The following is a 57,671-nucleotide window of genomic DNA, read 5'->3' as shown; positions in this document are numbered from 1 at the left end:
GTTCAACAAACAATGGCGACCGTCCGTCGTCCATTGCGCGAAGCGGCACACGGCCCAACACCGGCACGCCTAAGGCGCCGGCGACCGCGTCCCCGCCGCCGCGACCGAACAGGTAGGTCCGTTCCCCACAGCCAGGGCACTCGAAAAACGCCATATTCTCGATCACGCCAAGAACCTCGTGGTTGGTCCGCTTTGCCATCAGGCCGGCGCGGACGGCGACGGCCGCCGCGTCAGCCTGCGGCGTGGTGACGACAATCTCCTTGCTCTTAGGCAGCAATTGATGGACATCCAGCGCAATATCACCGGTCCCCGGCGGCAAGTCCAAGAGCATGACATCCAGGTCGTCCCAGTGCACCATGGAGAAAAAGTTGCGCAGCATTTTTCCTAACATCGGTCCGCGCCAGACCACCGGCGTCCCCGGCGGGACAAAGTAATGCATGGAGATCAGTTTCACCCCATGTGCCTCAATCGGAATAATGAGGTCATCAATCATCGTAGGACGCTGGTGTTCAAGGCCGAAAATGCCGGGAATGCTGAAACCATAGATATCCGCGTCTACCAAACCAACCCGCAAACCCTCTCGCGCCAAGGCCAGGGCAAGGTTGGCGGTCACCGTAGACTTTCCGACGCCACCCTTTCCGGACGCGATGGCGATAAACTCGACGCCTTTGTCCTCGGCCAGAATCGCCGGGGTCCCTTGTTGCGCAGAAACGCCACGAACCTTTTCCGCGAAGCGGGCTCGCTGCTCATCCGTCATATACCCAATCCGTACATCCACGTCGTTCACGCCGGAGAGTGCCAAAAGGCGCTCGCGGACGGATCGTTCAATGGTGGTATGCAGGGGGCAGCCACGAATCGTCAGCAGAATTTCCACGGATACGTGGTCTCCCTCTACCACAAGATCATTGACCATGTCTAATTCCACGATGCTGCGATGCACTTCCGGGTCTTGCACATCGCGCAGCGCCTCCAGCACCTCTTCACGGGTCGCCATATCGAATCCCTCCCCAAGCCGCGCTTTTGCCCCACCATGGTCATCATTCAGGGCGATTATCGCACACGGAGTCACGGCCGGGTGTGCGCTTCATCACGAAGACGGGCCCAGGTGAGTCACAAAAGCAAGCCGTGTTAGCCACGGGAACGATACTGAATCGGTGCCCGGGTTGGATACCGAAGTGGCACACTCCAGACGTGTACCAGACGCGTAAACGGCCAAACCGCAAACAACATAAACGTCGAGATGATGTGAATCTGCAGCAGAATTGGAACCCCATGCATCAAGGACACGCTCGGATGCAAGAACAACAGCCCCCGCATCCAGGGTCCAACGCTCGTCCGGTATTCATAAGGACCCACCAGGTTGTTGTAGAGCACGGTTTGTGCAGTTCCCAGGGCCAATACCACAAACAGCAGCGCCAACGCGACAAAATCACCAACCGACGAGTTGCGGCGCACACGCACAAACACAAGTCTGCGCAGCAACAACAGGGCGGATCCGGCTGTGGCACACACCCCGGCAAGCCCACCGGCGACATCGGCGACCAAGTGGTACAGCTCGTCTCTGATGCCTAAGGCGTGATAGACCTGTATCGGGATCAACAGCCCCATCACGTGTCCCCCGATAACACAGAGCAGCCCCCAGTGAAACAGCAGACTGCCTGGGCGTAGCCAGCGTTTCTCCAGAATCTCGCTGGACTTCGAGCCCCAGCCCAGCGGGCGATAACAAAACCGATAGACACTGCCGACAACCATGAGAGCTATCGACAGGTAAGGCAAGATGACCCACAAGAATTGCGCCATACAAACCCCTCCTGGCCGCATTCACCACCACAAGCGGCAGCCTGTACGTCAATCATAGAAGATGGGATAGGGCATCGGCGCGTCCTCCACGCCTGTCCCGACGGCACCAGCGCCACCCGCGGACCCGCTCCCAGAACGGATGCGTTGCCGCAGTGCCTCGCGCGGGGAAAGCGGCCGGGGCATCACCACTGGATCGGGCAGATACCGCCTGGCCAATTCGAAGGCTGGACGATACAGATGCTCCTTAGACAGTGTCGCCAAGATGTGTTCAATGGCGGCGGACATCCGCCCCGGCAAGTCCGTCTCCGTGAGGGGCGGCCATTCTGCGAGGAATTCGAACAACAGCGGCAGGAAGTCCGGCAGTTCGTTGGCGACCGGTTCTAGCCCGGCGCTTCGCAACTGCTGATGCAGGGCCAACAGGGCGTTGCCACGGGCGCGATCGTCACCAAACTCGTGATACGTCAGGTACAGCGTTGTCTTCGTGGAGAAGTCGAATGTCTCCACATATACACGAACCAGGGTGTCCGGGTCAGCGGCCAAGAGAGATTTGAGAGCCTGTAGAGCCATCGCGTCCTCGGCGTCAGCAACCCAAGTCTGCAGTTCCTGCAGCACCCTCCGGCAGCCTTCCTCTGGATACGTCAGAAGGAAGGATACCAGCCGCCACGTTTCCTCTCTGGAGAGCATGTATATCCCCCTATCCTCGTCTGTGGGTCAGCGCCGGCAGGCCTTCTGGTGGGGCAATCCCCTCGAGGCTGCAGGCGCCTTGGGCATAGGAGAGGTCTGTTTCCATCTCTCGCTGCCCCGTGGGAATGACAAACCGTTCGTCGTACTTCGCCACACCAAACATGCGCACCATGGCCACCAAGTCTTCCGCCGGCAGACCGGCCTCGGCCAGCAACCGGCTGTCGGCCGCCTGCCCGAGGTTCCGGCCGCGCATGAAGGCGCGCATGGCAGCCAGACGGACCAGGGCGCGGCGAACCACCGAGGTGTCGCCAGCCGCCAAAATGCTCGCCAAATACGCTACCGGAATCCGCATCTCATCCACGACGGTGAGATAACCGTCCATATCCATCTCGTCTTCGTTGTCCAGGTGGTGGACTAACGGACTCAGCGGTGGCACGTACCAGACCATCGGCAACGTCCGATACTCCGGATGTAGCGGTAAGGCAACCTTCCACTCCACCGCCATCTTGTACACGGGTGAACGCTGTGCGGCGTCAATCCATGCGTCATTGATGCCCGCGGCACGGGCCGCCGCAATCACGTCCGGATCGTGCGGATTCAGGAAGACATCCAGCTGTGCTGGATAGACATCCTTTTCATCTGGCACGGAGGCGGCGGCCCGCACTTTGTCGGCGTCATAGAAGACGACGCCCAGGTAGCGGATGCGCCCAACGCACGTCTCCGAACAGACGGTGGGCAGCCCGACTTCGATGCGCGGGTAACAGAAGTGGCACTTTTCCGCCTTATGGGTGTTCCAGTTGAAGTAGACCTTCTTATATGGACACGCACTGACACAAAATCGCCAGCCACGGCAGGCTTCTTGATCCACCAGGACAATGCCGTCTTCGTCCCGCTTGTAAATCGCTCCCGATGGACAGGCGGCGACGCAAGCTGGATTCAGACAGTGCTCACAAATGCGCGGGAGGTACATCATAAACGTCTGTTCGTACGTGAAAGCCACATGTTCTTCCAACTCGCGCAGGTTTGGATCGGTCGGGGCGATGGTTGATCCGCCCGCCAAATCATCATCCCAGTTGGGTCCCCACGTGGGATTGTCCATGGCCTCGCCGGTCAGCAGGGAGTGTGGCCTGGCGGTGGGCTGGTGTTTTCGCCGCGGGCTTTGGATGAGGTTTTCGTAGTCGTACGTCCACGGTTCGTAGTAATCGTCAATCGTCGGCAGGTCCGGATTGTGAAAGATGTTGGCCAACTTCTGGATGGCCCCGCCAGCGCGCAACCGCAGGTGGCCGTTTTGGACCACCCAGCCGCCACGAAATCGTTCTTGGTCCTCCCACCGCCGGGGATAGCCCGGCCCTGGGCGAGTCTCGACATTGTTAAACCAGGCGTACTCCATACCCGGGCGATTAGTCCAGGTATTCTTGCACGTCACGCTGCACGTGTGGCAGCCAATACACTTGTCCAGATTCATCACCATTGCGACCTGAGCTTTAATCCTCAAGCCAGTTCACCTCTTTCAAGGGCCGAATGACGGCCAGGACGTCCCGCTGATGCCCGGTCGGTCCGTAGTAGTTAAACCCGTACGACAGTTGTGCGTAACCGCCAATCATATGCGTGGGTTTTGGGATGATGCGCGTGACGCTGTTATGGGTGCCGCCCCGGTCCCCTGTGATGGCGCTGCCCGGTACGCCGATGGTCCGGTCCTGGGCGTGGTACATCATCGCCACGCCGGGCGGCAGCCGGTAGGTCAAGACGGCCCGCGCCACCACCACGCCGTTGCGGTTGTACACCTCGACCCAATCGTTATCCTGGATGTTGAGTTGTTTCGCGTCCTCTTCACTCATCCAGATGGTCTGGCCGCCGCGAAACAGGGTCAACATGCGGTGATTATCGGTGTACGTGGAGTGAATCCCCCACTTCTGGTGCGGCGTCAGGTAGCGAATCATCACGGTGCGCCTTGTGCCATCGGCCACATCCCTATCCTCAGCAGCAAACGGTGTAATCCCGAGCGGCGGTCGATACAAAGGCAGCCCCTCGCCAAAATCGAGCATCACTTCGTGATCGACGTAAAAGTGTTGGCGACCCGTCAGGGTGTGCCAGGGGATGCGAAACTCGACGTTGGACGTAAACGGGGAATAGCGCCGGCCTTCGCCCTCTAACCCGCTCCACACCGGCGTGGCCAACGACAGACGCGGCTGCACCGTCAGGTCGTCAAAGGTGTACGCCTCGTCTTCCCGACCCTTGGCCACATCGCTGAGGTTCAGTCCCGTCTGCTTGGAAAGCGCCTCCCATTCCTCAACCGCGCGCCGGCCGTTGGTCGCTCCAGAAAGGGTCAGAATCGCCTCCGCCACCTGACGTTCATCGTAGATGGACGGGCGTCCCGTCCGCTTATCCTCGCCAGGGGCTACACCTACTCTCCGACGCAGCTCTTGGTAGGCCGCCTGCCCAGGAATCGTGATGCCTTTGGCACCATACTCGTGTTCTGCCAGAGGTCCCATGGAAACCATCTGTTCGTAGACGCGTGGATAGTCGCGCCGGACAACCATCAGCTTCGGCATCGTCCGTCCCGGCACAGCCTCGCACTCCCCCCGCCGCCAATCCCGCACGCGGCCATAGGCCTGCGCCAACTCGTCCGGGGAATCGTGCCCAAGCGGCGCCATGACGAGATCGTCCTGGGCGGGCAAGTCGCTCGTCGCTAAGTCGGAGAACACTTTCGCGATACTCCGGAAGATAGCCCAGTCGGTCCGTGCCTCCCAAGGCGGCGAAATCGCCGGGTTGAACGGATGAATGAACGGGTGCATGTCCGTGCTGCTCAAATCGTGTTTCTCATACCAAGTTGCCGCCGGCAGCACGATGTCCGAGTAGAGTCCGGTGCCGGTCATGCGAAAGTCGATATCGACCAACAGGTCGACCTTGCCGCGCGGGGTTTCGCCTCGCCGCTGAATGTCCTGTGGCTGCCAGGGCGATTCCGCGGCCAACACATGGCCGTCGGCCCCCAGCAGGTGTTTGAGGAAATACTCGTGACCCTTGGAACTGGAACCGAGCAGATTGGACCGCCAGACAAAGAACACGCGGGGAAAGTTGCGCGGGTTATCCGGGTCTTCCATCGCGAAGTGGAGTTCCCCTTCACTTAACCACTTGGCGGCAAGCTGCTTAATCTCGTCCTCTGTTTGGGCTCCGGCCTGCCGCGCGCGCCGCACCACATCCAACGAGTTTTCGGTCCATTGCGGGAAGGAAGGCAGCCATCCCAAGCGCACGGCTAAGGCGTTCATATCGGCCGGGTGCAAGTCGTGAAACCGACCTCCCAGGGGAGATCCCAGCGTCTTTGTGTCCAACTCTTCGTAACGAAACTGGTCGGTCGCAAAGTAAAAGAACGACGTCCCGTTCTGCTGGCGCGGCGGCCGGACCCAGTCGGTGGCAAAGGCTACCGTGGACCATCCTTCTAAAGGCCGAACCTTTTCCTGTCCGACGTAATGCGCCCAACCGCCACCGTTGACGCCCTGACAGCCACACAGCAGAACCAGATTGATGATGGCGCGGTAAATCATGTCACTGTGATACCAATGGTTGGTTCCCGCCCCAAGGGCAATCATGGAACGACCGTGGGTCTGCTCCGCGTTTTCGGCAAACTCTCGCGCCACCTGAACCGCCAGCTGGCGCTTGACCCCGGTGATGCCCTCCTGCCATGCCGGGGTGTACGGGACGGACGCGTCATCGTACGAGCTGGGGTAATCCCCAGGCAGTCCCCGCGCCACCCCCGCATGTGCCGTAAACAAGTCAAATACGGTGGTCACCCAGACCTCATTTCCATCCACCGTACGAATCGCACGCGCGGGGACTCCCCGCGTGAGCACCTGTGACCCGCCTTCCGTAAAGTGCGGAAACTGCACCTGCTGCACCACATGCTCCGTATCAAGTAGACTAAGGCGCGGCTTGACGCGGCGCCCGTCCGCAGTCTCTAGGGATAGGTTCCACTGTCCGGAGCCGTCGTGACGAAACCCGAGACTGCCCTTGACCACCGTGGGGGCGTCTGTCACCTGGTCCCAAACCACCGTTTTCCACTCGCCGAGCGATACCCCAGTCTCCACTTCGCTGGCACGCAGAAAGTGACCCGACACATACGCATCGCCTTTACGCTCCAAGGTCACTAAAAACGGCATGTCGGTGTACTGCGTAACGTAATCTTCAAAGTACGGTGTGCGCCGCTGAACATAAAACTCGTTGAGAATCACATGCGTCATCGCCATCGCCAAGGCGGCATCTGTTCCCGCTTTGGCTGGCAGCCAAAGGTCTGCAAACTTGACGTATTCCGCATAGTCTGGGCTGACCCCAACCACCTTTGTTCCGTTGTAGCGCGCCTCGACCATGAAGTGGGCATCCGGGGTGCGCGTCATCGGCAAGTTGGTACCCCAGATGATGAAGTACGTCGCGTTATACCAGTCCGCGCTTTCCGGGACATCCGTCTGGTCGCCCCAAATCTGCGGAGAAGCCGGCGGGAGGTCAGCGTACCAGTCGTAAAAGCTGAGGATAGTCCCGCCAATGAGGGATAAAAAGCGCGATCCGCCCGCGTAGCTGACTTGAGACATCGCCGGAATGGGGCTAAAGCCAACCACCCGGTCGGGACCATACTCGCGGATGGTATCAATGGACGCAGCGGCGATGATTTCCGTCACTTCGTCCCACGTGGCCCGGACAAACCCGCCTTTACCGCGCACCCGCTGATACATCAAGCGTTTTTCCGGGTCGCTTTGAATCGCGCGCCAAGCATCCACCGGCTTTTTTCCGGCCTGCCGCTCGCGCCGCCAAAGCTCCAGGAGTTCCCCCCGTACGTAGGGATAGCGAACACGCAAGGGGCTGTACTCATACCAGGAGAAGCTGGCCCCACGCGGACACCCGCGGGGCTCGTACTCCGGCACGTCGGACCCCAAGGAAGGATAGTCGGTCTGTTGGGTTTCAAACGTGATGATGCCGTCCTTCACGTGAACCTTCCAACTGCACGATCCTGTACAGTTGACGCCATGCGTGGTACGCACCACCTTGTCGTAGCGCCAGCGGTTGCGGTACAGGTCTTCCCAGTCGCGCGGACGCGGGCTCTGTTCCGTCCACCCCTGGTTGATCCGTTCCCCGCGGCGTAGGTGATGCAACCTTGGTATGCGAGATTTTTTCGTCTTTGCCACAAACACTCTCCCCTTCCATGATCCCGAACCGACCACCGCCGTATCCGCGCAGTTTCCTAGAACGGACGGTACTGCTCCCCAACAATCCGAAAGCTTTGTTTCGGGGCTTTCAATTCCTTCACGAATGCCGTCCAGGTGGGCACATTGGCGGCGATTAAAATGAGCCGCTCCAGTTGGCTGGTATCTTCGATGTTGAGAATAAACTCACTCACCTCGCGCGGCACGAGGCCAAAGCGCAGCGCTAACAACGCCAGTAAGTCCGCCTTATCGGTCCTGAGGGCCTCCTCTCTCCGGCGCTCCTCCTGCTCACGCTGGATTCGGGCAAACGCCTCTAGAAAGTTTTTATCCGCACGGGTGTCCACCGTCTGTCGCGTTGCGTGCACCACCGTCGCATTGGACTTCTTCATACCAGTAAAACCTCCTCACAAACCTGGGTCTCTAGTAAACGTCGCTCTTCTTCACGGCTGTGCATCACGACGAGCCAATTGAGCGTCTCAAAACGGCTGAGCAAGCCACTCCAGGTGTCCGGATCGTCCAAGACGGTCCGATTTTCAGTCGCATTCCAGGCGGCCAAACGGGCCTCAATCTCAGCCACCAGCGTCCGCATCAGGTCGTGGTCTCGCGTGAGGGCGGCAATATCGCCCGCCTTCTCCGGGTGATGCTGACAGACCTCCAAGTAAAACCCTGCTTCTTCTTCCCCAGCGTGGCGTAGCGTGCGCGTCTGCCAGTGTTCTACGAGGATATACGCCATCTCTTCTGCCTTTTCCCACGCTTGTGCCTGGAGCAGGTGCCGCAACAGTTCTGTCAGCTCAGCCGCTTCCTCCGCTGCGGCATCATGAATGGCTCGATGAGCGTCCATTTGTTTCAAAGCCGGACCAGACATGAATCATCCCTCCTTCTAAGCGCCTTGACTAAGCACTTTCACGTAAACGGCGTCCCCGAAGATCATGGGTAGGCTGCTGGGGACGCTTACGGCCGCAAAAGCCGACCAGCAGTAGGGCCAAGAGGCTGGCAAGGGCCAGGAGTAGCAATCCGCTTGTATAGCTGCCGGTAGCTTGTTTTAAGGCACCCAGCACGAGTGGCGGGAAGAATCCGCCAATTCCGCCAAGCGCTCCAATCACCCCAGTTGCTTTACCGACTTGACCCGTAAAGTAGAGCGGGACCAATTTGAATACCGCACCGTTGCCGAGGCCGAGCATGACCGCGATGACAAGAGCTGCAACGGTGGTCGTTATCATGCTGGAGAGAGAGAAAGCCAACACGCCTGCCGCCAGCAGCAAAGTCGTAAAGGTCACCAGAAGAAGCGTTTGCGGACGAATGGAATCGGCCAACCATCCCCCGACTGGTCGTACCGCGGTGGCCAATATGACGAAACCAGCAGCACGCATGCCCGCGTCTACGGGTGTCAGTGAGAATTCACTCTGCAGCAACGTCGGCAGGTAGTTGCCAAAAGCCACAAAACCGCCAAACGTGATGAAGTAGAAAAAAGACAGCAACCACAAATCCGGGTGTGACCAAAACCGACGATTCATGTTTTGAACTTCAACCTGGGCAGTCGGCTGGCCCGTTGACACACCTTTGCTCACTCCACTCGCGGCTGGTTGAGCGTCTCGGGTTACAAACCAAAGCAACATGGCCATGACAATAACGGCGCCGACCAATAGATACGAAGTTCCCGCAAACCCTAGTTGGAAGTAAAGACTCGGAACCAGAAATCCTGCCGCAGCCGTGCCCGCGTTGCCCAGGGCGGTAATTCCTAAGATGAAACCCTGACGTTCCGGTGGATACCATTTCGACACGTACGCAACGGCAACGGCAAAGGATGCACCTGCCACACCCAGCCAAATTTCCCAGAAGATCATGAGACCAAATGAATGGGCATGCGCTATGCCGACCAGAGGGATGACTAGAAACAGCATCAAAAGCGAATACGTACGACGGCCTCCGAACCGGTCTGTGAGCATTCCCAATGGGATTCGTAATACGGAACCCAGGAGAACCGGGGTAGCCACGAGCACACTTTTTTGAAAAGAGTTCAAATGGTACACCTGCGTCAGCTCAGGTGCAATGGGGGATATCAGCGACCATACGACAAAGGAAACAATCATCGACACCATTGAAATTCCGAGCACGGTCTTACGCATTCAATCCGCCTCCTCCCTGGCTTCAGCATAGATACTGACGGCACAGCGCAAGAGACCCAACGCAACCATTTCCGGGTGCTTCGAATTGACAAATATGTCCCGCGCTGGCGACTAGCACAAAGTGGCCACAGTTCCCGTTTGGACTAGTCCACCCTTGTAGTCCGCATGGAAATATGAAAAAGGACCCTGCCGAAAAATAGGCAGAGTCCGGAAACCCTAAGAAGACTGGACACTATTCGATCCGATTCTGAAGCGGGACACGGCTAGGTTCAAAGCCTGATACAAAGCCCCGTCGCAAGCCAGAGCTACAAAGAGCTACAATAGGCTTTGCATGGCCTCGGCCAGGGCAACCCTGCGGCCTACAATAAACGGCCACTCATGCTTCGTGTACGCGCGCGCCTGCGCCTCGCGCTGGCGGCGGACCATACGAACGAGCGCCTCCAGGTCATCGGTCTCAAACGAAAGTAACCATTCGTAATCCCCAAGCCCAAAACTATATACGTTGTTCGTCTGAATGCCCGGAAACTCTCGTCCAAACATACCGTGTTCGGCCAACATGCGCCGGCGCTCGTCCGCAGGGAGCAAGTACCACTCCGGCGTACGAATATATGGATAGAAACACAGATACGACTTTGGCGGTAAGCCACGCACAAAGGCGGGGATATGTGAGCGGTTGAACTCCGCCTCCAGGGTGATGCCGATAAACGCCCAAGGCTGACGCATCTGCCGCCCAAGCGCGGTCTTGCGCAGAGCAAGCTGCAACTCCTGAAGGTTACGGGTGTCCCGGCTGTACATGAAGAGGAAAAGGTCCGTATCCGCCCGAAAGCCTTGTGTCAAATACACGCCGCGCAGGGTGACTCGTCCATCAAAGGACTCAAAGATGTCCAGCCACTCCGCCGCTGCCGTCTCTGGACGGCTGGCCACCGCGCGAGCCTCCGGTGTCAACGAAAATCCGATGTGCCCCGTAAAATAGGTGTCCATGCCAAGTGCCTTCTTCCTACTGGAATGTCCACCACCTAGGATAATGCATCAGCGACATCAGCAACTGTGACATAGGTCATTCAAGAACGGTTTGTCACCCGATGACGACTGAACCTCCCTATCCCCTTCGGCCGAACGAAGCAGACAGGGATTGGCGGTGGACCACAAGTGAAGTTGGTTTGTCTCATCCGGGCCATGGTCGACTAGGCTGTGCACCCAATGCAGCAGCGTGTTCCACTATACTGTAGAATGACACTAAGTAAGGAGTGGCTTGATTGCTGGAATTCGCAACCCCCGATTACGCGCGCATGATCTCCGCCACGCTAACGTTGAAACCGCGTCAAGTGGAGGCGGCAATTCGACTGCTGGACGAAGGCAACACCATCCCGTTCATCGCCCGCTACCGGAAGGAAGCGACGGGCGAGCTGGATGAGAATCAATTGCGCGAGATCGCGGAACAGTACGAGTTTGAGAAGCATCTCTACCAACGAAAGTGTGACGTGCTGCGGCTCCTGCAAGAGCAAGGCGTCCTGTCTGTCGATGAAGTGGGTCATCGCGATGGTGAAGGTAGCCCCAAAGCCAACACCGCAGGCGGCGACGATGTCCACCCCCTCGATCCTGCAGCACGGGACAAGCTCATCGCCGCGATTCAGGCTGCGCGAACCTTGACCGAAATCGAAGACCTCTACCGCCCATATCGGCCCAAACGCAGGACCCGCGCGAGCAAGGCGAGGGAGTGCGGGCTAGGGCCGTTGGCCGAATGGCTGGCGCAGCCGGAGCACCTGGGCGCGAATGCGGATGAAGTGCGGGAGTACGCCACCTCGTTCGTGTCAGACACCTCCGGTGTGGCGACCGTCGAAGATGCGCTGCAGGGGGCGGCAGATATCCTTGCGGAAGGGGTCGCAGACGACGCGGAGACCCGGAAGTGGTTGCGGGAATATACGTATACGAACGGATCGATCCGAAGCACAGCCGTCGACCCCGACCGTGAAAGTGTCTATGAGGCGTATTACGATTACGAGGAACGACTGACCAAGACGCTGCCCCATCGCGTTCTGGCCATGAATCGAGGGGAGCGGGAAGAATTCCTGCGTGTATCGGTCATTGCCCCGCAGGACGAAATCTTGAGGCATCTCGTGCGCAGGCATATGCCGGACGCGCCGGTCGGCGGTACGATTCAGGTGGCCGGCTCTGTCTCCGCCGCGACCCAGGCGGCTCCGGCCGCCCCCGCTGAGGCAGCTCGGCAGATCCGCGAGGCGGCCATCGTCGACGCCTACAAGCGGCTGCTGGCGCCGGCGATTGAGCGGGAAATCCGCGCCGAGTTAACGGCAAAAGCGGAGGAGCACGCCATCCACATCTTCGCCGAGAATCTCAAAAACCTGCTCATGCAGCCACCGATTCGCGGCCGGGTCGTGCTCGGTGTCGATCCCGCCTATCGCACGGGCTGCAAACTGGCCGTCGTCGACGACACCGGCAAGCTGCTCTGCACAGCCGTTATCTACCCGACGCCACCGCAAAACAAGGTCGAGGCGGCGAAACAAGAAGTCCTGCGTTTCATCGCGGCCTACCAGGTCGAGTTGATTGCGATTGGAAACGGGACCGCCTCGCGCGAGACGGAAGCATTCATTGCCGACTGTGTGCGGGCATACCAGGCGCAGTCTGGCAAATTGGTTCCGTACGCCATCGTCTCTGAAGCGGGGGCCAGCGTCTATTCCGCCTCGAAGCTCGCCGGAGAAGAGTTCCCCAACCTCGATGTCTCCGAACGCAGCGCCATCTCGATTGCGCGTCGGTTGCAAGATCCGTTGGCGGAGTTGGTCAAGATTGATCCGAAGTCCATCGGCGTCGGCCAGTACCAACACGACGTCTCGCAGAGAAAGCTCGACGAGCAACTCGCTGCAGTCGTCGAATCGGTCGTTAACCAGGTCGGGGTGGACGTTAACACCGCCTCGCCCAGCCTGTTGTCGTATGTGGCTGGGCTAAACAAGACGGTCGCCCGTAACATCGTCGAGTTTCGCGAGCAAAACGGGCGCTTCCAGAGCCGCAAGGAGCTCGCCAAGGTACCGCGCTTGGGACCGAAGACGCTGGAGCAGTGCGTTGGTTTCTTGCGCGTGACCAACGGGGAGGAACCCCTTGATGCGACTCCGATTCACCCCGAGTCGTATGACGCGGTCAAGCGCTTGTTAAGCCGCCTCGGGGAGCCCAGAGAATTTTTCTCGAGTCCCAAGACGCGTGAGAAGTGGTTGAACGCGCTCAAATCCACTCCCGTCAGCGAACTCGCGGCAGAAATTGGCGTCGGGGTACCGACGCTGCGCGACATCCTCGATGCGCTGGAGCGCCCCGGTCGTGATCCGCGCGAAGACGTGCCGCCCCCCATCCTCCGCACCGATGTGCTGAAGCTGGAGGACCTGGAGCTAGGGATGGAACTCATGGGGACGGTGCGCAACGTGGTCGATTTCGGCGCGTTTGTCGACATCGGCATCAAGACGGACGGACTAGTGCATATCTCACAACTAGCGGATCACTTTGTCAAACATCCGATGGACGTCGTCTCCGTCGGGGACGTGGTCAAGGTTCGAGTTATCCAGATCGATGCCGCCAAGGGGCGGGTGGGCCTGTCGATGAAAGGGGTCTGAATCGCCTGGGCACACGGGGCCGGAGCGCTAGACTTTCGAGGCGCGTTTTCCGGCCGCTGGTTTTTGCATTGCCGTCCGAATATCGGACACATGCCGATGGCCACCATTTTCCCCGCATTGGATCAAGTGTTTATTCTCGCTCGAGCAGGTATTTATGTTGGATTGCAGGAGATTATTATGGGGCTACAAACCTTGGAACGAGTACTGAACAGCACTCCACATGAGCCGTTTGCGGGAACATATCCACAGGCTGAACCTCGCTGACCGCGTAGCCCAGATCATCGAGACGCCGTAAATCACGTGCCAATGTGATGTGGTTGCACGATACGTACACCAGACGCCTGGGTCGGACAGCCGCCACCGCCTCGAGGACCGCAGTATCGCAACCGCGGCGGGGCGGATCGAGCACAATCACATCGGCGCGCCAGCCCTTCATCACCCATGCGGGCAGCACCTGTTCGACACGACCGACGGTAAACTCTGCATTGCGAATCCGGTTGTGACGGGCGTTCTCCCTGGCATCGGCAATCGCCTGCGGCGCGGATTCGATGCCGTACACCCGGGCGACCTGACCCGCCAAGAGAAGCGCCATGGTCCCCGTACCGCAGTAGGCGTCGAGCACCGTATCCCCCGCCCCAACTTGGGCCAGGCGCAAAACCTGGTCATACAGCCGTCTGGCCTGTTGGGTGTTGACTTGAAAGAACGATTGCGGGGAAATCAGGAACTCAAGCCCGCCGATACGCTCGATGAGGTACGGCTTGCCTGCCAGGATGTCGGTGTGACGCCCGAATACACGCCCGTGGCGGCCCAGCGTACGAGTGGCCGCGACGCTAACAACACCAGGTAGCTGCAACAACCGAGAAGCCACATCGGCTAGCGCCTGGCGATTGAGCGCGTGACGCTCCCTCGAATTTTCCCGATCCGCACTGTACGAGAAAATCAGCATCATTTCGCCACTCGTAAACGAATAGCGACCAATGATGTGGTGGATAAGATTCGCCTGCCATCCGAGCAATTCTGCGGCCATGTGGGCGGCTTGCTCAATCGTCCGCTCGAGCGGTTCGGGTTCCAGGTGACAGGCTGTGGTCGGCACCAGTTGGTGGCTCTTCGCGGCGTAAAAGCCGAGGCGCACGCCGCCCCGCCCGTCGAACTCAACCGGCACCTGTACCTGATTTCGGTAGCGCCAGGGCGTCTCCATGCCGAGCGTAGGGTGAACCGTGACATTGTCCAGCCCAGCGAAACGGGCCAGTGCCTCTCGTACCATGCGGCGCTTGTGCTCGAGCTGGCGCTGGTAATCCAAGTGCTGCAGCTGACACCCGCCGCAATCGCCAAACACGGCACAAAGCGGCTGGATTCGGCCACTCAAGGGTTCTCCCGCCGTAGCCGCGGAGTCCGCAAGAGATGCCGTTGGCGCCGGCGTGTCGACCAGGACGGCGCGCGCATAACGCCGACTGCGCTCGACAATCCGGACACGTGCTCGTTCTTTGGGCAGAAGACCCGGGATAAACACCGCCACCCCGTTCACGTAGGCGACCGCTTCCCCATCATCGTTGAGGCGCAGCGCCTCAACCTCGTGCACCTGACCTGGCAACGGCGCCTCTTTGTATCTCGAAACGCCGACTGCGTCCTGGATATAGCGCGCGTCATCCACCCGCCGTCCCGATGGCGTGGGCCCTACGGCTTGGGGTTCGGTCACCCTGGTCTCCTCCCGCTTCACGTCTTATTGCCCAATCCGTTCCAAAATCAGCTTATTGACCAACGCCGGGTTGGCCTTGCCCTTGGTCGCCTTCATCGTCTGACCAACCAGGGCGCCCAACGCCTTTTGTTTGCCAGCCCGATAATCCTCGACCGATTTCGGGTTATTGGCAATGACTTCCTCGATAATCGGGATGAGCTGAGATTCGTCGCTAATCTGCTCCATCCCTTGCTCCTTAATGATGACCTCGGCGTCCTTCCGGGTCTCGCACATCAGCTTGAACACGTCGCGCGCCTGCTTAATGGAGATGGTGCCCTTGTCCACCTGGGCAATCAGGCCCGCCAGCTGCTCGGGACGCACCGGAGATTCGGCCACCGACAGCCCCTGCGCGTTCAGGTACCCTAACAGGTCTCCCATCACCCAGTTGCTCGCCGTCTTCGCGTCCGATCCGGCCGCGACCACGGCTTCATAGTAATCTGCCACGGCTCGCTCCGCCGTCAGGACACCCGCGTCGTACGCCGGCAGCCCCAGTTCCTGCTCAAACCGGGCGCGCCGCGCCGCCGGCAGTTCCGGAAGTTCCGCGCGTACCCGTTCCAGCCAAGCGTCATCAATCTGCACCCGCAGCAAATCGGGCTCGGGAAAATAGCGGTAATCGTGTGCTTCTTCCTTCGAACGCATGCTGATGGTCGTCTGCGTGGCCTCGTCAAAACGGCGCGTCTCCTGCGTGACCGGCTGGCCTTGTTCGAGGAGTTTCGTCTGCCGCTCCACCTCATACTCGAGACCGCGCTGGACGTTGCGGAACGAGTTCATGTTTTTCAGCTCGGTTTTCTCGCCGAACTCAGTGGAGCCTTCTGGACGCAGAGAGATGTTGGCGTCACAGCGCAGGGACCCTTCTTCCATCCGGCAATCCGAGATGTCGCAGTACTGCATGATGCTCTTGATGGCTTCCAGGTACAAGCGAGCCTCTTCCGGAGAGCGAATATCCGGTTCCGAAACAATCTCAATCAACGGTACGCCGGTGCGGTTGTAGTCGATGAGGCTGTGCTGGCCGTCCTCGCCGTGCATCGACTTCCCCGCGTCCTCCTCCAGGTGGACACGCGTGATGCCAATGCGCTTGCGTTCCCCGTTCACCTCAATCTCGACGTAGCCGTGTTCACCAATCGGCTCATCATACTGGGAAATTTGATAGCCCTTCGGCAAGTCCGGGTAGAAGTAGTTCTTGCGGTCAAACTTACAGTCTTGATTTATTTTACAGTTGAGTGCCATCGCCGCCTTGAGGGCCAGTTCAACCGCCTGACGGTTCAGCACCGGCAGGGTACCCGGATGACCCAGGCAGACCGGACAAACATTGGTGTTGGGCGGATCGCCAAAATTCGTGCTGCAGCCGCAAAAGATCTTAGTCTTCGTCTTGAGCTCAACGTGTACCTCTAAGCCAATTACGGTTTCGTAGCCCATGTTCACGCCCCCATCCTTGGCAGCGGCATTTCAAACCCGCGCACCTGTTCGTACGTGTGCCCGACCCGAAGTAGCGTGGCCTCGTCCCACCAGTGAGCCAAAAGCTGCAGTCCAATCGGCAAACCTTCCGACGATACCCCGCAGGGCACACTGAGCGCAGGCAGTCCGGCCAGATTAGCCGGAATGGTGAAGATGTCGTTGAGGTACATCTGCAACGGATTGTCCACCTTTTCGCCCATCCGAAATGCGGTGGTTGGGGTGGTCGGCATCACTATCACGTCGCAGCGTTCAAACGCTTTGTCAAAGTCCTCGCGAATCCGTGTCCGAACCTGCTGTGCACGCCGGTAGTAGGCGTCATAATAACCGGAGGAGAGCGCGTACGTGCCAATCATGATACGGCGCTTGACCTCCATGCCAAAGCCTTCGCTGCGCGTATGCTGGTACATTTCAAGCAAGGTCTCACCGGCTACCCGGCGCCCATAGCGGACCCCATCGTAGCGCGCCAGGTTCGAAGAGGCCTCAGCCGGCGCAATCAAGTAATAGGTGGCAACGGCGTAACGCAGGTGCGGCAGGCTGATTTCAACCACTTCGGCCCCCGCGTTCTCAAGGGCCTTGACCGCTTTGTCAACCGCCGCTTTCACCTCGGCATCTACCCCGTGCTCGTCCAGTCCCGTGACCAAGCCGATGCGCAGACCCTTCACCCCGCCCGCCAGGGCGTCCACAAAGCGCGGAACCTCCTGCCTAGCTGAGGTGGAATCCCGCTCGTCGTGGCCACTGATGGCCTCAAGGACATACGCGGCGTCTTCCACCGTACGCGTAAATGGACCGATTTGATCTAGCGACGAGGCAAACGCAATCAAACCATAGCGAGACACGCGCCCGTAAGTCGGCTTCAAACCGACGACACCACAGTACGAAGCCGGTTGACGAATCGATCCGCCAGTGTCAGAACCAAGCGCAAACGGCACCATCCCGGCTGCCACGGCCGCGGCCGACCCTCCACTCGATCCGCCCGGAACCCGCTCCAGGTCATAGGGGTTGTGGGTCTTCTGAAACGCGGAATTTTCGGTGGAAGACCCCATAGCAAACTCGTCCATGTTCGTCTTTCCGACCAGGACACCATGGGTTTCTGCGAGCCGCTCGGCCACCGTCGCGTCGTACGGAGGAATGTAGTTTTCCAAAATCCGGCTAGCCGCGGTGGTTTTGAGGTTGCGTGTGCAAATGTTGTCTTTCAATGCATACGGCACGCCAAACAGAAAGCCATCGAACGCCTCATCGTCGAGCCGCCGGGCGTGAGCGAGTGCACGCTCCCCGTCCACTGTCAAGAACGCCCCCAACTCCGGGTTGTGACGCTCAATCATACGCAGTGCTGTCTCAGTCCACTCGGAAGGCTTCGACTCCTTCCGCTCAAGTGATGCAAGGATTTCCTTCACTGTATGTATGCTCATCATTACCCCTCCAAGACCGCCGGCACTCGGACGTACTCGTCAGTGCTGTCCGGAGCGCAAGCCAAGGCCACCTCACGCGCCAGACTGGGCCGGGGTTCATCTTCACGGAATACATTGGTCTGTGTCAGGGAATGACTCGTGGGCTTCACGTCGCTGAGGTCAACCTCTTGCAGCTGCTCCGCATAATCGATAATCTCACTCAACTGCGGCGCCAGATGGGCGACTTCCCTGTCCGAAAGCGACAACCTGGCCAGCGCAGCCACATGCCGAACTGCGTCTTCACTGATCTTCACCGATATCCCTCCACTTCCAGCACTTCACGAGGGACGAAAAGCCCCGGTGTCGGGGTTTCCGTCTCGCGCAATCTTTCCGGATTATAGCACATTGTCCAAGCGGTCGCAGGGGTTAGTGGGCAACGAGGAGGACAACAATGGAAGCTAAAGAAAAGCAGATGCCGACCAAATAGAGGAAGGCGACGGTCTGGATTTGCGACAGTCCGGATTTCATCAGCATATGGAAGGTGTGGCCTTTGTCGGCGACGTAAATCGGGCGGTTTTGCCGAAACCGGCGAATAATGACCCACAGCGCGTCTGCAATGGGCACACCGAGGGCCAAAACCGGCACAACCAGCGAAACCAGCGTGGCGCTCTTAAATGCACCTTCCACCGCAATCGCTGCCAGCACAAAGCCAAGAAACGTCGCGCCCGCATCGCCCATGAAGATACGCGCCGGATGAAAGTTATGGCGCAGGAAACCGAGGGCGGAACCCATCAGGACCACGGAAAAGATGGCCATGGGGTATTGCCCTTTGAGGAGGGCAATGAAGAACAAGGTCATCGCGGAAATCGCGGAAATGCCAGCAGCCAGCCCATCCACGCCATCCAGGAAGTTCATCATATTGGTGATGGCGACCACCCAGAGGACCGTTGTCAGGACCGACAGCCAGAGCGGGAAGTGGTAAAAATGTGGATGAAACGGCATGTTGACGCCGTTGATGCTGACCCCAAACGACACTAAGACGAGCGCGGCCAAGATTTGTGTAACAAACTTCGGCCACGCCTTCAGATCACGGCCGCGAGTTTTATAGAAATCGTCGAGAATGCCAATCGAGAAGATCAGCAAGCCGCCGAGCGTAATACCCCAAAACGTATGGCTAACGTGCCCGAATAGCGCAGCGGTCGCCACGCATCCCACATAAATCGACAGTCCGCCAAGCAGCGGTACCGGTTCCGTATGAATCTTGCGGTGATTGGGCCGATCGACAAACCCGATGCGCAATGCGAGTTTGCGGATATACGGGACTGTCACATACACCAGCAGAAATGCCAGCAGAAAGCTGACCAGGTAATACCATACAGGCATTGAAAACCCTCCGTCCTCATCCAATCCGACGACCCAGCCAGCATCCATGTTGCAAAATCACCTGGGTCTTGCAGAGGTTGCCCGGACCTGCCGTTAGCGTTTCCTGCCTCACGTTTGCCTTATACCTCGTTCATTCAGGTCAACTGCGTGTCCTCATAATTCCCCATTATCATAGCCGAGGCCGCCCATCGACGCAATCGCCCGCGATATCGACATGATTACTGGGGCGTCCTCATACACATGTACCGGATGGTCAAATCCGTCACCTTGGGCTCAGGATGGAGGGATGGTATGCTCACCACCGGTCAAGAAATCCTCATCGCATGCATCGTTGGCATTCCGATTGTCTTCGCGCTCGGGCGTTACTCCACACGCGTGACGTGGTTTCACGCCCGTACGGAGGAAAAGTACTCTGTGGCCGAATTTGTCCGCAGCCGCGAATAACTTTGCACGCTCCATCACACGCGTCACATCGCGCGCTTCACTTGCCTTACTGCGGCACCGACACACCGGCTTCGCGCAGCCAGGCCAGGAACTGCTGTTCATCCCAAATTTCCAAATCGGGCCGCTCCCCGGACTCGCGCAGCCGGTGCGCCTTCTCTAATTTCGATCCCGCCTTTTCACCAGCCACCAGCACATCGGTGTTGCGGCTGACGCTGCCGGTGACTTTTCCACCGCAGCGCTCAATATATTCCGCGGCCGTCTTGCGGTCGAGGGTCGATAAGGTTCCCGTGAGGACGAACGTGCGTCCTGCGAACCGGCCGCCCTCTGCTGCCGCGGCGGCCCGATTAAGATAACGCATGTTAACCCCAGCTGCCCGCAGTTTTTCAATCACCGTCTTGGCGCCCGGATTGGCAAAGAAGCTGACAATGCTCTGCGCCATCTTCGGACCGACCTCGCGAATTTGAACCAGCCGCTCGGTATCGGCCGCAGCCAGCGCATCCAAGGTACCAAACTCGCGCGCCAACACTTTTGCCGCCTTTTCTCCGACCAACCGGATCCCCAGGCCAAACAACAACCGCTCCAGCGAATTTTCCTTACTTTGGCGAATGGCCGCCAGCAGGTTGTCAGCCAGCTTTTCGCCCATCCGGTCGAGGGTGAGGAGTTGTTCCCGAGTCAACGTGTATAAATCCGCCACATCGTGAATCAGTTGATGTTCGAGCAACTGGCTGACCCATTGCTCGCCTAATCCTTCAATGTTCATCGCATCGCGCGAGACAAAGTGGATAATGCCTTCGCGAATCAACGCCGGGCAGCGTGGATTGACGCAGCGCCACGCCGCCTCCTCGGGCAGGCGCAAGAGCGGTTCCCCACACTGCGGGCAGTGCGTCGGCATTTGAAACGGGACTTCCTCCCCCGTTCGGCGCTCTGGCAGAGAACGAACCACCTCCGGAATGATGTCGCCCGCTTTTTGTACGACAATCCAATCCCCCACGCGAATGTCCTTCTCGCGAATCAGGTCCTCGTTGTGTAGGGACGCCCGTGCGACCGTCGTGCCCGCAAGAAACACCGGATCGAACGAGGCGGTCGGGGTGACGGCGCCGGTCCTGCCCACGCTGAGCGTGATGGCGCGCAGGCGAGTCTCGGCTTGTTCCGCCGCAAACTTGTACGCGATGGCCCAACGCGGGCTGCGCGCCGTGAAGCCAAGGCTTCGCTGTTGCGCCAAGGAATTGACCTTTATCACCATACCATCCGTAGCGTATGGCAGTTCCCGCCGGCGCTCCGCCCAGGAATCGATATACGCGAGGACATCTTCGATGTTGTCAAACACCCCGCGCTCCGGATTCACCGGCAGCCCCAGTTCACTCATCCACTGAAGTGCTTGTTCGTGTCCTTGAATCGTCTCCTGCATCGGCCCTGCGTCCGCCAGGTGGTAGACGAACACAGCCAGCCGCCGGGAGGCAGCGATTTTCGGATCCAGCTGGCGCAGCGATCCGGCCGCCGCGTTGCGCGGATTGGCGAACACCATCTCGCCGGCCGCTTCGCGTGCCTCGTTAAGACGCTCAAAGGCACGCTTTGGCATATAGGCCTCGCCGCGCACCTCAATCGACACAGGCTCAGCAAGCCGCAGCGGAACACTGCGAATGGTCCGAATGTTGGCCGTGATGTCCTCGCCGACTTCGCCGTCCCCGCGCGTGGCCCCGCGCACGAAAAGCCCGTTCTCATAGCGGAGCGATACGGCCAAACCGTCGATCTTCAATTCGCACACATACTGGACCGGAGATGAAATGACCGCACGCACCCGTTTATCGAACTCCCGTACGTCCTCCGGCCCATAGGCGTTGGCCAAGGAAAGCATGGGAATCTCGTGTTCCACTTTGGCAAACCCGGCCAGCACCTCCCCGCCGACGCGCTGGGTGGGTGAATCGGGTGTGACCAGTTCCGGATGACGCGTCTCAAGTTCCACCAGTTCCCGCAAGAGCGCGTCATATTCCGCGTCTGTGATTTCTGGATTATCCAGAACGTAGTAGCGACGATTGTGATACTCAATCTGCTCCCGCAGCTGTTTTATCCGCGCCGCCGCATCCATCGATGTCTGTTCCCGCTGCATCGTCATGCCTCCGCCTGCACTTTTTCAATCGGCGCAAACCGCGCCAAAAGTCGTTTCAAACCGGTCGGGGCTGGGAACGCGATGACCAGCTCAATGTCTTCCCCTTCCCCGCGCGTCTCCACAACTGTACCAATTCCCCACTTTCGGTGTTCCACCTTATCACCGGACTGAAAGTCGAAAGAGCGGTTGCGACCGAAATCCGACACCTGATGTCCCCAGGTTCGGGAAGCACGCTGAGCCGCGCCGTTCTGACCGAACGCGGTCCTTGCGCGCCCTGGTTCGGCTACCCTCTCCACCGCCTCCTTGGGCATTTCAGCCAGAAACCGAGACGGCGTATACTGCCTGTACTGGCCAAAAATCATCCGCGCCTGACAGCTGGTGAGAATAAGCTGCTCACGCGCGCGGGTCACCCCCACATAACAGAGCCGCCGCTCTTCTTCCATCTGGTCTGGCGATGCGAGTGCCCGACTGTGAGGAAAAATCCCTTCTTCAAAGCCAGTGATGAAGACAACCGGGAATTCTAACCCTTTTGCGCTGTGCAAGGTCATCAGCACCACCTGGTTCGGGTTTTCCTCCTCGGTCGCGGGTTTCCCTCCGTCCAAATCCGTGTCCGCAATCAGCGCCACTTCGGTCAGAAAGGCATTCAATCCCTCGCGTGGCGATCCGTCAAATCGCTCGTCAAACTCGGAGGTAACCGACAGAAACTCGCTCAGGTTTTCCAGTCTCGCCTCGGATTCCAACGACTTGTCCGCCATCAAGGCCTGCCGGTACCCGGTCCGATTCAAGACCTCCTCAGTTAGCTCGGTGACGTTGAGCGACTCGCTCATTTGCACGAACGCCTCGATGAGGTCGACAAACTGGGCGATGGCCTTGCGCGCCCGGGCACTGACCCCGGCGTCCTCAGCCGTCTTAAGCGCGTGATATAAGGATGTCCCGCCCACGGCCGCGGATTGCCGGAGTTTGTTCATAGTCGTCTCGCCGATACCGCGTTTGGGTTCGTTGATGACGCGTTCCAAGCTGACGTCGTCATCGACGTTGGCAATTAGCCGCAGATACGCCAGCACATCCTTGATTTCTTTGCGTTCGTAGAACCGCAGGCCACCAAAAATCCGATACGGAATGCCGCGCTGCAGCAGATACTCTTCCAAAACACGGGACTGCGCGTTCGTACGGTATAAGATGGCAAAGTCCCGGTAATCTTTCCCCTGTTGACGGAGTTCGTCGATTTGGTCCATCACAAACCGGGCCTCTTGGCGTTCATCCTCCGCCGTATACAGAACCACTTTGTCCCCTTCCGGGTTCTCCGTCCAGAGGTTCTTCTCCTTGCGCTGCTGATTGTTGCGAATGACCTGATTGGCCACCTTGAGGATGGTCTTGGTCGAGCGATAGTTTTGCTCCAAACGGATGACCTTGGCATCCGGATAGTCCCGCTCAAACTGTAGGATGTTCCGGATGTCTGCACCCCGCCATCCATAAATCGACTGGTCCGAATCCCCCACCGCGCACAAGTTGCGTCGACCCGCAGCCAACAGGTGGACAAGGCGGTATTGAGCGTGGTTGGTATCCTGGTATTCGTCGACGTGAATATAGTGAAACCGGTTATGATAGAAACGCAAAACGTCCGGCGCCTGCTCGAACAGCTGGACCGTTTTGAGAATCAGGTCATCAAAATCCAAAGCGTGATTGGCCCGCAGCCGCTTCTCGTACTCTAGCCAGGCATCCCCGGCCACTTTTTCAAACGGCGTCGCTGCTTTGTCACGATAGCGTGCCGCGCTCTGCAAGACATTTTTCGCACTGCTGATGGCCGATTTGACCGCGCGCGGATCGTACTGTTTGGTATTCACGTTCATGTCCGTCAGCACGCGGCGAAGGACAGCCACCTGGTCCGCGTCGTCCAGAATCGTGAAATTGGACGGATACCCTAAGTGCTCGATGTCTCGGCGCAAGATCCGCACGCAGCTGGAGTGGAAGGTGGACGCCCATACATCGTGGGCCATTGGGCCTGTCCACTGCTCAATCCGATCGCGCATTTCCCGCGCCGCCTTGTTCGTGAACGTAATGGCAAGGATACTCCACGGCGCCGCGCGCCGAGTGGCAATCAGATACGCGATGCGACGTGTGAGCACACTGGTCTTCCCGCTCCCAGCCCCGGCAATGATGAGCAGCGGCCCTTCCGTCGTCTCAACCGCTTCACGTTGTTGTGGATTCAGCCCGGCAAGGATTTCGTCAATGCCCGGCGACACTGAAAACATCCGAATCTCTCCTTACGGCTGCTGATGACAGCCCAGCTCTGTCCATCCATTATACCTGAAGACCGTCACCCAGCGGCAAACATCCGTTCGCATTGTTGTTCCTTGCAACATGCGGGTTGACGAAGGCGCCAACACGTGATATAGTAGACGGTGTTCGACGCGATGGACGCAACGGAATGTAGCTCAGGTGGTAGAGCGCACGGTTCGGGACCGTGAGGTCGCAGGTTCAAGTCCTGTCATTCCGACCAATCCTTGATGTGACTGGATTCTCGGGGATTTTTGAAGGGGAACGACACAAGTGGTCGCACCAGACCACTTTCCCCGCCCCAAAGACCACTTCTCTCCTGTGCAAAACACGGGAAGGAGTGGGTTTTTTGTTGTTGAAATTTGCTGTGAAGGATTTTTTGGACGACCGGACATACAAAAATGTGTCGCCGTACACAGTCGCAGGTTATAGGCGAACGCTCGATGAGTTTCATGACTTCTGCGTAAGGCAGAAAATTGTCGATGTAACGGAGGTCACTCCTGCGGTTATCAAGCAGTACTTCATCTTCTGTCAACGGGAGAAAGGGAATAATGCCGTCACGCTGAATCACAAGTTGATTAACCTCCGTGCGTTTTTTAACTACCTGCAGCAAGAAGTGGAACTGTTCACCGAAAGCAATAACCCCATTCGCAAAATTTCCAGGTTCAAGACCGACGTGAAGATTGAAGTTTTCACGGACGAACACATTCGTCAAATCCTCGGGTACTTTCGCAGGATGAAATATCGGAACAAGTCGTTTTACGCGTATCGCGATTCAACAATTGTTATCACTCTGCTCGGAACAGGCGCAAGGCTCGGAGAACTGATCAACATCCGATGGGCAGATGTTGACTTCCAGAATTCAACCATCACCCTGTTCGGCAAGAAGAGGGTGGCCGTCGCCATCCCGATGGTTGCAAAACTCCAGCAGGAACTGGCGGAGTACAAGGTGTACATTGAACAGCGATTCCCTGAATTGCCCGAGTACGTGTTTGTGGATTCGCGCGGCAGGAAACTGTCCGACAACGCCATCAAAACGATGTTTAAGCGACTGAAACACATCATGAACTTTAAGGACGTACGCCTGTCGTGTCACACCTTCCGCCACACATTCGCGCATCGCTGCCTAATGGCCGGCATGGACATCTTTACACTGCAGCGGATGCTGCGCCATGAGGATTTGACGATGTGTAAACGCTACTTGGCCCTTTGGGGGAATGCCCTGAAAGAGCAAAATGACAAATACAATCCCCTGAACACGATTCAACTTTAAACCAGGGGTATGTCTCGTGGATGACCGATCCGAGGGTCTATCGCGCAGAAGGAGGCCTACTACGCTTCACATGCCCGGAGCGGGCGGGCGAGCCTTTCCAGACCCTCCCGCCCGCTGGTGTACAACCAAGGGGTCAGCCGTTGAGAACGGTAATCCCGACCCAATACTCTGAACCCCCGTGGGCTCTCTTCTTTTTGAGACCCGGGAAATACTCTTGAAGGCGCTTGTTGAATCGGACCTTCTTGAGCGGATGAACCCCGGAATCAACGCACCACTGCTCGTACGCAGCGTACAAAGCCTTGGTGGCGACGGTTCCGGATTGTGCTACGCATTCATCAATGAATGCCGCCACACTATCCGCGTCCCGAATATAGTCTTCAAGCGCCTTTCGAGTCGATGGTGTCTCCTGGAATCCTCCGCGACGGTCCAATCGCCGCAGTCCCTCAACGGCAAGGTTCAGGAGGGCGCTCAAGTTTTCCGGAAACTTTAACCGCTCTTCCAGCGTCGGATCTGGCTTCTTATCATTCGGCCCATTCCCAAAAGTATAGGGGAAAGGAATCACAATCCACCGACGGAAGAACGCCTTTGACACGTCGCGACTGGAGGGCAATTCATTGGCGGAGAAAATCAGTTTCGCGAATGGCCGAAAGTCGAAGGCGTCTTTACCCTTGTATTCGGCATTGACACGGTCACCTGATACGACCGATTTAAAGGTACTGCTCTTCTCCAAGGCGCGGTACTGCAGGTCTGCGAACGTGTTCACTAACTTGTCGCGGAGACCGGCTAGTTTGAAACGATTGTGTTCGAGATCGTGAAGTGGGATGTTCGTGACGTTCTCGCTGCCCACGAAGGCACTGAGTAAGTTGATGAGCGTTGATTTTCCATTGGATCCTTCGCCAGTTAGCAAGAACGCTTTCTGGAAACGCGCAGTGGGGACCAGACAGTAGCCAAAGATTTCATACATCAAGGGCACGACATCCTCGGGCAACACGTCCTTGAAGAACTGCTCGATTTCTAGGGATTTCGCCGTCGGGTCGTACACAACTGGGATTTGAATCGTTGAGAATCGTTCTGGCGAGTGCGGCTTTAAGGCTCCTGTTTTCCAGTCGAGCAGACCGTTTTTCACGTTGATGAGTCCGTCATCTGGATTCGGCTCGTGATCCGGTTCCACGTAACGTTCATTGCAGATCCACTTTAACGCCTCCTCAACGTACGTACTGCGGCTGTGTTCGCCCAGCATCTTTTGAGCCAGACGGCGGATCTCCATTTCCCCGTGAGGTCGATACACCCCGTCTTTGTATACGTAAACTACCCCTTTGTAATACATCACCGGCAATTGGCGCAAAATCGCGCCACCGAGTCTTGCCGTGATGATTCTTCCACGCTCATCGAGCCATTCCGCTCGGGGTGCTGCAGACGTCGCAGCCAAATTTGGATAGGAGACTTCGAGTTCCTTTACCCATCGCGGGTCTTTTGAAAGTCGCTCCAGCAGGGTAATGTCATTTCCGAGGTTCACCCAATCTGTCACGTCTCCCTTTTCGGGTAAACCAGGCAACGTGAGTACTCTTATCCTCTTGGCAATTCCCTTGAGGGTTTGGGCTACTTCGTTTGCATGCATACGCCCAGGCAAGTCGTTGTCAGGAATGATGATGACGTCTGCTCCCTCGAAGTATCGATTAAACGCCTTATCCTTGGGCCAACTGCCTGCACCGCACGGGTTGGTCGTCGCCGTTATTTTGTACGCACCGAGCGTATCAGCGTCCTTTTCTCCTTCCACGATGTAAATGGGAAGACCTATACGAATTGTCTCCAAGACATCAGGCAGGTTATAGGGTACTTTCCGGGCCGCGGCTCCGACGAGCCAGTTTTCCCCATCCCAGTGATACTGGCACACTCTTTTTTGTGCACCGGTGCCGTCGACACCGACCAGCAAAACAGGGGAACCATGCTCATCCTCGTAGATGTGTTCTCTCTCGTGATTTCGCCACTTAATGCCTCTTGAGCCGGAGACACTTGACGTACACGTATACGTGGACACGCCATGTTCCGAACTGCCACCGGGCGCCGGAACACCGAGTTCCCGGGCCAGGGTCTCCGCTGTTCCACCTTTGCCACAACCGTGGCAATAGAACAGACCAGATGCCCTGTTCACTGACAGAGATGGGTTACGATCATCATGAAATGGGCACCGCGTACGACCTTCTTCTCCAGACCAACGAATGGGGTACGGAAGCACTTCGATGAGCCAATCTTCGAATGGATAGAAAGAGCGTTGCATTGTATGACGTCCTCCTTTGGGGGGTTAAATTGTCCGCGCAAGGGAGGGCGCGGAATAAGGAGGGTGTGGGGAAGGATGTTGAAAGGGGATCCGATGGCGCTGGTCCTGGTGGCACTGGTCCCGATGGCGTTGGTCCCGATAGCGCTGGTCGCACCAGGAGCCTCGTCCCAGGCGACCAGCGGTCACCGTCTAGTCAAAATTGCTCAGATCAAGGTGGGATACCGTACGACCACCCGATTTACTTTCAGGTGTCGCTCCGGTGTTTGATGAGGTGAGTTGCGAAGTAACACGGGATGGTTGCGCGGATGTTGAAGGGGCTGATGCGGCCGTTCGCCGGGATGAGGGCGATGGAGGAGGAGCCACAATACCTTCCGCCTCCATCCCCCTCTGCAGCAGGAAGAAGAGGTGCTCACTGAAGCCTTTTGAGTGGGCCTGTCGGTAGTGATTCAAATATGCCACAACGTTCATCGGTGCTCCCAAAGGCACACGAAAGGTAAATGGCTCGCCCACAACCAACTTTTGATTACTCATCCTCGTCAACCGCCTGAAGCCGCATCTGCAGCAGTTTGAAGTACTAGACCGCGTTCAACCACACCGATGCCTGAGCGTCTGGCAAGAACCGCAATGGATAGCCTTCAGTGTTCAATGATTCCAGGTATGGACGGAGCAGAACACTGCCGCCGCCCACCATGTGGGCCATGTCAATGTGACCCGCCTTGGTAAACAGTCGGCGGAGAAAGTCATACTCAATCACCGCAAGTTTGCCAAGTTCCTCACGAACAATATCATCAATGGAGATCCGCCGGAAAGATACCCTGTTTCGCAGTTCCGGCATTGGGTGAGTGAGCGTCCTGACGACATCTTGTCGATTTTTGAATCGATAGCCAATTTCCCTACTCACCCGCTCGGCGATCACGTCCAAGTACGGCGAAACCCCTTCGCGCAGGCTGTCACTGTGGTAGTTGTCGAGTTTGCCCCCTTTTGACATGTCGGCTATGCATACATCGGACGTTTGGCCGCCGATGTCCGCGACGAGAATCGTGGCAACGCCAAACTCTGGACTCCGCAAGTTTCCCTGGTCGTCCGTTGTGAGATCGACAATACCTGCGTGCCCTTCCGCAAATACCGCGACTTCCTCCAACCGGATGCGTACAGTTTTACCTTTGTACCAGGGCGTATCTAAGAAGCGGACCTCATGTCTTCCCTTAAGCCGGTCGGCAAACCGTTGTTTCTTCCCCTGCTTTACCTCGGTAAGCGGCAATCCGCAGGCCAAGTGATACGCAGCATCGATGACGCCTCCATGGTCCGCAAAGTTCTGTACTGCATCGATGGCCAGGGCCGTCAAGGCCACAATGATGTTTTGATCGCTGTCACTCTTGACGGTCTCGATCCCCACTTCTTGGGCAAGCGGGTGAGTCGTCGCGAGGTTCCCAACGACGTATGTTCCTCCACCGCTCTTCAATGCATTGCTGACAATTTCGACGTGGAGACCATCCAGCGGGTCTCTTTCCAGTTCAATCAGCGGACGTTGCTGCTTTTCTTCCGCTATGATGTTGGGAAGCCACAATCGATTCCTCAAAGTCCCGAAGACTGCCTTGACCGCATCGTTTCCAGCGTCCACCGCTGCCAACCGTAGTGTAGCCATATATCAACATCCTTTCTTTTCTCGGTGTGTATGGAGCAAAACGTATTCGTAAACGTGCCGTCTGTAGGCGGCAACTTCATGTAGATCAAAACCGTAAAGAAAGTGGGGACTCTACGCTGGGTGAATGTTTGCAGGGCGCGAAGGGGCCTGGAAAGCCAAAGGAGCCGAAAGATGTGGTGTTCCGCCAACTGAAAACAACAGTGGTTAAGCGGGGATGTCGATGAGTCCGGCTTGATAGAGGTAGGTGATGCCTACAGAAGCCGCATCGGAGATGTCCCACCGGTCGAATACAAAGGTTCTCGGTAATCCGAGGAGTCGCCGGACCCCTGAAGCCACCAAGTCTTTTGACGCACAACCATGTCCGCCAACGATCTTGCGGACGGTTGAAGACGGGATGTCAAACACGTCGTATCCGTCCAACACCTCCTCAATTACGCCGTGCACCTTGGCAAGCGCCAGGGTTGCGAGGTTGTTCCTGTAAAACATGCGTTCCTTTGCAACAGAGCGCTCGATGGGGTACGTTTGCAGTAGGCGTTGCACCTCTTGGCGAATACTTCGAAGGGGATTGTTTGCGGTTTTGGTATCAATGAATCCGCCAGCGACAAAACGTGGGGTTCGCTTCGCAACACCGATGATGGCCCATCCGGTGCTTGCTTGGCTCGGATCAAGACTGAGGTACAATCTCTGCATGAAATCACCCTTCTGCTCATGAAATTCGGCGGTTGTACCGCCATAACCACACGCATCCAAGAAGGGTGTAATAGACGGGTGTGGACCAAAGCCTTTCCCGATTAAATACGGACGAGTGAGGACAGGAGACCGTCGTGACATTCGTGTTTGACAAACAGCCCTCGTTGCCGAGCGGAAGAAAACAAATCGGTGATTCCGAGGAGCACATGCCGGAGGAATCAGGAGGATGTTCACCTTTGCAAGCACATCCTACCATGCTAAAACGACGCATTTCAACTCCTTAAGAAAATTTTTTTCGCAAACGGACTGCATTCGCCAAGTTGCAATTCTCACTAGCCCCCGGTTGTTGCCAAGGGTACGTCATCTCTTAGGTTTATGCGCTTTCGGTCATCGTGTGGAACCACGAGGAGCGTAAACCAATCCATTTACCAAGGGCTTGAGAGGCCATGCGGTTCTTTGAGCCTCTACAACAGCAAAGATCGTTACGTTGTCCGAATCGCCCGTTCCTCTTTCGGTGGCCACTCTAAGACGGGAGAACTAACAAGCATGCAAGAGATATTCGGCCCGGAAAGTGAGATAATCGCGTCAAAGGGATGATTTTCACCTTGTTTAGGTGCGTTTCGCGATCATGGCGCTGAGCCATGTTGGATCGCGGGACTCCAAAACGGAGATTCATCCATCGAGCGAGGTGATCAACGTGCATGCACTTGGCGACGACGATCTTGAAGTAGTGCGTTCATCGATTCCCCGGCTCGCCGAATGCATCCGTGACAGTGAGTGCCCAGAACTCATCACGAGTGTTTTTGCGCGGCTGCTACAAAGGATAAGCGGAGAGACGATGGACGACATTCAGGACATCTTGATGCGTCTTGTTGACGTAGCCGTGACCGATTCCAGAAAAACAAGTGACAACGTGACAGTGAATGAGATGCTTCCACAAGTCCTGCGTAAAATTGAGGAAAAGCGCAATCGCCCATCGTATACGCGGCAATTGATCCAAAAGTACGAATCCGAGTTTACAGAAGTTGCCCTGCGCGCCATGTTCGGAGATTCGACGAGACGATAAACACCAAGACCGACAAAGATTCCTAGGTCACCTTCGATGTGTTATCAACTGCATGCTGTATGCCGCCAAATTACGGCAATGACCAGAGCGCGGGGAGTGATGACTCTGGTGAGCAATTTGATGTGCTTTGTAAGAAGAGTCCTGGGCTTGCCGGGCACCATTGCGCAAAAGACCCTGCACCTTCCGGACGGAACGGTCATTCGTTGGGGCAGGGTGCATGTTGGGGAGCCTATTCCACCAGCAAGACCGCGTCGTCTGACTGAAGTTTCACGCCATCAGCGATTCAAAGCACCAGGGGCTGCCACGAAGAAACCGGAAATCTAACCACTGGCGCCATCACGCGAAGCCCTATGTCCGCAGTCCCCTGATCCGGTCCTCACAGCGCCGTGTCTACGTAGACGTAGTCGTAGTCGTAGACGAACACGTGTACCTCAACGCTTGTAAAGTACCTGACCCATTTTGAAGGGACGCAAGACAGCATTACCAAGGGTAACGGGACCTTTGTGTACGTTTGCAAACCGTAAATGCGAAGGCACGAACGCAAATGAAATGTAAACACTGCAAGGCGCGTTCAGAGGTAACCATAAGGGAGGGATAGGCCGGTCAAATTCCCTCCGAACCTATCATCCGCACCCATCATACGTTGTCAACAACATGAACAATGCGCTCATCGACCGGTTCGATTGCGTAACATTCCCTGCAGATGAGCGCAACCTGCCCAACCCCCGACAAATCATCCACCGCTGCCTTACCCACTTTAGGTAATCGCACCACGACACTGCGACGGTCGACTGTTCCCTTACCTGCATCGCAGACAATCGTTGCCTCGGGACAGACCATCAACTCATCTGACGGGATATCTTGAGGTACTTGTCCCGGGTTAAATACCTCTCCGAGCAGATACTCACCGCAACACACCGGACAAAACACGACAGTTGCCATTCAGAACACCTTCCTTCTCTCGGCTAAAGCACTCAGTCGATCCAATTCAACAATATCGGAATTTTTTAACATAATTCAAGACAAGCCGATCGATGGTAGCGGGCCCAACAACAAGTTCGTCAAAGTTGAGGTCGTCGTCGAGACGTTGTCCATCCCCGCAAACCACCACAATCCCATACAAGCGGGGCAGCGCACATCTTCAAACGTTTGAACAACCGACAATCCCAAGTATATAAGGCAATCATGGGAACTTCCAGGGGAATAGCGGGTCCTGGTTTGGCCATAGGCTGCGAGTTTCATCCTGGTGATGACACCCCAAGCCTTGCGTACAATACTTGTACATTGGTTGTACAAGGTTTTATTGCCTACCACAACCCGAAAACCCGCGCCCCGTGCGGGAAGTTGGGTGGCGTACAAAAGTACAACGTTTTTCAGGGCTCCTCCCCTCTTGTTTATTGCTACAAGAGGAGGTGATGGTCCCCCTAAGGAGTTGACGAAGGTCTTGTACTTTTGTACGGGAGCCCGGATTCCCTTGTGGCACAAGGGTTTTCGGGAGTCTCAGCCCTTCGAAAGTTTTGTACCGACGTTGTACAAAGCCCCCGTTTTTTGTACACTGGACCGCCACACACCGCACTGCCCGCCTCTCCGCCTTGGTAGAAAAACGAGGGGGAAGGGGCCCCCAAGGTGCGATGCCTCGTAGGATGCCTCGTGCCCCCTTTCCACATAGTCCCCAGAACCCCTTCTCCGGACGCGGGTAGTCACGTTGCTAGGAACTTCGCGTCAGCGGTGTCGATACTCCAACAGCAGCCTTCCCCGTAGGAGGCCTTTCCCGTCGGCAGCGTCCCCGTAGGCAGCGTTCCCGTAGGCGGCCCTCCTGTGGCGCTACTCCCTCGGCGATACTTGCTCCCCTTCTGAGGGACATTCCCCCCGAGGAACATCTCCCTCGTGAGAGACATCCCCCTCGTGAGGAATATCCCCCCATGGGGACACGCCATGGGTACACACCCTGGGAACACGCCACGAACCCCCCAGTTGACGTGAGGAGCCAATGGTTGACGTGATCATCCAAGAATGTGATAATGACGCCGAGTAGCATCAGCCAGATTATTCAAATCCGGCCAAGACTGCGAAAGGGGCATCGCCGTGCGGCGTAGAATGTATGCACTTGCCGACGTCGGTATTCTCAATCTATTTGGGCTTCTCTCTCTATTTGGCTGCAGCCCAAATCATGTCGCGGTCTCCCCGAATGCTTCTAGTGGTTCTGTGCCCGCCAATATCTCTACTGAGGGAAACGCGGTAGCAAATAACGCTTACGCGGAATCGAATAACACTACGTCGGATAACACCACATCAGGGAACACGATATCGACTAACAAGCCACAGGAATCCACGGCTGCCAGCCCATGGCCAGACGCGAATTGGGTTTTAACCGATGCGCTGATGAAACAAGAGCAATGGGTGACATTGTACAATCCGAATCTGGCGATCAATCAAGGGGTGTATGGTCAGCAATACGACTATGAGCACTGGCAGATTCCGTCCAAGTGGACACCCTATCTTTACAAGAACGAAAAGTGGACGGACACCCATCCACAGGAACTAAACCACGCCACGCTGTTTATTACGCTTCAGGGAACGGTATTTTTGAAACAGGGGGCAGCAGGACGGGATTGGCCCCCCATTTCAGCAACCGATATCCCTCCCGATGCGACTATCGTTGCAGAATTCGTACCTGTAAAGAAGGCGGTGGAGGCAGGCATCATCCCGGTGTATCACTCTCAACCGCAGGTTGATAGTGTTTCCACCACGGTACTAGAGGTGCTCGGTATGAACGAAGCCGAGTACCAAAAGTTCATCGGCCAACCAAAGCAATAAGATGATCCCTCAAGGGTGGTTTGCGTCTCGAACGGCGGAATGTCTGAAACTTAGATCACTGGCGCCTCGGAATCGAGACTCGGGAGAACCGTAAAACGACAATTTTCATGCGAAATACGACACCCTTCGCGTCCGCCGACTATTTGACCGGGTTGGCACGCTTTCAATGTAGGGTCGTTGTCACCCAGCCCCATCAAGAGCCGACCCAACACGTCCTCATGCGGAAGGAATACATTGCCCAAGAAAAAATGCGCAAAATAATGATTTGGCGTACGTCCAATCGTATATAGCATACGTAGACCTTGAATTCCCATTACATCTAATGGTATCCCGGCTTTGATTCAATTCAGTAATGATACTGCGACTTTAACACAGCCACATGTTGCACAAGTTCAGCATATGTTGGTACAGGGGCTCCAATAGGTTGGGAATGACGAGACCCCTTTCTACTTGTTTGGTTATACAAATCCAAGATACCTTTTATCGCAGATGTATCGATTGACTCGAGGCTTCCTAGCGTATGCATCCTTATGTTGGGCCGATAGCGATTGATGATGTTTTTGAGCAAGATAATTTCGACGTAGTCTTCAATGTATCCACTCATTAAATCGTAAATATTTCGGAGTTCCCATTCTGAAATATCTCCTTCGTTGCGTTGAGAGAGAATCTTCATCCTTCGCTCTATTTCATCGAGTTTCTTTTTCATTACATTTTTATCGCCCAATTTGACATCTGAATCGATGACGACTTGGCGGTTAATACGAGTAATGTTGTTGACCTTATGATCGTCGGTACCGATAAGCAAGTTTAGGAATACTAGGTTATGCGTAAAAACGAAGACTTGATTCCCCTGCTCAACTAACTCTGCGATTCGTCGGGCAACGTATTCCATTCTCTCTTCATCCAGGCTGTTTACTGGGTCATCAAATATATACACGCCTTTGAATTTGTTTAGTTGGCATTCCGCAAAGAAATCTGCTAAAGCATGAATCTTGCGCTCACCTTCACTGAAAATCTGTGATAGTTTACGGTCATTAAGGCTATAAACACGTTTCGTCACACCCCGCGTTGTACTTGACCGCAACCTCCAAATGGTTGGAGGTTCAAAGCCAAGTTTTCGATACTCATTTTTCAGGAGAACTTCAAACGTTTGTATCACTTCTTCGTTGGTGAATTTGGTCTTCAGATTGGAAACCGCTCGTTTAACCCTTGAAATATCCGACAACATTTGAGAAATCCGCGATACCGATTCGCGTGCGTCTATATAGCCCAAAACATCGGACTTCGCTTCATATAGATCGAAACGCTGCTGTAGCGGCTGAGCCAAGGCTTGAAGTTCCTCTTCTTGGCGCTTCCGTTCCTGCTCACCTTCTGCGAGTTTCGATAAAACATGTTCCACCTGTTGCAAAACGTCTTTGTAATATTGACAAAAAGAATCAATATTCTTCAGAACATCTTCTTTAATGGGGATACGTTCTTCGAGGGAAGATTGGATACTTTTAAGTGCGTACTCCACTTCGTCACTTTCAATACATGTCTCACCTGAACGGCCAATATGATCAAACGCTGATTCAATAATTGTTATGGTCGTATAACAGTCTCGAAGGGCCTCTCTTACTTTTCCTAATGAATTGACATACTGCTGAAGTTGACGCTCTAAACTTTTGACCTTGTCTCCATGCTCTTGTAGCAATGCCCGGTATTGGATCATCAACTGCTTTGACCGTTCAGTTTGCAAAGGCTGTAAGCAATAGACACATGTCTTTTGTGTAAATTCCTCTTGCTTATCTCCCAGGGAATTCACAAAGTTGATACTAGCGGTAATGAAAGCCCTCCACGTCTCACTCTTAATCCACCCTTCGGGAATTATTGCAACAGTATTCCCTTTGGCCTCGAACAGCGATTTCGCTATGAGAAAGTCTTCTATTAGCCGATTCAATTCGGCTACATAATCCTGATTATATGTTGGTATCCACTCACCGTTTTCAGTAAATGATCCAAACAAACCAAGAATCCGTTGTACCGCGAGTTTCGCATTTTCAAGATTTTTTACCGTCTCGACTGATGGAGAAACTCGTAAACGAGCAAGTTTCTGGGTAATTCTCTCCAGTTCCACGCGGTCACTCTCGGAGAAGTCATGTTGTAATACCCATTCCCGTGTCAAGCCTTCTTTCGTTAGTACAAACGGTACCTTCTCGGCCAAGCGTGTTTCATACGAAGACATCACCGATTTATGATGACTAAGGCTGCTTTCCAATCTAAGTTCCAGTCCCTCAAGCAAATTTTGTATGTAAGTGAAGTATTCAACTTTCAAATGAGCAAGGTTAAAATCGTTGACCTGATCTTGCTCAACCAAAACATTTGCTATGCTGGTATCGAACACCATTACATCTGTCTCAGGGTTTTCTTCTGAGCCCATCTGCCAAGTTAACGTGTGCTCTACCCCGGACTCGTCCAAGTAAGTAATCTGTACTGAAGATTCGTTGGAATCATTGTAGAGATTAGGAATTACTTTCTTATCCTTTTTTCCCAGCACTCTACAGAGAGCAGCATATACTGAACTTTTTCCGGCCCCGTTTTTGCCGTAAAAAATATTTAACCCTTCGTTACACATAATGCGATTCTGAACGTCGACCAGACCGATGTTGCTAATGTGATCTATCGACACGATGCGATCAACGTGTACTTTGGCTGGCACACCTACAGATTGTTGTTCGACAACACTTTCTCTTGCGGCTGCCGATTCATATGTCGAAGTTCCTGATAGGATCTCTTCGATGGCTCCTTCAATTGATTCATCCTCTAACACTTTAGCCACCAGACGCTTTATCCATGGAGAATCGTCGAAGATGGCTGACTGTCGGATGTAATCAATCGCATTCATCGGTACGATTCCTCCAAAACGCCTACTAATCGTTTTGTCTTTCGAGCACGCTTCGAGTTTTACAAGATCAACAATGTTCCCAGAACCACTTTGGGTAAACGAACAATAACTTCCTTACGTATTCGTTATCAAAAACACCTTCATCCTTGGACGAACCCGTGGCACCACGCGCTCTCACGCGAATAACTCATTGAGTACTCGTTGCCACTCGTTCTCCTGTATGACCTGGAATTGTACCTTTCGCTCAGGAAACTCGAGTCCCAATTCGCTCCACGACATCTTCTTTGCGAGTTCGTTGCAGACATCAAACAGTCTACGCTTGTAATTCGTGTCTAGGTTCCCTGCTAGTTGATCCCCCTTTGTCTCGAGAACGTAAATAGTGTCATACTCCTCGGTATCTGATTCCGACCTCTTGGTAGCCACAAAATCGGGCCAGACCCGATTCTTACGCCATCCTTGTACGTAATAGTAGTCCCGTCCAACGAGGTTACGATACCAAAATAGAAGTTTTTCCTGCTTGTCAAGACATAAGGCTACCGGTGCTTCCAAGGTTTCATTGAACCATTCTTCTGGTACCGGATCATCAAACAAACTCAGTTGCACTGGCTTACCGGTATGGTGGACGAGCGGCGAAGCCATCTGCGGAATCTCAATCCGGCTCGGCACCTGATATGCTTTGCCGGCCATCAGGATCAGGCGTAGCCGGCCCTGCCGGACAAGTTCTCGGAAAATCGTTTCGCACAGTTCGTCTCGCTCCGCCTCCACGGCCTTCTCGAGTTCAGTTGCGATGAGCACCTGATTTGCAGCAATCACGTCCTCTGTGTACCGCTCCCGCAAAATCGACAGCGCCCTTTCAACAATCTCTCGTGCTACCCACGGGTTTGGTACTAAATCCTCGATACGCCGTGTAAGAAAGAGCGGATTGACAGATGCCTGTGCTGCATAAAAGACTGCTTCCTTCTCGGTAACGGATTCCCCCTCGTCTCCGTATCCGAACGATTCCTCCCAGTCAGCCACCTGGTTCTGCTTTAGGGTGAGTGTGCGTATGCGATTCAGCGTAAGATCGCTCCAGCGAATACGCCGTACTAGATCCATCTCGTAACTGATCTCCTCGTGACGGCCATCCTCTTCGATGAAGAACTTTGGTAGGTATACCTTCCCCTCGAAGCGTTTGAACTTCTCTCGTACGCCCACGGTCCGTGTCTTCTGGTGATTTGCTGTAGGCATACTATCAGACACCGAAACGCTGTGCACCAAATCGCCAAGACCCTCGCCTTCCAATCCAGCCTTGATATCCTTCGACAGTTCCGCCGCCTTACGATGGAAGCAAAACACGTAACTCTCGTCGAGGGCCTTGACGCCCGTTTTCTTTGCATAGGGCTGTCTTAAAATCCGACCTACCAGTTGCGTAAGACCTGTTTTGGATGATGGGTTGGTGAGAATGGTCAGTACGTACGCAAACGAACAGTCCCAACCCTCCTGAAGCGCTTGTTTAGTTATGATGTAGCGAATTGGGCAGTCGCGAGATAGAAGGTCAATGCCCTCAATATCGTCCTTTTCGCTCGACTTAATGGCGATCTGTTCCTCCGGAACGTTGTGGACCTGCATCAACTCTTCCTTCACATGCTGTGCGTGGATGTAACCGGCCTCCACCTGGTCCTTTCCGGTACGTTCCACCTGAATTAGGCAGATCGGACGAATGTAGACTCCCGTTTTAGACTCGTAGCGGATTGCTTCTTCTTCCAGCGCGTCGCGCCATGCCACGCTTTCCGCCAGGGTATCCTTCCAGTTTGTACTGGCGCGATTTGTGACGTGAAGATCGAGTTTGATCATCTCTTCCTTGTCGAGTTCGCGTCCGCGGATGTTGACCAGCACATTGCTCTCTGCGGGTGGTGTGGCCGAAAGTTCTACGACAATCGAGGGATTAAAACCGCGAATAGTCTCTTGGGCACTGGCGCTATACGCCTTCTGCCCCTCATCAAGGATAATGACAGGAGACAGGATCCGCAGTACGTTTCCAAGGGAGGTCTTGATCTGCCGACCGTACCACTCTTCTTCCGAACCAAAGTAGTCGAGATTTGGCCAGCGTTGGAGCCAGCGTTCGTGTTCCTCGCGGTGCCCTTCCTCCGGGAAGAAGGTCTCAAAGCCGCCGGCGTCTTGGAACAACTTAAGCGTCTCTTTGTCCTTTCGGTTGGCCGACGGCAGCATGAGTAGAAGGATGACCAGTCGTTCCCGTACGTCCTGTGGTGTAAAGCGATCCGTCTTTTCAATCACCATCACACGTCCACCCGTGGCGATATCGAGAAACTGCCGGTAGGGATGCGTGCGGTTTCTCAGGTAAGAGAGGGTCTGGCGGTAAATCTGGTTGGTCGGCACAATCCAAAGTACGAGGCCCGTTTGCCGCTCGAGGTAGATACTCTGAATGCGGTCAATGGTATGTACTGCGAGATACGTCTTGCCGCCGCCGGTCGGCACCTTGATGCAGAAGTTGGGCAGCGGTTCACCTGCGCCGGTCTTCTTCCCATGGTACACGCCACCCACGACCTTACTCCATACCTGCGCCGGAAAGTCAAACGCAACACGCATGTCCTCGGGAAGCGCAAGCGACTTCTCCCGCCAGATGCGCAGTTCCTTCAGATATGCCTCGATGGTGGCGAGCGCCCGCTGTTGGTACTCCTTGAGTTCCATCATCCCGCGTCACCCCCTTGCGCGGTACATCTCATAAGGCAGTTGTGCGTACTCAATCTGGTACTCCTCCATGTACTTGTCCGAAAGAAACCGGGCCGGTGCGAACACGAGCCGCCGCTTCTTGCTTTTAGGGGTGCCAAGCCCCTGCACAAACTCTAAGGTGAGAGCCAGGGATTTGAGTGCTTCCACGTCCGGCTTGTAAATGAGGTACACCTCATACTCTCGGCTCTCACCGATGAACCAGCGCGATTCATCTACTGCCTCTGGACGAAACTCCTCACCAGTCGCCGTATAGAAAATATAACGGGCCAGTTCCTTGTAAGGCGGCAGATGTTCTCCCGTAAGCAGCCCCTCAGGATCGATGGCTTGTCCGAGTTCGAAATACGAAAAAGTGCCACCAAGCCCTTCGCGCAGTGCCTCGTCCTTGGCACCTGGGACGCCCCGAATCACGCGACGTACCCGCTCGGCGGTGATACGATCTGCGTATTCCTCCATCTCCACGAGAATGAATTTGCGATTGCCGCCGTCCTTCTTGTTGAGCGCGAGAACAGCGTGTGCTGTCGTACCGGAACCAGCAAAGGAATCGAGAACGATGGAATCCTTATCAGTTGCTATCTGAAGAATGCGCTCAATCAATCGAGTCGGCTTTGGAGTGATAAAGTCAAGTCCGTCTTCTTCCAGGATACTGCGAATTTCCTTTTTGGCTCCATCCGTGTGGCCGGCAATTTCAAACGTCCACCAGGTATTCGGAACAATACCACCTCCACCACGCAACTCGTTTTTATAGCGTTTGAACGCTGGCACTTTCGCACGGCCATCTTTGCCCCAATAGATCAGCCCTTGGGCCACATGTTGTTCATGAACTTCTTTAGAGTAGGCCCAAACCCTTGTTCGACTTGGCCAAATTTCTTCGCCGGTGTTGGGGTTGATAATAGGGTAATACAGGTTTGGCCGTTCCTCGGCGGTTTTGTTGCAGGTGTAGTCGCTAAGTCGAAAAACACCTCGTTCATCTTCATATCGGTACTGCCTATCTTTCTTCTCTGTCCGAGGCAGCAGATTTCGTCGAAAGGACGCAGAGCGTTGATAAACCAGAATGAAGTCGTGCATAGGAGCAATGGATTTATGATCATTCGCTGAGGCGTATTTCTTCTGCCAAATAATTGTGGCAACGAAATTATCCTCACCGAAAATTTCATCCATGATCATTCGGAGACGGTGTTGTTCGTGGTCGTCGCAACTGACAAAAATTGCCCCATCCTCCCTTAGGAGTTCGCGGAGTAATTTGAGACGCGGCATCATCATACAGAGCCATTTGTCGTGGCGGGTGAGGTCTTCCCTATCGACAACCTTTCCGAGCCAGTCGCGTATCATAGGAGAGTTCACGTTGTCGTTGTAAACCCAATGTTCCGTGCCTGTGTTATATGGTGGATCGATGTAGATGCACTTCACTTTCCCAGCGTATATCGGCAGCAATGCTTTCAAGGCAATCAGATTATCACCGTGTATGATTAGGTTGTCGTCAAGACGTACCTTGTCCGTCAGACTTTTCTCGGGAACAGGGATCAGTTCATGGTATTTCACTGTCAGGTGATGATTTTGCACGAATGACTTTCCCTTAAACTGAAGCGTCGGCATGTAAAAATACTCCCCTCGTATGTACAGCAGCACTTACGTACGCATTGATTCGACACAAGAAAATCATAACCAATAAGTCGGTTTTCAGCGTTACCGTATCGAACTGATATTCTCGACTGCTTGATACAAGTCCTTTTCACTTGGGCGTAGATATCGAAGTGTTGTTTCTACAGATTCATGACCCGCAAGTTGCGCAACCACGTTCAATGGTTGCCCGCTGTCGAGCAAATTCTTACAAAATGAATGCCGAAATGATTGGCATGACCCATTCTCGACCCCTATTCTTCGAAAAATGCTCCTTACCATGTGTTGTAGTGCACGTACCGTAATACGTTGATTTCGTTCAGAAAGGAACAACGCAGAGTCCTGCGTGTCAATCTGCTTCCTCACTTCAATCCAATCGCTTAAGGCTCCAGCCAAATCGCGGTTCATCGGCACAACTCGCATCTTTCCCCGCTTGCCGTGTCGAATGGTAAGCGTTTTGCGCCTCAAATCAACATCGTCTACGTCCAAAGTCACCACTTCAGCCACTCGACACCCCGCCTGAAGCATACATTGGACAATTGCGACGTTACGTTTACGTCTACGTGGACTTTTTTCCTTCTCCAACTCGTGAAGGAAACGGGCCTGTTCTTTACGTGTGAGCCATCGTGGTGAGACACTGAGCATCGAGGGCCGCCTCATGTGTACTTTCCGCGTGGGGTCTGAAGGTACAAAACCACTCTCCGTTAGAAACGCCCAGTAGGTCTTGAGTCCCGCCACATGGCGATTGACGGTAGACGCTGAGTACTTTTTAACCGTCTGGAGATATGTCCTCCACTCGTGAAGGTCCAGTGCGGTGATATCAGCCGCATTGAATTGTCCATCTTCGCGTTGTTCCCACCATGAAACCAGGAGGCGCACTGACTGCTCGTAGGCTACGATCGTCTTTTCGTTCTTGCCCTCATGAACAAGCCATTGTCTGAATTCCCCAAGGTGTGTCACTGAATCCCACAACCTCTGACGTATTATACGAAATCTAAAAGGCGTATGTAAGAGCGTATTATACGACAAATCTCTACTCAAGTGCAGTTTTTGATTTCATAGAATACGGATTCCACGACATATATCACGGCCACGCCCCAGTTTCTCGAACAAGGGGTAATACACTTTCGATGAATAAATGCCCATACTCTGGAAACACCAATTCCAGGACATCACGCCGGAGGGAGATCGGAACAATGCAATTCAAGAGTGTACTGGATACGCAGCAACTGGCCGAGATTCTTGGTAACAGAATCACCGTAAATGGATTCCAAAAGGCCGTCGACCTTCCACGGTTTTCAGTGGCGGTGCTCGGGAATCAGAAGAAGAGTTTAATCAGCAAGGCTGCCCTGTTGGTGTACGATTTTAAACAGCACGCGATATCCTCCAACGAGCTCCCACCCGCTGCCTTCGACAGGTTATTGCGTCAACGTGTAAACCTCGAAACGCTCGCAGACGACAGTAACAAAAAGGCGGATGAGTTCGTGCGTGGGGTAGGCGTCGACCCAGTGGTAGAAGCCAGACCGGTAGCAGCGCTGAAACTCGTTATCCGTGCGACACATCTGTTGCCCTATTTGCTCCCTGGATTGAAAGAACGGCTGTATGCTCAGAACGTCGACTGGCGCGCGTACCACTTTGAGGTACTGGACTTTGTCGAAGACCTGGAATCCGACCTTGACCTCATAGGGAGTACACTTGGCGTAAAATCCAAAATGTCCGCGTTAGGGCTCGAAGGAATACTCGCAGAGATCCGTCGAAAGTGCGCAACTGAACTGGAGGAGTTGCACCACCAGCAAGACACATGCAGTGTACGAAATGTTTCGAACATGGTACAAAAGGTTCACCCGATGTGTCTACAATTTCTCATCAGGGACGTACTCGCCGCCATGGGACATGTGAACATACAGCCCAGAGACGGGGCTGGAGACAACGGCATTGACCTCGTTTCGTACAAAATCGATGACTCCGGCACTCGGCGTCGTTACATTGTTCAATGCAAGGCGCGAGCCTCGAAAATGGGGAAGAGCGACGTTCATCAATTTGCACTGCAGTGTGCCGAGAATGATGCGAGAGGGATCTACGTATCGTTGGGGGGATTCACCAAAAGCGCAGCAGACGGTCAATACCAGATTTCGATCGATGGTCAGCGCTCAACACGTATCCAAAAGATCGCTGACGTAACCCTTGTAGACCGCGGATTGCTCGTTCAGTGGGTCACGGAACGCAACATAGGGGCTACGCGTTCAAACGCGATTGACTACCAATACTGGGCGCGACTACAAACACCTCTCTTGGGTCATCGATTTGCTTGACCATCCAAAGCCAGTCCAGGGAACGCATCAGAAGAAAAGGTCTCTGTGGAACCGGAGATGTCGTGGTAGACAACGGGATGAAAGAGGATGGGGCTTGATCTGCATCCAAGGGTGGGGAACGGTGTTGATCTGACTGTGAATCAACACGGGACACTTGACTCATTAAAAAGAGCCCTTTACACTTGAATTTACGCGAAGGAGAGACGTATGGTCTTAGGGCAACACGCCCCAGAAATTCAGGTTGGTAGAGGATTTTCCAAATTCTGGCACGGTTCGGGACCGTGAGGTCGCAGGTTCAAGTCCTGTCATTCCGACCAGACCTTGATACAACGGGAAACAAGTGGTCAATATCAGAACACTTTCCCTAGCGAATCCACTTCCCTTCCTGTGTAAAACACAGAAAGAGAAGTGGATTCTTAGTTTAAATTCTGACAATTACCCCATGGGAGGTAAGCGCCACAGGACAGCATCCTTAAGTTTTCTGTAGAGACTGAACCCATCGCTGTCACTATGGTTTTATAACGGTGGCCTTGTTTTTTTCGTGTGTTGTTCAGACAGATTTGCCGTAGGAAGCCCCCTAGCGCATGCCTGCCCCTGACAATGACCAACCGGCGAAATGCGGCGGTGGTCTGCCACCCACTGATATACCCGTTCGCCCAGCCCGACACGAATTCCAACCGCGAGGATGCAGACAAGCGGCCAGTACGCGGGCACCCGTTTCGTCAATTCCAACATCGCCCGCGCCCCCGTAAACCACCGGCCGGCGGTCGGTTCAAACGCGTGTACAGCCACGGCAGCACGCCGGGCATCAAGGCCAAAGCGATGGCAAACCTCCGGATTGCGCAGGTCATAAAACGCCAGGCGGCCAAGCCAGTCCCAACGCTTCGTGACAGCGACGGTGCGACGGCATAGCCCGCACCACCCATCGTAAAATACGATTAAGCTGGGCGAATCGTGTTTGGTCTCTAAGCGGTGTTTGGCTCTCATGAACCTATTGTAACGCCCCGTGCCTGCTTGTATCACTCGACTTTTGCGTGTATTTTCAAACTGCCACAAGCACTTCACACCTACAGGCGCGTGGTTCGGTATAATGGAATCGTACTTGGTTTTCCCAGCTCCGCAACTGAATTGAGGAGGCTTGATGATGGCAGGTATTTTCCAAAGGATTCGGGAAATTGGACTCGCCAACATTCACGCAGCCTTGGACCGGGCCGAAGACCCGGTGAAGATGTGTGACCAGTACTTACGCGACATGGAAGACGAGATTGAGGAAGCGGTCAGTGCCGTTTCCCTGCAGACGGCCACCAAGATCTCGCTGGAGAAGAAGTATCAAAATCTGCTGGACGAAGTGGCAAAGTACCAGACCTATGCTGAACGAGCCGTGCAGCAAGGGAACGACGACTTGGCGCGAAAGGCGCTCCTCAACAAGAACAAATATCAGCAGCAGGCGGATGAGCTCAAACCCCAGTTGGAGCAGGCTCGGGCAGCCACCGACAGCTTAAATGAACGGCTACGCGACATGCGTGAAAAGTTCGAGGAGATGAAATCAAAGCGCGACCTGCTGGTCGCCCGGGCAGAGGCGGCCAAGGCCCAGAAAAAGATCAATCAGACCGTGGGCGGACTCGGCGATGGGCGTGCCCTGCGGGGACTGGAACGCATGGAGGCGACGGTCACCCGAATGGAAGCGGAGGCGGAAGCGTCCCGTTCCCTTTCCGAACAAGAGGAAGATCCGTTCCGCGAACTGATGCAAAACGAACAGTCGCAAGCGGTCGAAGATGAACTGGCGCAGCTCAAACAGAAGTTGGGGAAGGCCCAATGAAACGCCGTCTAGCCGCCATCTTGTCTGCTTGCGTGGCGGCTCTCTGCTGGCTACAGACGGCGTGGGCGGCGCCGGACATTCCTAGGAAGGCGGGAATCGTGACGGATGAGGCCCACCTGTTCAACCAATCCCAGGTGGCCACCCTGGAACGAGAACTCGCCCAGGATTCCCCCTACCACTTTTACGTTTTGACTGTGCCCAGAAGCGATAACTTCGACGCGCTGGCGAACCAGGTGTTTAACGCCTGGGGCATGGGCGGAAACGATGTTTTAATCGCTATTGATCCAGGCGACCGACGCGTGGAGATTGTGACAGAGCGGGGTTCGCCTCTCGACAATCTTATTCGCTCCCAAGAGCCAGGGGGCAATACGGCGGACAAGTATCGTTCCGTGACGGATAAGTACTTCGTGCCAGATGCCCGTTCTGGCCATTACGTCCAAGCCGTGGCCAAGACCGCGTCCGCCTTGAGCGCACTCGAGCCGCGCTCGCGGGTTGTGCTCCCCTACATGGCGGTGGCCATCTTGATTCTCTTGGCCATCGTAGCCATGCTGGTCGTCCTCACGCGACGACGGCGCAGGTTCGAGCTGCGCCGAGAGATTGACGCAGCTGAGCGGGAATTGACGACGGTGCTCAGTTTTTGCGTCGAACGAGAACGCCGCCTGCAGGATGAGCTTCCGTTTGCGGAAGGCGAAACCCGTGAGCGGTTAACCGCCGAACGAGCACGCATCGCGGAAACGCTGCCGAAGCTCAACGAACTGCGGAGACAACTTTCTAGGCCGAACTTAAAGCCGTTTCACGTCCGTCAGATTGTTTCCGAAGTGAAAAAGCTCGGTGCGTATGTCCAGGGACGTTCACCGTCAAATACGGTCGGAAATCCCGACGGTACCGGAATTGACCCAGACAAACCTTTACCCCCTCCACGCTATGCGCGGGGCGACTGGTCCAGCCCAGAGGAGAATGACGTGGGCGCCTCTCCCGGTTGGAGGCGACCTGACCAGCCGACCACAGTGATTGTCGACCGCTCGGGACCTTCGTTCTTAGAAACCATGATTGGCCTCGAACTGGCGGAAACCATCTTTGACGACGAACGCCGACGCGATGGGTTCCCCACTGACAACGGCAACGGGAATTACGGAGACTGGAGCAGCGGCACAGACTCGGGCGGATCGGACTGGGGCGGCGGATCGGATTGGGGAGGAGGAGGCGACAACAGCGGCGGCGGATCAGACTGGTAGTGGCAAATGCGTTTGGATGGCTCCATCAAAACGATGGTGCCATCTTTTTATCTGGCAACATGGACCGATGTTCAGCTCGACCCTTGACAAACGCGTTTCCTACTTTTCATATATGTTTGCCAGATAGTGAGGCTTGTCATTCTCCATGCTTCCAGAGAAAATGAATGTGTTGTGTGCCCTCCCCTTGCACTGCAACAGCATATCCCGATTGAATCTCTGGACGAGGAGTGTCTCCCCTGAAACGGACCACGACTGCGATTGGACTCTCACTTCTCTCTTTATTTTCCGCCACTGCAGTTTCGATGGAACTCGCCGGCCAAACGGCTGAAGCGGCATCCTGGCATCCGCAAAAAAAGGCGATCTACGTGGATGGCAAACTGGTCAATCACCCTTTTGGAATCGTCAAGAATAATACCACCTATGTTGCTATCAAGTATGTGATGCAAGCGTTGAAACAGGTTGGGATTACCAGCACCTGGGACGGCACGACTTGGCGCCTGACCGCCCCCTCCTATCTACCGATTGATTTGACCCATGTTCCGTCCAGTCATGGCAACAAGGTCATCCGCCTGAATGGGCACCTGATTTATCGAGTCGACAACATTGTCTTCCCCGATCCGGCTACTCATGAACGGACGACCTTTATGCCGATTGTCTACATGGAGCGACTGTTGACACGGCTTGGCATCGGGTCCACCTGGGACGGCTATGCGTGGCGCATGACCACCCCGCCACCGATTACGACCGACGTGGCCAATTCATCCCAGTACCCCACCCTGCAGCGCGGGAATGACGGATATCCGGTAGTGTTGCTGCAGCAAAAACTGAACGCCGCCGGCTACAATGCGGGCAGCATCGATGGGCAGTTCGGACCCCGAACCCTGGACGCGGTACGACGATTCCAGGCTGCGCACAAACTCACGGTCGACGGGATTGTGGGCCCGAGAACCTGGTCTGCTTTGAACCAGGCCTTGGCGCAGAAATTTTCCATCCCGATTACCGATACGAAGCCACTGACGCCAGTAGATCCGAAGACACCGACCCATCCGAGCGCACCACCATCCTCGGGTAGCACGACGGGCGGCTACAAGGTGATTCAGGCGTGGGCGAATACGACCGCCTCGCTCACCGATGCAGAACGGCAGTCCACCATCAATCGCATTGCCAATGACAACTATTCCTTTTCGGCCGATGGTAGCATCCAGACCAACCTCTCCTTGAGCGTAGAGGCGCAACTGCAGAGTGCCAGCCGGGCCAATGGCACTGCGGTGTTTGCCACAGTTGCGAATTTTGACGCAAACGGGGATTTTAGCGGTTCACTCGCGCATCAGGTGCTGACCTCCTCAGCCGCCAGTAGCCGGCTGCTGCAGGGCCTCGTCAACCTGGCCGAACAGGAAGGCGATACCGGCATCGACATCGACTTTGAAAACATTCCAGCTGCAGATGGCCCATACTTCACCGCGTTTCTGCGGAAGCTCGAACAGGCCTTGCATGCCCACGGGAAACAGCTGTCAGTAACTGTCCCGGCACGCACGGGGGACGCGGCAGAACCATGGAACCAGGCGTACGATTATTGCGCCATCGGACAAGTGGCCGACTGGGTGCCGATTATGACCTATGATTTTTCTTGGACAGGCACGGGTCCGGGTCCCATTGCGCCGTTGTACTGGGATGAACAAGTGCTCCAATACGCCACCGGGAAAATCCCTACGCATAAAATTCTTCTCGGAATTGGCGCTTATGGATACGATTGGGATACATCGAAGAAGGGGAGCGTTAAAGCGCTGTCGCTACCGAAAGTGGATGCGATGATTACGCAATACAAGGTTCATCCGGCGTGGGACAGCACGGATGCCGTACCGTGGTTTTCCTACCGGGATGCCGCCGGCGATACGCACCAGGTGTATTACGAAAACCAAGCCAGCATTCAGCAGAAACTGGCCTTAGCCGATAAGTATGGGGTCGCAGGCATCGCCTTTTGGAAGGCGGGGCTCGAAGACCAAGGGTTTTGGAATGCAGTCAACCCTTGGGCAAAGTGAGTCACTCCCTGCGAACAGCGCGGCGGCGGGCACCCGCCGCCGATTTGACCCTGGCGCCGTTTTAGGCACCTCCTAAAGAAATGGTTTCACGCAGCATCCACTCAACGTCTCGCGCATCTATCGGGCGACTGAATAGAAACCCTTGCATTTCATCGCATCCTTCTTCCACCAAGATGGCCTGCTGGTCCATCGTTTCCACACCCTCGGCCACCACTTTCAGATTTAACGTATGACCCAACGCAATGATGGCCGTCGTGACGGCCATCTTCTCGGGGTGTCCGACCATATCGCGGATGAACAACTTATCGATTTTAATCGTGTCCAACGGCAGGCTGGCCAGGCGAGTCAACGACGAGTAGCCCGTACCAAAGTCGTCGATGGTAATCATAATCCCCAACTGGCGCAGTTCATTCAACGCGGCCAAGGCGTGAGTCACGCGGCGAATCAGGGCAGATTCGGTAATCTCCAGCTCAATCCAGGCTGGATGAACGCGGTGCCTCAACAACGTGGCATGAACCTTCGCCGCGAAATCGTCTTGTAACAATTGACGTCCAGACACATTGACTGCAATCCGCACCGGCCGAATTCCCTGGTCCTTCCATATGCGTGCCTGCCGACAGGCGTTCTCCAGGACCCAGTCGCCAATCGGGACAATCCACCCCGTCTCCTCCGCAATCGCGATAAACTCGCTGGGCGGGACGTTCCCTAATTCTGGGTGCTGCCAACGCAATAAGGCTTCCACCCCGACAATGCGCCCGTCCCTCCCGCGCACCCTGGGTTGATAAACCAGTGTAAATTCCTGGTTTTCCATAGCCCGGGAAATATGGCTTTCCATAAGGAGACGCTCGTAAAAGTTCGCATTGATGCCCGGGTCGTAGAATTCATAGGTGTTGCGCCCACTGCGTTTCGCGCTGTACATAGCGGCATCCGCATTGCGGAACAAGGTGTCCAAATCAATCCCGTGTTCCGGATAGATGGCAATCCCCACACTGATGGTCGTCGCCAGTTCATACGTGTCGATCCGGATGGGTTGGCGTAGCTGTTCCAACACCTGTTCTGCCAACTGTTTTAGCTGGTCTCTGCTCCCGACCCGCGGAATGACCAGAGCAAACTCATCGCCGCCAATGCGGGCCAAGGTGGCATCTGTAGGTATCACCTTATCTAGCCTCGAAGCGACCGCTTGAATGAGTGCATCCCCAGGCACGTGACCAAACGTATCATTCACCGACTTAAAATTGTCCACATCCATGACCATAACCGCCGCATGACGATCCGGACCGGTGCTGGCCAACGCGTAATTGGCGCGCAACGTGAACAGTCGCCGATTGGGCAGCCCGGTCAAGGAATCATGGTAGGCCAGACGGCGGATCTCCTCATTGCGCTTTTCCCGTTCAATCGCGAGGCTCGCGATATGCGCCAAAGCGCGAATCAGACGCGCGTCGTGGCGGCTGGGATACCTGCGTGTCGTGGAAAATACCGCGAAGCTCCCTAATGCCTCCTGGTCGCCGGCGTGCAAAGGAATCGACCAAATCGCGCGCAGGGTTCGACCGCCTGGCAGTCTCTCCACCCCTTGCCATGGCATCGTGCCGGCAACCAACGTTACCCGCAAGCCTTGCAAGTCTCGATTCGTATCGACAGCCAGGGACTCAACCTGACGAAAGTCTTCAATCCCGGTAACAATTTCTTCGGGTAGTTTCCTGTGCATCGCACAATATAGCTGCGACTCCGGGCCTTCACGAAACAGGTAGACACCGACGAAATACGGCGTTTTTGCCTCCACCCCGTCGATGATTTCGCCGAGCACTTCCGCGAGCGATTTCCCACGCGCAATCATCTCCAAGGCTTTGGTCTGCTGTTCCGTACGCGCTTGATTCCGGCGTCGACGGCCACGCAACAAGACGAGACAACCCCCGACAAGCAGGTAGAATGTTCCGTCCACAGCGGCGTGAAGGATGCGCGGAGCACCTTGAACCCAACTAAATTCGAGGCCAATTGAGGCAAGAAAAAGAAGGATTACCGCCGTCATTACGCTTGCCCACAATCCTCGCCGTCCGAGTTCGACCACGTCCGGTGTCACTCCTCTATCTCGTTGAAACGTCAATTGTATTCAATGTATCAGAGTATCAGACGCTAGCGGACCCATTCAATCCACATTGAACGCCAAGCAGGAGGACATAACTCGCAAGGAAATGGCCGCTTACGCCCATACTACGACAGAACATCATCGAAAGAGGAGGCATTTTGGGTTGACGCACGAAGAATCGAGCCTGCAGGCACAAAGCCCGCTGGCCGAAGCCCAAGATTCGGTCGATAAAGCGCGAAACGCGGTCGATCAAGCCCTGTCCTACTCCAGTCAAGTCATGATTCAGCAAGCTGAACAGGCCATTCAAAAGGCATGGCATGCAGTGAGTCAGGCTACGGACAAGGAACAATGGCAAGCCACTGAGGAAGCCAAGACGCGTCTTTATGAAGCCGAAATGGATTTGAACAAGGCGCGAGCACAAAAAATGCGACCCTAAGCATAAGGGGCCGTCCCACCCCCAGCATAAGCTGGAGGCCGGGACAGCCCTGTTTGACATTCCCTCAGTGCACGCCAGCCATCGCTTGAACGGGCTGGTACATCTGGGCGAGCTGCATCAGATAAGTGCTGCTCGCCTGTTCTGTGGGGTAGTACCCTTTTTGCGTCATCCACTGCGAGACTTCAAACGAGTGGCGGGAACTCATCCGAAACGCGTCCTCCAAAAACTGCCGCAATTGCGGGTCACTGGCCTCAAACGTGGACCAGGCATATTCTCGTCCCGCTCGTTTCAATGTCAGCAGATAGGCAGTGGCTATGGCGCGATCATCAAAACTTGTGGCCTCTGGATTGGGCGTCACCGGTTGTGGCTTGGGCATGGTCGTCTGCATCATCTTGGCCGGCATCGCGGGCACCTGTAACTTTTGGTTGCTTTGTCCCTTGGACGCCCATTCTACCTTCATGTTGTAATCCTGAATATGCGCGTCCATGTGCTTCTCGAACATCTGTTTCAGCTGAGGGTCGGTCGCATGGTTTTTAAAGAAACCCATACAGTTAATGCTATTCACGCAGCTCATCAGTAGTTCGTTCAGGTCAAACGCCTCATGGCCTTGCAACGGCATGCGCTATCCCCTCCCTTGTTTCATCCTTTCTCATACAGGAAACCCTGGATCCCCCGCAGTCGCGGTATACGCGGCCGGAGCGTCGATGGGGATCCGCGTGTAGTGTCATCCCTTGACCCTGGGCTTATCCGTGCCATCAATCCGGGAGGTTTCGGGAATGCTGACACCCAGGAGGGGAATCGGATGCTAAGCACGTTCCGCAGTTGGACCGTCTTTAACGCCGTCATAAAGCTATTTGGCTACGGCAGCATCTTCTTAATTGCTGACACACTGCTGCCGAACCTCTACATCAACGACTGGTTTGCCGTTTATACGGTAATTGTTTTAACCCTTGTTGGGACCGTCGCGGATGTGGTGATTCTCCCGCGTCTGGGCAACCTTCCTTCCTTGTGCCTCGGCTTTGTGGGCATGACAGTCATCATTTGGGCCATTGCCCACCTGGACCCATACAACCGCGTCGGCTGGTTAGCCGCGTTCATCCTGGCCCTTTGTCTCGGACCCTTGGAATTTGGTCTACATGAAGTGATGCTGCGCGCACTTGGATACCGCCAACAGGGCGGCGTCCGTTCGTGACCGTTTGTACCTAGGGGATATGTATCCAGCAGGAAATGCGCATTTCATGCTGAATTCCCATAGACTAAGAAGGTCATAGGACGTCCCCGCCAGTTCGTACCATTAGGATGGGCGACTTTGCTGCTCCGAACGGAATTCACACGAAGGAAGTCGATGTTCGATGAACCTACTGGAGATGATGTGCGCGTCCGCCCGACGGTTTGGGCAGCGCGAGTGTCTCCGCAGCAAGCGCGATGGACATTGGCTGTCGTGGACGTACCAGGAGGTCTGGGAACTTTCTCTGCGTCTGGCAGTCGGGTTGCACAAGCTCGGGACCCGGCGAAATGATAAAGTCGGACTGCTCGCCAATAACCGTCCAGAATGGCCGATTTCCGACCTTGCCATTTTGCGCCTTTGTGCCATTGTCACCCCCATTTACCCAACCCTCCCCAGCCATCAGGTTCGCTTCATCCTCGAAAACGCGGAGGTTCGTTGGCTGATTGTGGATAACTACCAGCAGGTGTCGAAACTAGAGAACAACTGGCCGCCGCAGTTGCAACGGGTTATTGTGATGGATGGACCCTTAGAAACGACGGATGAACGGGTCTTATCGTGGGACGAAGTCTTACATCTGGGCAATGCCCCTGTCCCGGACGCGATCCCGGAAATTGGACAGATACCTAATGAGCAGATTGCGACCATCGTACATACCTCGGGCACCTCTGGCCAACCGAAAGGCGTTATGCTCTCGCACGGGAACCTGGTCAGCAACGTACTGTCCAGCCTGACGGTGATATCGGTAACCGGGAACGACGTGGGGCTGTCGTATCTGCCCCTGTCCCACATCTTTGAACGCACCGTCGGGCAGTTCGTCTTTCTCGCCAGCGGATGTACCATTGTTTATGCCGAGGGTGTTGATAAGATCCAGGAAAACCTGCTGGAGGTACGTCCCACTGTCCTCATCACAGTGCCGAGACTCCTGGAAAAGGCATACACCCGATTTCAAGAGCAACTGGAATTGGCCCCCAAGGCCATCCGCTGCATGGTCCAGCACGTGCTGAGGCGTGGAAAAACGGACGGAGCAACCTACCGACTGGTCGACAGATTGGTGTTCCGCAAGATGCGCGCCGCGCTGGGTGGACGCCTGCGCCTAATTGTTTCAGGTGGGGCGGCGCTCAACCCCGAAATCGCTTCATTCTACATGCAGGCAGGCATTCCGGTTTGTGAAGGATATGGCATGACCGAATCCTCCCCGGTCGTCTCCGTCAATCCCATTGAGGCTCCACGTCCCGGCACCGTTGGCCGTCCGATTCCCGGTGTACAAGTTAAACTGGGCGACGACGGCGAACTCCTCGTGAAGGGCGCAAACGTCATGAAAGGGTACTATCGGCTGCCGGAGGAAACCCAAAAAGCTGTGGATGCGGAAGGGTGGCTGCACACGGGGGATATCGCGGAAATCGACGCGGACGGCTACATCCGTATCATTGACCGTAAGAAAAACATCCTCGTGCTGGCAACCGGTAAGAATGTGGCCCCCCTGCCGATTGAAAGCGCCCTGTGTCTGGCGCCCCACATTGGCAACGCGGTGTTGATTGGAGACAAACGCAAATACGTCAGCGCCCTGATTGTGCCCGATTTTGCAAGCATGTCTTCCTTCTTGCAGCAAAAAGGCATCTCTGGACCGGCCACGGAATGGATTCATCACCCGGAGGTTATCGCGCTGTTTCGGAAAGAGGTGTATGAGGCTGTGCAACCCTTCGCTGGCTTTGAACAGCCGAAACGGTTTGTGCTTCTCCCCGAAGAGTTTACGATAGAATCCGGGCACCTCACCCCTACTCTGAAGGTGCGGAATCAAATCATTGCCGAGCGTTATCGGGACCAGATTGAAGCCATGTACAATGGACGGAACTTTATCCCTGTCTTTGAAGACCTGCCGGACCGTCTTGACACAGCTGACTCTTCGCGTCCAACCAACCAAAGCCTCGGGCAATAGTCGGTGCTCGGTTTGGGGTAGTTAAGTACGCTTAGGGTAGTGGGATTCGAGGATTCGACTTCAGGCGCGCTTGGGTATCGGATACGGGACTTTGAGACGGGACTTTGAGACGGGACTTTGAGACGGGACTTTGAGAATGAGTTTGAACATGCAACTGGGTTCAACCGGTGGCGCGTAGGTGGGGACGTTTTCGTCCATACTGAGATAGAAACCGGCGTTTTCGCCAAGGGAGGGAACCTGTGTGTCGATAAGTGATGCCGACCTCACCCAGGTGATGAGCTCAGTCCACACGATTGCCGTCGTGGGCCTTTCAGATAACCCAATGCGCCCTAGTTATGAAGTGGCTTCCTATCAACAATCCCAAGGTTACCAAATTATCCCGGTCAATCCGAACGTCGATCAAGTTCTCGGCCACAAGAGCGTGCCATCCCTGACGGCCATCTCCGAACCGGTCGATCTCGTCGACGTCTTTGTCCGCAGCGACCGCCTCAACCAGGTCATTGACGACGCCATCAGCAAGGGCGTCCGTACCGTCTGGCTGCAACCTGGAATCCACAACCCGGACGCGGAGCAACGGGCAACCAATGCGGGCATCCAGGTCATCACGGATAAATGCTTTGCCCGCGAGCATCGGCGTCTGTTGGGTAGAGCCCCGATGTGAGCGCCGCGCCAACCTGCGGTGGTGCTTTGTTGCTCACGGCACCGCCGCGGTCACTCCCGCCCTCTCCCGCTACTCCCCGTTCACGACCGATGTGACACACCAGATGTGACGAAAACGAAAACGTTCCAGCTACCGCTCTGTTATCCTACCGTTCCAATCTGGCGGGCCTGAAAACACCTCTGGTAAAATGTGAGGGAGTAGGTATCCAGGATTACGGTGAGGCGACGTCCGATGAACTTTCTCAGTCACATCCTTCCCTGGTTAAATGAAGGTTTCATTCTCTCCAGCGCGGTGGTTATGGCGTTCGGTTGGCGCGCGATTCGCCACGGCTACGAAAACCTGCACCGCCGCCTCATGTTAACCGGTTCTGTACTCGCGGCCTTGTTCTTCGTCAGCTACGTCGTGAAAACCCTCGTAGTCGGCGACACCTCGTTTGGCGGCCCGGCCGCCTGGCGAACCCCCTATCAGGTATTTTTGCAAATCCATTCCGTCCTCGCCACGGTTGCGGCTGTGCTCGGCGTCATCACGCTCATTTTTGCGTACCGCGGCTCGTTCCGCCGGCACCGGAAAATCGGACCTTGGACCCTGGGCACCTGGTTCATCACCGCCTTCACTGGGCTGGTGGTATTTTTGCTGTTATACGTGATCTTTTCCCCTGGCGAAACGACCAACGTGCTGCGAGCCTGGTCGGGCCATTGACCTTCTACACGATTGGACGCTTTTTACGGTTGACCTGTTTCGCTCCAGTCAAGGCGCGCCTGTGCCAGATGCCGATAACCTAAGCAGATTGCACAGGCAATCCCTTTCCAAGTGTGTTATAATACACGCACACGTTGATTTTCCATTTCTAATTTTATTTGACCCATAGGCAGTCTCGGATCGGAAGGGCCGAATCCCGCGAAGTGCGGGAGCGGGGGACCCAGGTTTTTATGGGGTGAATTGGCTGTAGGTGCGCCCGCACCCAGCCATAGGCGGAGTCACCGCCGAACCCGTCAGCTAACCTCGCAGGCGAATACGACGGATTGCGGATGATCTCTTCAACCTTCATCCACAGAACATCCTATACTCGTTTTGCAATTGAATCCGTTGCCTCCTTCCCGCTCGGCCAAGAAATCCGCTTTGGCGGTGTTTGTCCATTCGGTGCCTCGTTCCAGGCTAGGGTCGTGAAAGGAGACTGACATGACGCAAGCGGCCGTTGAATTCGTAAACGTCAGCAAGACGTACGGATCGCATCATGCCGTGAAGGATTTGAATCTCACCATCGAGAGCGGCAAACTCGCGACACTAATTGGTCCATCGGGATGCGGCAAGACCACGACCTTAAAAATGATTAATCGCCTCATTGAACCGACCGCGGGACAGGTGTTAGTTGGCGGGGAGGACATCGCCAAGCTCAATCCGGTTGAGCTTCGGCGCAACATCGGCTACGTCATCCAACAAATTGGCTTATTTCCGCATATGACCATTGAGGAGAACATTACGCTGGTGCCACGCTTGAAAGGCAAGGCGGCCAATCGAATGCGGGAGAAAACGGAGGAACTGCTCGACCTGATAGGGCTCGATCCGTCCGTATACCGCCACCGTTACCCGCGCGAACTCAGCGGCGGCCAACAGCAACGTATCGGGGTAGCCAGAGCCCTGGCGGCGGACCCGAAACTGATTCTCATGGATGAGCCCTTCAGCGCTTTGGACCCTATCAGCCGCGAGCAGCTCCAAGATGAGCTGGTCAAACTTCAGGAGACGGTACACAAGACGATTGTTTTTGTCACCCACGACATGGACGAAGCCCTGAAAATCGCGGACCAAATCGTGCTTATGAAAGACGGGTGTCTCGTTCAGGTGGCCAGCCCAGAACAGCTGTTGCGCCACCCAAAGGACGATTTTGTCCGGGAATTCGTCGGCGAAAAACGGTTCAGCCAGTCGGCCGCGCTACAAACCGCCAAGGATGCGATGGTCAACGCCGTGACGGTACGGCCGACCCGAGGACTAGCGGAAGCCGTCAACCTGATGCGGCGTCACCGCGTCGACGGACTGATTGTGACCGATCGCGAGGGCAAATTCCTTGGCGTTGTTTCGACGCCAGAAATTTACGAGAACTATGGCAACGAATCGGCACGTGTAAGCGACGTCATGCGTGCCGACCTGCCTCTGGTACGGGAAACGACACAAATTCGCGATGTCTTTCAGCACATGTTGGAGACGGGCCGGGGGTTCCTCCCCGTACTGACTAAGGACAACAGGCTCCTCGGCGTCGTCACCCGGGCGAGCATTCTGAACGCGATGGCGAATCCGTATGAAGAGCCAAGCGGTTATATGTCAAGGGGGTGATCGAGATGAATTGGAAATTACTTTGGAAAAAGACGACAAATTTATGGAAAGAGACATGACTTGAATAAAACCCGCCTGTTCACCGAATTTTCGCATCGATAAGGTGGGCCTCAGAACTGGAAATTCCGGTTGAATTGGGGGAAGGAATTACCTCCTCCTCTCCGGGGGTGTGTACAGCTGTTTGGTGGTCAGTAGTGTGAACACCAAGCGTACCAGTTTTCTTGCGGTCAGGACGAGTGCTCTTTTGTGCTTGTGCTTCAATGCTTCGCCGTACTTCTTTCGGTAGAACTCGGCGTATTCAGAATCATACTTTCGGACTTTGTCCGCAGCCTGAATCAGGTAATAGCGCAGATACCGGTTACCTGTACGCATTCGAGACGTCTCTTCGGACT

The 57,671-nt window shown here is 55.4% G+C and carries 43 protein-coding genes, 1 tRNA gene, 2 pseudogenes and 1 riboswitch (1 of these 47 running past the window's edge); of the genes and pseudogenes, 17 read left to right on the top strand and 29 right to left on the bottom strand.

From position 1 onward, the window contains the following. The 9 genes from H522_RS0110820 to H522_RS0110780 form a co-directional block, all read right to left on the bottom strand. Nucleotides 1-994 carry the 5' portion of an Mrp/NBP35 family ATP-binding protein gene (locus H522_RS0110820; protein ID WP_026962323.1) on the bottom strand. Its footprint begins 110 nt before the window's first position, so 994 of the gene's 1,104 nt are visible here — the first part of the coding sequence; it begins with the start codon at nucleotides 992-994; its stop codon lies beyond the left edge, outside the window. A gap of 134 nt (nucleotides 995-1,128) precedes the next feature. After that, on the bottom strand, nucleotides 1,129-1,800 hold the full coding sequence (gene narI / locus H522_RS0110815) for a respiratory nitrate reductase subunit gamma (RefSeq protein WP_026962322.1): 672 nt from the start codon (nucleotides 1,798-1,800) through the stop codon (nucleotides 1,129-1,131). Nucleotides 1,801-1,848: 48 nt separating this feature from the next. Continuing rightward, nucleotides 1,849-2,484 (bottom strand): nitrate reductase molybdenum cofactor assembly chaperone, encoded by a 636-nt coding sequence (narJ, locus tag H522_RS20585; RefSeq protein WP_051344180.1) that lies wholly within the window; start codon nucleotides 2,482-2,484, stop codon nucleotides 1,849-1,851. A 10-nt stretch (nucleotides 2,485-2,494) separates the two neighbouring features. After that, on the bottom strand, nucleotides 2,495-3,979 hold the full coding sequence (narH, locus tag H522_RS0110805) for a nitrate reductase subunit beta (RefSeq protein ID WP_026962321.1): 1,485 nt from the start codon (nucleotides 3,977-3,979) through the stop codon (nucleotides 2,495-2,497). Then, nucleotides 3,969-7,655, bottom strand: a complete 3,687-nt coding sequence (locus H522_RS0110800) for a nitrate reductase subunit alpha (RefSeq protein WP_026962320.1) — start codon at nucleotides 7,653-7,655, stop codon at nucleotides 3,969-3,971. Before H522_RS0110800 ends, narH begins: the two co-directional genes overlap by 11 nt. Before the next feature lie 56 nt (nucleotides 7,656-7,711). Then, nucleotides 7,712-8,062 carry a hypothetical protein gene (locus tag H522_RS0110795; RefSeq protein WP_245578087.1) on the bottom strand — a complete coding sequence of 117 codons (351 nt, stop codon included), beginning with the start codon at nucleotides 8,060-8,062 and terminating at the stop codon, nucleotides 7,712-7,714. Continuing rightward, complete coding sequence (locus H522_RS0110790) at nucleotides 8,059-8,538, bottom strand: hemerythrin domain-containing protein (RefSeq protein WP_026962318.1); 480 nt, start codon at nucleotides 8,536-8,538, stop codon at nucleotides 8,059-8,061. The genes H522_RS0110795 and H522_RS0110790 overlap by 4 nt, the downstream gene beginning before the upstream one ends. Nucleotides 8,539-8,566: 28 nt before the next feature. Continuing rightward, the gene (locus H522_RS18950) at nucleotides 8,567-9,799 is read right to left on the bottom strand and encodes an MFS transporter (protein ID WP_051344179.1); all 1,233 of its coding nucleotides are present in this window, start codon (nucleotides 9,797-9,799) and stop codon (nucleotides 8,567-8,569) included. 315 nt (nucleotides 9,800-10,114) lie between these two features. Further along, nucleotides 10,115-10,780: a chlorite dismutase family protein gene (locus tag H522_RS0110780; protein ID WP_026962317.1), complete on the bottom strand. Its 666-nt coding sequence runs from the start codon at nucleotides 10,778-10,780 to the stop codon at nucleotides 10,115-10,117. 308 nt (nucleotides 10,781-11,088) lie between these two features. Here H522_RS0110780 and H522_RS0110775 point away from each other — a divergent pair, with 308 nt between their 5' ends. Next, nucleotides 11,089-13,413 (top strand): Tex family protein, encoded by a 2,325-nt coding sequence (locus tag H522_RS0110775; RefSeq protein WP_051344190.1) that lies wholly within the window; start codon nucleotides 11,089-11,091, stop codon nucleotides 13,411-13,413. Between the two features lie 175 nt (nucleotides 13,414-13,588). Here the strand turns inward: H522_RS0110775 and rlmD are convergent, their stop codons facing one another. The 5 genes from rlmD to H522_RS0110750 all read right to left on the bottom strand — a co-directional run bounded on the left by rlmD (nucleotide 13,589) and on the right by H522_RS0110750 (nucleotide 19,374). Further along, nucleotides 13,589-15,109 carry a 23S rRNA (uracil(1939)-C(5))-methyltransferase RlmD gene (gene rlmD / locus H522_RS0110770; RefSeq protein WP_051344178.1) on the bottom strand — a complete coding sequence of 507 codons (1,521 nt, stop codon included), beginning with the start codon at nucleotides 15,107-15,109 and terminating at the stop codon, nucleotides 13,589-13,591. 24 nt (nucleotides 15,110-15,133) lie between these two features. Further along, complete coding sequence (gene gatB, locus H522_RS0110765; protein WP_026962314.1) at nucleotides 15,134-16,564, bottom strand: Asp-tRNA(Asn)/Glu-tRNA(Gln) amidotransferase subunit GatB; 1,431 nt, start codon at nucleotides 16,562-16,564, stop codon at nucleotides 15,134-15,136. 2 nt (nucleotides 16,565-16,566) lie between these two features. Continuing rightward, nucleotides 16,567-18,012 (bottom strand): Asp-tRNA(Asn)/Glu-tRNA(Gln) amidotransferase subunit GatA, encoded by a 1,446-nt coding sequence (gatA, locus tag H522_RS0110760; RefSeq protein ID WP_026962313.1) that lies wholly within the window; start codon nucleotides 18,010-18,012, stop codon nucleotides 16,567-16,569. 2 nt (nucleotides 18,013-18,014) lie between these two features. Continuing rightward, a complete protein-coding gene (gatC, locus tag H522_RS0110755) occupies nucleotides 18,015-18,305 on the bottom strand; it encodes an Asp-tRNA(Asn)/Glu-tRNA(Gln) amidotransferase subunit GatC (RefSeq protein ID WP_026962312.1) in 291 nt (96 codons plus the stop codon). Between the two features lie 112 nt (nucleotides 18,306-18,417). Beyond that, a complete protein-coding gene (locus H522_RS0110750) occupies nucleotides 18,418-19,374 on the bottom strand; it encodes an MraY family glycosyltransferase (RefSeq protein WP_026962311.1) in 957 nt (318 codons plus the stop codon). A 291-nt stretch (nucleotides 19,375-19,665) separates the two neighbouring features. Between H522_RS0110750 and H522_RS21530 the strand changes: the two genes are divergently transcribed. Then, nucleotides 19,666-19,818, top strand: coding sequence for a hypothetical protein (locus H522_RS21530; protein WP_155836353.1), 153 nt, complete (start codon nucleotides 19,666-19,668; stop codon nucleotides 19,816-19,818). Between the two features lie 46 nt (nucleotides 19,819-19,864). Here H522_RS21530 and ligA read toward each other — a convergent pair whose 3' ends face one another. Then, a complete protein-coding gene (ligA, locus tag H522_RS0110740) occupies nucleotides 19,865-21,925 on the bottom strand; it encodes an NAD-dependent DNA ligase LigA (protein WP_155836351.1) in 2,061 nt (686 codons plus the stop codon). A 2-nt stretch (nucleotides 21,926-21,927) separates the two neighbouring features. After that, nucleotides 21,928-24,177 (bottom strand): DNA helicase PcrA, encoded by a 2,250-nt coding sequence (gene pcrA, locus H522_RS0110735; protein ID WP_035453545.1) that lies wholly within the window; start codon nucleotides 24,175-24,177, stop codon nucleotides 21,928-21,930. A 172-nt stretch (nucleotides 24,178-24,349) separates the two neighbouring features. On the opposite strand from pcrA, the gene H522_RS0110730 reads away from it, so the two are divergent. Further along, a tRNA-Pro gene (locus H522_RS0110730) sits at nucleotides 24,350-24,425 on the top strand. A 126-nt stretch (nucleotides 24,426-24,551) separates the two neighbouring features. Then, on the top strand, nucleotides 24,552-25,475 hold the full coding sequence (locus tag H522_RS0110725) for a tyrosine-type recombinase/integrase (protein ID WP_026962308.1): 924 nt from the start codon (nucleotides 24,552-24,554) through the stop codon (nucleotides 25,473-25,475). A 133-nt stretch (nucleotides 25,476-25,608) separates the two neighbouring features. Here H522_RS0110725 and H522_RS20580 read toward each other — a convergent pair whose 3' ends face one another. Both H522_RS20580 and H522_RS22520 read right to left on the bottom strand, forming a co-directional pair. Continuing rightward, the gene (locus H522_RS20580) at nucleotides 25,609-27,408 is read right to left on the bottom strand and encodes a phage/plasmid primase, P4 family (protein ID WP_245578086.1); all 1,800 of its coding nucleotides are present in this window, start codon (nucleotides 27,406-27,408) and stop codon (nucleotides 25,609-25,611) included. Nucleotides 27,409-27,579: 171 nt separating this feature from the next. Beyond that, a pseudogene (locus H522_RS22520) lies at nucleotides 27,580-27,753 on the bottom strand (CHC2 zinc finger domain-containing protein); the annotation flags it as partial. A 75-nt stretch (nucleotides 27,754-27,828) separates the two neighbouring features. Here H522_RS22520 and H522_RS0110715 point away from each other — a divergent pair. Beyond that, a complete protein-coding gene (locus tag H522_RS0110715) occupies nucleotides 27,829-28,020 on the top strand; it encodes a hypothetical protein (RefSeq protein ID WP_026962307.1) in 192 nt (63 codons plus the stop codon). A gap of 307 nt (nucleotides 28,021-28,327) precedes the next feature. Here H522_RS0110715 and H522_RS18940 read toward each other — a convergent pair whose 3' ends face one another. Together H522_RS18940 and H522_RS0110705 are read right to left on the bottom strand one after the other, a co-directional pair. Then, nucleotides 28,328-29,398 (bottom strand): ParM/StbA family protein, encoded by a 1,071-nt coding sequence (locus tag H522_RS18940; protein ID WP_035453557.1) that lies wholly within the window; start codon nucleotides 29,396-29,398, stop codon nucleotides 28,328-28,330. A gap of 204 nt (nucleotides 29,399-29,602) precedes the next feature. Further along, nucleotides 29,603-30,088, bottom strand: coding sequence for a crossover junction endodeoxyribonuclease RuvC (locus tag H522_RS0110705; RefSeq protein WP_026962306.1), 486 nt, complete (start codon nucleotides 30,086-30,088; stop codon nucleotides 29,603-29,605). A 628-nt stretch (nucleotides 30,089-30,716) separates the two neighbouring features. Here H522_RS0110705 and H522_RS0110700 point away from each other — a divergent pair. Then, nucleotides 30,717-31,154, top strand: a complete 438-nt coding sequence (locus H522_RS0110700) for a hypothetical protein (RefSeq protein ID WP_155836349.1) — start codon at nucleotides 30,717-30,719, stop codon at nucleotides 31,152-31,154. 636 nt (nucleotides 31,155-31,790) lie between these two features. On the opposite strand, the gene H522_RS0110695 is transcribed toward H522_RS0110700, so the two are convergent. Beyond that, nucleotides 31,791-32,096 (bottom strand): hypothetical protein, encoded by a 306-nt coding sequence (locus H522_RS0110695; RefSeq protein WP_026962304.1) that lies wholly within the window; start codon nucleotides 32,094-32,096, stop codon nucleotides 31,791-31,793. A 1,143-nt stretch (nucleotides 32,097-33,239) separates the two neighbouring features. Between H522_RS0110695 and H522_RS20575 the strand changes: the two genes are divergently transcribed. Beyond that, on the top strand, nucleotides 33,240-33,971 hold the full coding sequence (locus tag H522_RS20575) for a hypothetical protein (RefSeq protein WP_051344176.1): 732 nt from the start codon (nucleotides 33,240-33,242) through the stop codon (nucleotides 33,969-33,971). Nucleotides 33,972-34,317: 346 nt separating this feature from the next. Here H522_RS20575 and H522_RS0110680 read toward each other — a convergent pair whose 3' ends face one another. The 4 genes from H522_RS0110680 to H522_RS22515 form a co-directional block, all read right to left on the bottom strand. Beyond that, nucleotides 34,318-36,855 carry an AAA family ATPase gene (locus tag H522_RS0110680; RefSeq protein ID WP_026962302.1) on the bottom strand — a complete coding sequence of 846 codons (2,538 nt, stop codon included), beginning with the start codon at nucleotides 36,853-36,855 and terminating at the stop codon, nucleotides 34,318-34,320. Between the two features lie 174 nt (nucleotides 36,856-37,029). After that, complete coding sequence (locus H522_RS0110675) at nucleotides 37,030-39,546, bottom strand: DEAD/DEAH box helicase (protein ID WP_026962301.1); 2,517 nt, start codon at nucleotides 39,544-39,546, stop codon at nucleotides 37,030-37,032. Nucleotides 39,547-39,552: 6 nt separating this feature from the next. Continuing rightward, nucleotides 39,553-41,178 (bottom strand): site-specific DNA-methyltransferase, encoded by a 1,626-nt coding sequence (locus H522_RS0110670; RefSeq protein WP_026962300.1) that lies wholly within the window; start codon nucleotides 41,176-41,178, stop codon nucleotides 39,553-39,555. Between the two features lie 90 nt (nucleotides 41,179-41,268). After that, nucleotides 41,269-42,162 (bottom strand): tyrosine-type recombinase/integrase, encoded by an 894-nt coding sequence (locus H522_RS22515; RefSeq protein ID WP_051344175.1) that lies wholly within the window; start codon nucleotides 42,160-42,162, stop codon nucleotides 41,269-41,271. 236 nt (nucleotides 42,163-42,398) lie between these two features. On the opposite strand from H522_RS22515, the gene H522_RS0110660 reads away from it, so the two are divergent. Further along, nucleotides 42,399-43,514: a restriction endonuclease gene (locus H522_RS0110660; protein ID WP_026962299.1), complete on the top strand. Its 1,116-nt coding sequence runs from the start codon at nucleotides 42,399-42,401 to the stop codon at nucleotides 43,512-43,514. A 516-nt stretch (nucleotides 43,515-44,030) separates the two neighbouring features. Here H522_RS0110660 and H522_RS21075 read toward each other — a convergent pair. Beyond that, nucleotides 44,031-44,501, bottom strand: a complete 471-nt coding sequence (locus H522_RS21075; RefSeq protein WP_162143503.1) for a thiol-disulfide oxidoreductase DCC family protein — start codon at nucleotides 44,499-44,501, stop codon at nucleotides 44,031-44,033. Nucleotides 44,502-44,658: 157 nt separating this feature from the next. Here H522_RS21075 and H522_RS0110645 point away from each other — a divergent pair, with 157 nt between their 5' ends. From H522_RS0110645 to H522_RS20565, 3 genes are all read left to right on the top strand, one after another. Further along, nucleotides 44,659-45,333: a PspA/IM30 family protein gene (locus tag H522_RS0110645; RefSeq protein ID WP_026962297.1), complete on the top strand. Its 675-nt coding sequence runs from the start codon at nucleotides 44,659-44,661 to the stop codon at nucleotides 45,331-45,333. Next, nucleotides 45,330-46,568, top strand: coding sequence for a TPM domain-containing protein (locus H522_RS0110640; RefSeq protein WP_026962296.1), 1,239 nt, complete (start codon nucleotides 45,330-45,332; stop codon nucleotides 46,566-46,568). The genes H522_RS0110645 and H522_RS0110640 overlap by 4 nt, the downstream gene beginning before the upstream one ends. 227 nt (nucleotides 46,569-46,795) lie before the next feature. After that, a complete protein-coding gene (locus H522_RS20565; protein ID WP_051344174.1) occupies nucleotides 46,796-48,607 on the top strand; it encodes a glycosyl hydrolase family 18 protein in 1,812 nt (603 codons plus the stop codon). A gap of 61 nt (nucleotides 48,608-48,668) precedes the next feature. On the opposite strand, the gene H522_RS18920 is transcribed toward H522_RS20565, so the two are convergent. Further along, nucleotides 48,669-50,672, bottom strand: a complete 2,004-nt coding sequence (locus tag H522_RS18920; protein WP_051344173.1) for a putative bifunctional diguanylate cyclase/phosphodiesterase — start codon at nucleotides 50,670-50,672, stop codon at nucleotides 48,669-48,671. A 181-nt stretch (nucleotides 50,673-50,853) separates the two neighbouring features. On the opposite strand from H522_RS18920, the gene H522_RS0110625 reads away from it, so the two are divergent. After that, nucleotides 50,854-51,126 carry a hypothetical protein gene (locus H522_RS0110625; RefSeq protein ID WP_026962295.1) on the top strand — a complete coding sequence of 91 codons (273 nt, stop codon included), beginning with the start codon at nucleotides 50,854-50,856 and terminating at the stop codon, nucleotides 51,124-51,126. Between the two features lie 64 nt (nucleotides 51,127-51,190). On the opposite strand, the gene H522_RS0110620 is transcribed toward H522_RS0110625, so the two are convergent. Continuing rightward, nucleotides 51,191-51,745: a spore coat protein gene (locus tag H522_RS0110620; RefSeq protein WP_026962294.1), complete on the bottom strand. Its 555-nt coding sequence runs from the start codon at nucleotides 51,743-51,745 to the stop codon at nucleotides 51,191-51,193. 183 nt (nucleotides 51,746-51,928) lie between these two features. On the opposite strand from H522_RS0110620, the gene H522_RS0110615 reads away from it, so the two are divergent. The 5 genes from H522_RS0110615 (at nucleotide 51,929) to H522_RS0110595 (ending at nucleotide 57,279) form a co-directional block, all read left to right on the top strand. Then, the gene (locus H522_RS0110615; RefSeq protein ID WP_026962293.1) at nucleotides 51,929-52,318 is read left to right on the top strand and encodes a DUF2512 family protein; all 390 of its coding nucleotides are present in this window, start codon (nucleotides 51,929-51,931) and stop codon (nucleotides 52,316-52,318) included. Nucleotides 52,319-52,478: 160 nt separating this feature from the next. Continuing rightward, nucleotides 52,479-54,290: an AMP-dependent synthetase/ligase gene (locus H522_RS18915; RefSeq protein ID WP_051344172.1), complete on the top strand. Its 1,812-nt coding sequence runs from the start codon at nucleotides 52,479-52,481 to the stop codon at nucleotides 54,288-54,290. 241 nt (nucleotides 54,291-54,531) lie between these two features. After that, entirely contained in the window at nucleotides 54,532-54,951 is a 420-nt protein-coding gene (locus H522_RS0110605) for a CoA-binding protein (protein ID WP_026962292.1), read from the top strand. A gap of 231 nt (nucleotides 54,952-55,182) precedes the next feature. Continuing rightward, on the top strand, nucleotides 55,183-55,650 hold the full coding sequence (locus H522_RS0110600) for a DUF420 domain-containing protein (protein WP_026962291.1): 468 nt from the start codon (nucleotides 55,183-55,185) through the stop codon (nucleotides 55,648-55,650). Nucleotides 55,651-55,827: 177 nt separating this feature from the next. Continuing rightward, nucleotides 55,828-55,977: riboswitch (cyclic di-AMP (ydaO/yuaA leader) on the top strand. A gap of 153 nt (nucleotides 55,978-56,130) precedes the next feature. Next, nucleotides 56,131-57,279, top strand: coding sequence for an ABC transporter ATP-binding protein (locus H522_RS0110595; protein WP_026962290.1), 1,149 nt, complete (start codon nucleotides 56,131-56,133; stop codon nucleotides 57,277-57,279). 147 nt (nucleotides 57,280-57,426) lie between these two features. On the opposite strand, the pseudogene H522_RS18910 reads toward H522_RS0110595, so the two are convergent. Further along, nucleotides 57,427-57,671, bottom strand: a pseudogene (locus H522_RS18910) (IS110 family RNA-guided transposase); the annotation flags it as partial.

It is taken from the genome of Alicyclobacillus herbarius DSM 13609 (genome assembly GCF_000430585.1).
Lineage (GTDB): Bacteria > Bacillota > Bacilli > Alicyclobacillales > Alicyclobacillaceae > Alicyclobacillus_G > Alicyclobacillus_G herbarius.
Note: the sequence above shows the minus strand (reverse complement) of the source record. Positions and strands in the feature narration are given on the sequence as shown.

Coding starts and splice junctions, on each gene's coding strand:
- ligA (WP_155836351.1), bottom strand. CDS start 21,925: ATGCAGCGGGAACAGACATCGATGGATGCGGCGGCGCGGATAAAACAG.
- H522_RS0110750 (WP_026962311.1), bottom strand. CDS start 19,374: ATGCCTGTATGGTATTACCTGGTCAGCTTTCTGCTGGCATTTCTGCTG.
- pcrA (WP_035453545.1), bottom strand. CDS start 24,177: ATGTTTTCAGTGTCGCCGGGCATTGACGAAATCCTTGCCGGGCTGAAT.
- H522_RS0110705 (WP_026962306.1), bottom strand. CDS start 30,088: ATGCAGAGATTGTACCTCAGTCTTGATCCGAGCCAAGCAAGCACCGGA.
- H522_RS0110660 (WP_026962299.1), top strand. CDS start 42,399: ATGCAATTCAAGAGTGTACTGGATACGCAGCAACTGGCCGAGATTCTT.
- H522_RS0110620 (WP_026962294.1), bottom strand. CDS start 51,745: ATGCCGTTGCAAGGCCATGAGGCGTTTGACCTGAACGAACTACTGATG.
- H522_RS0110695 (WP_026962304.1), bottom strand. CDS start 32,096: ATGGCAACTGTCGTGTTTTGTCCGGTGTGTTGCGGTGAGTATCTGCTC.
- H522_RS0110670 (WP_026962300.1), bottom strand. CDS start 41,178: ATGCCGACGCTTCAGTTTAAGGGAAAGTCATTCGTGCAAAATCATCAC.
- gatA (WP_026962313.1), bottom strand. CDS start 18,012: ATGAGCATACATACAGTGAAGGAAATCCTTGCATCACTTGAGCGGAAG.
- H522_RS0110795 (WP_245578087.1), bottom strand. CDS start 8,062: ATGAAGAAGTCCAATGCGACGGTGGTGCACGCAACGCGACAGACGGTG.
- H522_RS0110780 (WP_026962317.1), bottom strand. CDS start 10,780: ATGGACACCTATTTTACGGGGCACATCGGATTTTCGTTGACACCGGAG.
- H522_RS21530 (WP_155836353.1), top strand. CDS start 19,666: ATGCTCACCACCGGTCAAGAAATCCTCATCGCATGCATCGTTGGCATT.
- H522_RS0110675 (WP_026962301.1), bottom strand. CDS start 39,546: ATGATGGAACTCAAGGAGTACCAACAGCGGGCGCTCGCCACCATCGAG.
- H522_RS0110640 (WP_026962296.1), top strand. CDS start 45,330: ATGAAACGCCGTCTAGCCGCCATCTTGTCTGCTTGCGTGGCGGCTCTC.
- H522_RS0110600 (WP_026962291.1), top strand. CDS start 55,183: ATGAACTTTCTCAGTCACATCCTTCCCTGGTTAAATGAAGGTTTCATT.
- H522_RS0110790 (WP_026962318.1), bottom strand. CDS start 8,538: ATGTCTGGTCCGGCTTTGAAACAAATGGACGCTCATCGAGCCATTCAT.
- gatB (WP_026962314.1), bottom strand. CDS start 16,564: ATGGGCTACGAAACCGTAATTGGCTTAGAGGTACACGTTGAGCTCAAG.
- H522_RS21075 (WP_162143503.1), bottom strand. CDS start 44,501: ATGAGAGCCAAACACCGCTTAGAGACCAAACACGATTCGCCCAGCTTA.
- H522_RS0110645 (WP_026962297.1), top strand. CDS start 44,659: ATGGCAGGTATTTTCCAAAGGATTCGGGAAATTGGACTCGCCAACATT.
- narJ (WP_051344180.1), bottom strand. CDS start 2,484: ATGCTCTCCAGAGAGGAAACGTGGCGGCTGGTATCCTTCCTTCTGACG.
- H522_RS0110775 (WP_051344190.1), top strand. CDS start 11,089: ATGATCTCCGCCACGCTAACGTTGAAACCGCGTCAAGTGGAGGCGGCA.
- H522_RS0110615 (WP_026962293.1), top strand. CDS start 51,929: ATGCTAAGCACGTTCCGCAGTTGGACCGTCTTTAACGCCGTCATAAAG.
- H522_RS18915 (WP_051344172.1), top strand. CDS start 52,479: ATGAACCTACTGGAGATGATGTGCGCGTCCGCCCGACGGTTTGGGCAG.
- H522_RS0110595 (WP_026962290.1), top strand. CDS start 56,131: ATGACGCAAGCGGCCGTTGAATTCGTAAACGTCAGCAAGACGTACGGA.
- H522_RS0110680 (WP_026962302.1), bottom strand. CDS start 36,855: ATGAATGCGATTGATTACATCCGACAGTCAGCCATCTTCGACGATTCT.
- narI (WP_026962322.1), bottom strand. CDS start 1,800: ATGGCGCAATTCTTGTGGGTCATCTTGCCTTACCTGTCGATAGCTCTC.
- H522_RS0110700 (WP_155836349.1), top strand. CDS start 30,717: ATGGCGCTGAGCCATGTTGGATCGCGGGACTCCAAAACGGAGATTCAT.
- H522_RS0110715 (WP_026962307.1), top strand. CDS start 27,829: ATGTTGAAAGGGGATCCGATGGCGCTGGTCCTGGTGGCACTGGTCCCG.
- H522_RS18950 (WP_051344179.1), bottom strand. CDS start 9,799: ATGCGTAAGACCGTGCTCGGAATTTCAATGGTGTCGATGATTGTTTCC.
- H522_RS18940 (WP_035453557.1), bottom strand. CDS start 29,398: ATGGCTACACTACGGTTGGCAGCGGTGGACGCTGGAAACGATGCGGTC.